General features: G+C 70.9%; 51 protein-coding genes and 1 tRNA gene (2 of these 52 only partly in view). 21 read left to right on the top strand and 31 right to left on the bottom strand.

Annotated elements, in window-relative coordinates; genetic code table 11:
- The 4 genes from CW359_RS23320 to CW359_RS23305 form a co-directional block, all read right to left on the bottom strand.
- Nucleotides 1-388, bottom strand: partial view of a DMT family transporter gene (locus tag CW359_RS23320; protein WP_105972022.1) — the 5' portion only. 458 nt of this gene lie to the left of the window's left edge; only the first 388 of its 846 coding nucleotides appear in the window; it begins with the start codon at nt 386-388; its stop codon lies beyond the left edge, outside the window.
- The gene (locus CW359_RS23315; RefSeq protein WP_105972021.1) at nt 385-870 is read right to left on the bottom strand and encodes a YbaK/EbsC family protein; all 486 of its coding nucleotides are present in this window, start codon (nt 868-870) and stop codon (nt 385-387) included. The genes CW359_RS23320 and CW359_RS23315 overlap by 4 nt, the downstream gene beginning before the upstream one ends.
- Before the next feature lie 165 nt (nt 871-1,035).
- The gene (locus CW359_RS23310; protein ID WP_105972020.1) at nt 1,036-3,282 is read right to left on the bottom strand and encodes an MMPL family transporter; all 2,247 of its coding nucleotides are present in this window, start codon (nt 3,280-3,282) and stop codon (nt 1,036-1,038) included.
- A gap of 176 nt (nt 3,283-3,458) precedes the next feature.
- Nucleotides 3,459-4,064 carry a TetR/AcrR family transcriptional regulator gene (locus CW359_RS23305; protein WP_105972019.1) on the bottom strand — a complete coding sequence of 202 codons (606 nt, stop codon included), beginning with the start codon at nt 4,062-4,064 and terminating at the stop codon, nt 3,459-3,461.
- A 236-nt stretch (nt 4,065-4,300) separates the two neighbouring features.
- Between CW359_RS23305 and CW359_RS23300 the strand changes: the two genes are divergently transcribed.
- Complete coding sequence (locus CW359_RS23300) at nt 4,301-7,552, top strand: S41 family peptidase (RefSeq protein ID WP_105972018.1); 3,252 nt, start codon at nt 4,301-4,303, stop codon at nt 7,550-7,552.
- Between the two features lie 122 nt (nt 7,553-7,674).
- Here CW359_RS23300 and CW359_RS23295 read toward each other — a convergent pair whose 3' ends face one another.
- From CW359_RS23295 to CW359_RS23280, 4 genes are all read right to left on the bottom strand, one after another.
- The gene (locus CW359_RS23295) at nt 7,675-7,890 is read right to left on the bottom strand and encodes a hypothetical protein (protein ID WP_105972017.1); all 216 of its coding nucleotides are present in this window, start codon (nt 7,888-7,890) and stop codon (nt 7,675-7,677) included.
- Between the two features lie 106 nt (nt 7,891-7,996).
- Nucleotides 7,997-8,875, bottom strand: a complete 879-nt coding sequence (locus CW359_RS23290) for an SDR family oxidoreductase (protein WP_105972016.1) — start codon at nt 8,873-8,875, stop codon at nt 7,997-7,999.
- Nucleotides 8,872-9,825 (bottom strand): alpha/beta fold hydrolase, encoded by a 954-nt coding sequence (locus CW359_RS23285; RefSeq protein ID WP_105972015.1) that lies wholly within the window; start codon nt 9,823-9,825, stop codon nt 8,872-8,874. Before CW359_RS23285 ends, CW359_RS23290 begins: the two co-directional genes overlap by 4 nt.
- Nucleotides 9,822-11,378 (bottom strand): flavin-containing monooxygenase, encoded by a 1,557-nt coding sequence (locus CW359_RS23280; RefSeq protein WP_105972014.1) that lies wholly within the window; start codon nt 11,376-11,378, stop codon nt 9,822-9,824. Before CW359_RS23280 ends, CW359_RS23285 begins: the two co-directional genes overlap by 4 nt.
- 167 nt (nt 11,379-11,545) lie before the next feature.
- Between CW359_RS23280 and CW359_RS23275 the strand changes: the two genes are divergently transcribed.
- The gene (locus CW359_RS23275; protein WP_105972046.1) at nt 11,546-12,166 is read left to right on the top strand and encodes a MerR family transcriptional regulator; all 621 of its coding nucleotides are present in this window, start codon (nt 11,546-11,548) and stop codon (nt 12,164-12,166) included.
- A 15-nt stretch (nt 12,167-12,181) separates the two neighbouring features.
- Here the strand turns inward: CW359_RS23275 and CW359_RS23270 are convergent, their stop codons facing one another.
- Nucleotides 12,182-12,985 (bottom strand): exodeoxyribonuclease III, encoded by an 804-nt coding sequence (locus CW359_RS23270; protein WP_105972013.1) that lies wholly within the window; start codon nt 12,983-12,985, stop codon nt 12,182-12,184.
- Between the two features lie 68 nt (nt 12,986-13,053).
- Here CW359_RS23270 and CW359_RS23265 point away from each other — a divergent pair, with 68 nt between their 5' ends.
- On the top strand, nt 13,054-13,533 hold the full coding sequence (locus CW359_RS23265; protein WP_105972012.1) for a GNAT family N-acetyltransferase: 480 nt from the start codon (nt 13,054-13,056) through the stop codon (nt 13,531-13,533).
- A 114-nt stretch (nt 13,534-13,647) separates the two neighbouring features.
- Here CW359_RS23265 and CW359_RS23260 read toward each other — a convergent pair whose 3' ends face one another.
- The 9 genes from CW359_RS23260 to galU all read right to left on the bottom strand — a co-directional run bounded on the left by CW359_RS23260 (nt 13,648) and on the right by galU (nt 21,555).
- The gene (locus CW359_RS23260) at nt 13,648-14,319 is read right to left on the bottom strand and encodes a response regulator transcription factor (RefSeq protein ID WP_232838546.1); all 672 of its coding nucleotides are present in this window, start codon (nt 14,317-14,319) and stop codon (nt 13,648-13,650) included.
- On the bottom strand, nt 14,280-15,587 hold the full coding sequence (locus tag CW359_RS23255) for a sensor histidine kinase (protein WP_232838545.1): 1,308 nt from the start codon (nt 15,585-15,587) through the stop codon (nt 14,280-14,282). Before CW359_RS23255 ends, CW359_RS23260 begins: the two co-directional genes overlap by 40 nt.
- Before the next feature lie 311 nt (nt 15,588-15,898).
- Nucleotides 15,899-15,972: transfer RNA gene (locus CW359_RS23250), tRNA-Ala, on the bottom strand.
- A 138-nt stretch (nt 15,973-16,110) separates the two neighbouring features.
- On the bottom strand, nt 16,111-17,391 hold the full coding sequence (gene sepX, locus CW359_RS23245; RefSeq protein WP_105972011.1) for a divisome protein SepX/GlpR: 1,281 nt from the start codon (nt 17,389-17,391) through the stop codon (nt 16,111-16,113).
- 177 nt (nt 17,392-17,568) lie between these two features.
- Nucleotides 17,569-18,219: a GNAT family N-acetyltransferase gene (locus CW359_RS23240; RefSeq protein WP_198655354.1), complete on the bottom strand. Its 651-nt coding sequence runs from the start codon at nt 18,217-18,219 to the stop codon at nt 17,569-17,571.
- Nucleotides 18,216-18,767 (bottom strand): MogA/MoaB family molybdenum cofactor biosynthesis protein, encoded by a 552-nt coding sequence (locus tag CW359_RS23235; RefSeq protein ID WP_105972010.1) that lies wholly within the window; start codon nt 18,765-18,767, stop codon nt 18,216-18,218. Before CW359_RS23235 ends, CW359_RS23240 begins: the two co-directional genes overlap by 4 nt.
- Entirely contained in the window at nt 18,764-19,243 is a 480-nt protein-coding gene (moaC, locus tag CW359_RS23230; RefSeq protein ID WP_105972009.1) for a cyclic pyranopterin monophosphate synthase MoaC, read from the bottom strand. The genes CW359_RS23235 and moaC overlap by 4 nt, the downstream gene beginning before the upstream one ends.
- A 69-nt stretch (nt 19,244-19,312) precedes the next feature.
- Nucleotides 19,313-20,647 (bottom strand): molybdotransferase-like divisome protein Glp, encoded by a 1,335-nt coding sequence (gene glp, locus CW359_RS23225; protein WP_105972008.1) that lies wholly within the window; start codon nt 20,645-20,647, stop codon nt 19,313-19,315.
- Nucleotides 20,648-20,652: 5 nt separating this feature from the next.
- Entirely contained in the window at nt 20,653-21,555 is a 903-nt protein-coding gene (gene galU, locus CW359_RS23220) for a UTP--glucose-1-phosphate uridylyltransferase GalU (RefSeq protein WP_105972007.1), read from the bottom strand.
- A 109-nt stretch (nt 21,556-21,664) separates the two neighbouring features.
- Here galU and CW359_RS23215 point away from each other — a divergent pair, with 109 nt between their 5' ends.
- Nucleotides 21,665-22,282, top strand: a complete 618-nt coding sequence (locus tag CW359_RS23215) for a 5-formyltetrahydrofolate cyclo-ligase (RefSeq protein ID WP_105972006.1) — start codon at nt 21,665-21,667, stop codon at nt 22,280-22,282.
- Nucleotides 22,283-22,356: 74 nt separating this feature from the next.
- Here CW359_RS23215 and CW359_RS23210 read toward each other — a convergent pair whose 3' ends face one another.
- A complete protein-coding gene (locus CW359_RS23210) occupies nt 22,357-25,116 on the bottom strand; it encodes a penicillin acylase family protein (protein WP_105972005.1) in 2,760 nt (919 codons plus the stop codon).
- 259 nt (nt 25,117-25,375) lie between these two features.
- Here CW359_RS23210 and CW359_RS23205 point away from each other — a divergent pair, with 259 nt between their 5' ends.
- The 6 genes from CW359_RS23205 to CW359_RS23180 all read left to right on the top strand — a co-directional run bounded on the left by CW359_RS23205 (nt 25,376) and on the right by CW359_RS23180 (nt 31,099).
- On the top strand, nt 25,376-26,881 hold the full coding sequence (locus CW359_RS23205; protein WP_105972004.1) for a potassium/proton antiporter: 1,506 nt from the start codon (nt 25,376-25,378) through the stop codon (nt 26,879-26,881).
- A gap of 231 nt (nt 26,882-27,112) precedes the next feature.
- Nucleotides 27,113-28,390, top strand: coding sequence for an MFS transporter (locus CW359_RS23200; RefSeq protein WP_105972003.1), 1,278 nt, complete (start codon nt 27,113-27,115; stop codon nt 28,388-28,390).
- 70 nt (nt 28,391-28,460) lie between these two features.
- Nucleotides 28,461-28,811, top strand: a complete 351-nt coding sequence (locus CW359_RS23195; RefSeq protein WP_105972002.1) for an FmdB family zinc ribbon protein — start codon at nt 28,461-28,463, stop codon at nt 28,809-28,811.
- A 98-nt stretch (nt 28,812-28,909) separates the two neighbouring features.
- Nucleotides 28,910-29,779 carry an S-methyl-5'-thioadenosine phosphorylase gene (locus CW359_RS23190; protein ID WP_105972001.1) on the top strand — a complete coding sequence of 290 codons (870 nt, stop codon included), beginning with the start codon at nt 28,910-28,912 and terminating at the stop codon, nt 29,777-29,779.
- 144 nt (nt 29,780-29,923) lie between these two features.
- A complete protein-coding gene (locus CW359_RS23185; protein WP_105972000.1) occupies nt 29,924-30,490 on the top strand; it encodes an RcpC/CpaB family pilus assembly protein in 567 nt (188 codons plus the stop codon).
- Between the two features lie 138 nt (nt 30,491-30,628).
- Nucleotides 30,629-31,099 carry a large conductance mechanosensitive channel protein MscL gene (locus CW359_RS23180; protein ID WP_105971999.1) on the top strand — a complete coding sequence of 157 codons (471 nt, stop codon included), beginning with the start codon at nt 30,629-30,631 and terminating at the stop codon, nt 31,097-31,099.
- 28 nt (nt 31,100-31,127) lie between these two features.
- Here CW359_RS23180 and CW359_RS23175 read toward each other — a convergent pair whose 3' ends face one another.
- Nucleotides 31,128-31,316, bottom strand: a complete 189-nt coding sequence (locus CW359_RS23175) for a hypothetical protein (protein ID WP_105971998.1) — start codon at nt 31,314-31,316, stop codon at nt 31,128-31,130.
- Between the two features lie 125 nt (nt 31,317-31,441).
- On the opposite strand from CW359_RS23175, the gene CW359_RS23170 reads away from it, so the two are divergent.
- From CW359_RS23170 to CW359_RS23155, 4 genes are all read left to right on the top strand, one after another.
- Nucleotides 31,442-32,713 (top strand): low temperature requirement protein A, encoded by a 1,272-nt coding sequence (locus CW359_RS23170; RefSeq protein ID WP_105971997.1) that lies wholly within the window; start codon nt 31,442-31,444, stop codon nt 32,711-32,713.
- An 83-nt stretch (nt 32,714-32,796) separates the two neighbouring features.
- Entirely contained in the window at nt 32,797-33,849 is a 1,053-nt protein-coding gene (locus tag CW359_RS23165; protein WP_105971996.1) for a P1 family peptidase, read from the top strand.
- A gap of 178 nt (nt 33,850-34,027) precedes the next feature.
- Entirely contained in the window at nt 34,028-35,260 is a 1,233-nt protein-coding gene (locus tag CW359_RS23160; RefSeq protein WP_105971995.1) for a L,D-transpeptidase, read from the top strand.
- A 201-nt stretch (nt 35,261-35,461) separates the two neighbouring features.
- Nucleotides 35,462-36,205: a DUF6227 family protein gene (locus CW359_RS23155; protein WP_105971994.1), complete on the top strand. Its 744-nt coding sequence runs from the start codon at nt 35,462-35,464 to the stop codon at nt 36,203-36,205.
- A 120-nt stretch (nt 36,206-36,325) separates the two neighbouring features.
- On the opposite strand, the gene CW359_RS23150 is transcribed toward CW359_RS23155, so the two are convergent.
- The 4 genes from CW359_RS23150 to CW359_RS23135 form a co-directional block, all read right to left on the bottom strand.
- Nucleotides 36,326-38,395 carry a PTS fructose transporter subunit IIABC gene (locus CW359_RS23150; RefSeq protein ID WP_105971993.1) on the bottom strand — a complete coding sequence of 690 codons (2,070 nt, stop codon included), beginning with the start codon at nt 38,393-38,395 and terminating at the stop codon, nt 36,326-36,328.
- A 568-nt stretch (nt 38,396-38,963) separates the two neighbouring features.
- Nucleotides 38,964-39,911 (bottom strand): 1-phosphofructokinase, encoded by a 948-nt coding sequence (gene pfkB / locus CW359_RS23145; RefSeq protein ID WP_105971992.1) that lies wholly within the window; start codon nt 39,909-39,911, stop codon nt 38,964-38,966.
- Nucleotides 39,908-40,669, bottom strand: a complete 762-nt coding sequence (locus CW359_RS23140) for a DeoR/GlpR family DNA-binding transcription regulator (protein WP_105971991.1) — start codon at nt 40,667-40,669, stop codon at nt 39,908-39,910. Before CW359_RS23140 ends, pfkB begins: the two co-directional genes overlap by 4 nt.
- 204 nt (nt 40,670-40,873) lie before the next feature.
- Nucleotides 40,874-42,394 (bottom strand): MFS transporter, encoded by a 1,521-nt coding sequence (locus CW359_RS23135; RefSeq protein WP_105971990.1) that lies wholly within the window; start codon nt 42,392-42,394, stop codon nt 40,874-40,876.
- 62 nt (nt 42,395-42,456) lie between these two features.
- On the opposite strand from CW359_RS23135, the gene CW359_RS23130 reads away from it, so the two are divergent.
- On the top strand, nt 42,457-43,425 hold the full coding sequence (locus tag CW359_RS23130) for a helix-turn-helix transcriptional regulator (RefSeq protein WP_105971989.1): 969 nt from the start codon (nt 42,457-42,459) through the stop codon (nt 43,423-43,425).
- Between the two features lie 343 nt (nt 43,426-43,768).
- Here the strand turns inward: CW359_RS23130 and CW359_RS23125 are convergent, their stop codons facing one another.
- The gene (locus tag CW359_RS23125; protein ID WP_105972042.1) at nt 43,769-44,353 is read right to left on the bottom strand and encodes a TetR/AcrR family transcriptional regulator; all 585 of its coding nucleotides are present in this window, start codon (nt 44,351-44,353) and stop codon (nt 43,769-43,771) included.
- Between the two features lie 496 nt (nt 44,354-44,849).
- Nucleotides 44,850-45,851 (bottom strand): sigma-70 family RNA polymerase sigma factor, encoded by a 1,002-nt coding sequence (locus CW359_RS23120; RefSeq protein ID WP_105971988.1) that lies wholly within the window; start codon nt 45,849-45,851, stop codon nt 44,850-44,852.
- A 174-nt stretch (nt 45,852-46,025) separates the two neighbouring features.
- On the opposite strand from CW359_RS23120, the gene CW359_RS23115 reads away from it, so the two are divergent.
- Nucleotides 46,026-46,544: a GNAT family N-acetyltransferase gene (locus CW359_RS23115; RefSeq protein ID WP_105971987.1), complete on the top strand. Its 519-nt coding sequence runs from the start codon at nt 46,026-46,028 to the stop codon at nt 46,542-46,544.
- Nucleotides 46,545-46,681: 137 nt separating this feature from the next.
- On the opposite strand, the gene CW359_RS23110 is transcribed toward CW359_RS23115, so the two are convergent.
- Complete coding sequence (locus CW359_RS23110; protein ID WP_105972041.1) at nt 46,682-47,473, bottom strand: dioxygenase family protein; 792 nt, start codon at nt 47,471-47,473, stop codon at nt 46,682-46,684.
- Nucleotides 47,474-47,573: 100 nt separating this feature from the next.
- Here CW359_RS23110 and CW359_RS23105 point away from each other — a divergent pair, with 100 nt between their 5' ends.
- Nucleotides 47,574-48,083: a MarR family winged helix-turn-helix transcriptional regulator gene (locus tag CW359_RS23105; RefSeq protein ID WP_105972040.1), complete on the top strand. Its 510-nt coding sequence runs from the start codon at nt 47,574-47,576 to the stop codon at nt 48,081-48,083.
- 102 nt (nt 48,084-48,185) lie between these two features.
- Here CW359_RS23105 and CW359_RS23100 read toward each other — a convergent pair whose 3' ends face one another.
- Nucleotides 48,186-49,718: an MFS transporter gene (locus tag CW359_RS23100; RefSeq protein WP_105971986.1), complete on the bottom strand. Its 1,533-nt coding sequence runs from the start codon at nt 49,716-49,718 to the stop codon at nt 48,186-48,188.
- Between the two features lie 125 nt (nt 49,719-49,843).
- The gene (locus CW359_RS23095; protein WP_198655349.1) at nt 49,844-50,485 is read right to left on the bottom strand and encodes a TetR/AcrR family transcriptional regulator; all 642 of its coding nucleotides are present in this window, start codon (nt 50,483-50,485) and stop codon (nt 49,844-49,846) included.
- A 295-nt stretch (nt 50,486-50,780) separates the two neighbouring features.
- Here CW359_RS23095 and CW359_RS23090 point away from each other — a divergent pair, with 295 nt between their 5' ends.
- The 3 genes from CW359_RS23090 (at nt 50,781) to CW359_RS23080 (ending at nt 55,277) form a co-directional block, all read left to right on the top strand.
- A complete protein-coding gene (locus CW359_RS23090; RefSeq protein ID WP_198655348.1) occupies nt 50,781-52,082 on the top strand; it encodes a M6 family metalloprotease domain-containing protein in 1,302 nt (433 codons plus the stop codon).
- Nucleotides 52,083-52,150: 68 nt separating this feature from the next.
- The gene (locus CW359_RS23085) at nt 52,151-53,791 is read left to right on the top strand and encodes an IclR family transcriptional regulator domain-containing protein (protein WP_105971983.1); all 1,641 of its coding nucleotides are present in this window, start codon (nt 52,151-52,153) and stop codon (nt 53,789-53,791) included.
- 151 nt (nt 53,792-53,942) lie between these two features.
- On the top strand, nt 53,943-55,277 hold the full coding sequence (locus CW359_RS23080) for an enolase C-terminal domain-like protein (protein ID WP_105971982.1): 1,335 nt from the start codon (nt 53,943-53,945) through the stop codon (nt 55,275-55,277).
- A gap of 30 nt (nt 55,278-55,307) precedes the next feature.
- Here CW359_RS23080 and CW359_RS23075 read toward each other — a convergent pair whose 3' ends face one another.
- Nucleotides 55,308-55,646: a cupin domain-containing protein gene (locus CW359_RS23075; RefSeq protein WP_105971981.1), complete on the bottom strand. Its 339-nt coding sequence runs from the start codon at nt 55,644-55,646 to the stop codon at nt 55,308-55,310.
- An 81-nt stretch (nt 55,647-55,727) separates the two neighbouring features.
- On the bottom strand, nt 55,728-56,708 hold the full coding sequence (locus CW359_RS23070; RefSeq protein ID WP_105971980.1) for a helix-turn-helix domain-containing protein: 981 nt from the start codon (nt 56,706-56,708) through the stop codon (nt 55,728-55,730).
- Between the two features lie 148 nt (nt 56,709-56,856).
- Here CW359_RS23070 and CW359_RS23065 point away from each other — a divergent pair, with 148 nt between their 5' ends.
- Nucleotides 56,857-57,082: the start of an SDR family NAD(P)-dependent oxidoreductase gene (locus CW359_RS23065; RefSeq protein ID WP_105971979.1), read on the top strand. Its footprint extends 542 nt past the window's final position; 226 of the gene's 768 nt are visible here — the first part of the coding sequence; the start codon lies at nt 56,857-56,859; its stop codon lies beyond the right edge, outside the window.

Below are 57,082 nucleotides of genomic sequence, written 5' to 3'. Positions count from 1 at the left end.
CGCCGGTAAGTCCCGCACAGGACAGGGCGATTCCGGCGGCGGCCCACCCGTCGGGCACCTCGTGCAGGAACACGGCGGCGAGAAGCGTGACGACGAGGGGTGCGGTACCGCGCGCGATCGGATAGGCCTGCCCGAAGTCCCCGAGCCGGAACGACCGCATGAGCAGCACGTAGTACGCGATGTGGATGAGGGCGGAAGTGACGAGATAGGGCCAGGCCCCGGCGGCGGGCACCGGCAGAAACGGCAGAGCGACCAGCCCGATGACCAAGCCCCCACCGGCGATGAGCGTGAACCCGACGAGCTTGTCGGTGATGCGGTGGGCGAGGGCGTTCCAGCAGGCGTGGGTGACGGCGGCGAGCAGTACGGCGGCGGTGACGGTGGGGGTCACGAAGCGGCCGACTCCCGCACGTCCACGAGGACGCCACCGGCATGCTCGATCAGGGCCTTCGGCTCCATGGGGAACACGGTGTAAGGGGTACCGGCGGCGGCCCAGACGAGGTCGTGCTCCAGCAGCGAACGGTCGGCGAGGACGGTCGTCCGGGTCCGGTGCCCGAAGGGCGGCACGCCTCCGATGGCGTACCCGGTGGTCTCCCGCACGACGTCCGCCTTGGCGCGGGTGACCTTGACGGCACCGAGTTCGCGCCGGACAAGCTCGACATCGACCCGGGAGGCGCCGTCCATGAGGACGAGCACGGGAACCCCGTCGGCGGCGAAGATCAACGACTTGCAGATCTGACTCAGCTCACACCCGATGGCGGCAGCGGCCTCGACAGCGGTACGCGTCTCGTCGGGGAACCGGCGGATACGGGAGGTGAGTTCACCGAGGCCCAACTGATCGAGGGCTTCGGCGAAACGGGGAGAGGTGGTCATGCCCGGCACGTTAGTGGGCGGGCCGGTGCATCACGAACGAATTCCGGGTGGTGGGCGGAGGCCCGCCCGAGCCACGTCTGTCCGGCTCCGGCCGGGAAAGAAGCCGGTGAGGGCTCCCCGTCCCCACGGGGCCCTCACCGGCCGGCTCTGTTCAGGCGGTGTACGTCAGGCGCGTACCAGCTCCCTGTCCTCGTCCTTCGGGCGGTTGTCGTCGTCCAGGGTGCGCAGGCCCTCGCCCTCCACGTCGACGTTCGGCAGGGCTCGGTCCAGCCACTTCGGGAGCCACCAGGCCTTCTTGCCCAGCAGGGCCAGTACCGCCGGGACGATCGCCATGCGGACCACGAACGCGTCGAAGAAGACCGCGATCGCCAGGCCGAAGCCGATCATCTTGATCATCGACTCGCTGGAGCTGATGAAGCCGCCGAAGACCGCCATCATGATGATCGCGGCGGCGACCACGACCCGGGCGCTGTGCCTGAACCCCGTCACCACGGCCTCGGACGGCGCCTCGCCGTGGACGTACGCCTCGCGCATCCGGGTCACGAGGAACACCTCGTAGTCCATCGCCAGGCCGAAGACCACGCCGACCATGAAGATCGGCATCATCGACATGATCGGGCCGGTCTCCTCCACCCCGATCAGACCGCTCAGCCAGCCCCACTGGAAGACCGCCACGACCGCGCCGAGCGCCGCCAGTACCGACAGCAGGAAGCCGAGCGCCGCCTTCAGCGGGACCAGGATCGAGCGGAAGACCACGATCAGGAGGAGGAAGGCGAGGCCCACCACCAGGATCAGATACGGGATCAGCGCGTCGGTGAGCTTCTGCGAGAAGTCGATGTTCATCGCGGTCGTGCCGGTGACCAGGACGTTCGCACCCGTGTCCGCCTTGACGTCGGCGCCCTCGGCACGGATCGCGTGCACCAGGTCCTCCGTCTCGACAGAGGACGGCTTGGAGTCCGGGATCACCGTGATCGTCGCGGTGTCACCCGCCTTGTTGAAGGTCGCCGGGGTCACCGTCACGACGTCCTTCAGGCCCTTGATCCGGTCGGTCAGCGCGTCGGCGTCGGCCTTCGGGTCAGCGCTGCCTGCGGCGTCGTACACGACCATCAGGGGACCGTTGAAGCCGGGGCCGAAGCCCTCCGAGAGGAGGTCGTAGGCGCGGCGCTGTGTCGTGGACGTCGGCTGCGAACCGTCGTCCGGCAGGCCCAGCTCCAACTGCGTCGCCGGAACCGCGATCGCACCCAGCCCGAGCACACCGAACAGCAGGACCGCCACCGGCCGCCGGATGACGAAACTCGCCCAGCGCGCACCCATGTTGGGCCCGGTCTGCTTCTCCAGCTTCTCCTGCTTCTCCTGCTTGTTCTTCTCGCTCTTCTTGCTCCTCTTGCTCTTCTTCTCTCCCGTCGGCTGCACCTTCTTGCCCGCGTACCCCAGCAGCGCCGGGACCATCGTCAGCGCGATGAGTACGGCGATCACGACCGTGCCCGCCGCCGCGAGGCCCATCTTCGTCAGCATCGGTACGTTGACGACCGCGAGGCCCGCCAAGGCGATCACGACCGTGAGGCCGGCGAAGACCACCGCCGAACCGGCGGTGCCGGTGGCGCGGCCCGCCGCCTCCTCGCGGTCCCGGCCCTCGGCCAGCTCGCCCCGGTAGCGGGAGACGATGAACAGGGCGTAGTCGATACCGACCGCGAGCCCGATCATCAGCGCGAGCGTCGACGTGGTGTCGCCGAGGTCGAGCGCCTTGGCCAGCACGGTGATGGTGGAGACACCGATCCCGACGCCGATGACCGCCGTCAGCAGCGGCAGCCCGGCGGCGACGACGGAACCCAGGGTGATGACCAGGACGACCGCCGCAAGGGCGAGGCCGATGACCTCACCGATCGCGCCCGGGTCGGCCGCGGCCTGCAGCGCGTCACCGCCGACGTCGACGGTCAGCCCGGTGGCCCGCGCCTCGTCCCCCGCCTTCTCCAGCGCGTCCTTGGTCGAGTCCGCCAGCTCCATGCCGGGCAGGTCGTACTTCACCGAGGTGTAGGCGACCGTGCCGTCCTTGCTCACCGCGTTCGTCGTGAACGGGTCGGTGACGGAGACGACTTCGGAACCGTCGCCCAGTTGCTTGACGGTCTTCGCGACGGTCGCCTTGTTGTCGGCGTCCGTCATCTTCTGGCCCTCGGGGGCCTTGAAGACTATGCGCCCGGTCGCGCCGTCGGCGCTCGCGCCGGGGAAGCGCTGTTCGAGCAGGTCGAAGGCCTTCTGGGCCTCCGTACCCGGAATCGAGAAGGAGGTGGTGCCCGCGGCGGGCGCGCTGGCCGCGCCGACTCCCGCGAGCGTCAGCAGCGCCACCCAGATCAGGGCGACGAAATGCCGTCGCCTGAAGGCGAGCCGGCCGAGTTTGTAGAGGAACGTGGCCACGAGGGCGTACTCCCGGTCAGGTCGTTTGAGGTGCAAATGGGCAGGGTTGATCGGCCTGTTGGGGCGCAGGGGGGATCAGCCCGACGACGTGAGCGGTCGCGTCAGGTACGTGGGTGTCTGTCTACGGAACTGGACTTACGGAACTGGCTTACGGAACTGGGCTTGCAGAACAGGGCTTACGGGACCGGCACGCCGAGGGCGGGGAGCACCACGGCGTCGATGTAGTCGCGCAAGTAGGCCTGCGTCGGGGGCAGTTCGTCGATGAGCGTGCGCGCCACGAAGCCGCCGATCATCATGTGCAGCACATAGTCGGCCGCCGGATTGTCCGCACGGACCTCACCACGGTCCATGGCACGCTGGATGACCGCGCGGAACTCCACCATCTCCGGTTCGACGAGCAGTTCCCTGAACGCCACCAGAAGATCGGGGTTCCCGTGGACCGCCATGCCCAGAGCCCGCATCAGCGCGGAGTTCTGTTCCATGGCGCAGTCGTCCTCCCGGACCAGCAGGGCGTGGAAGTCGCCGCGCAGGGACCCGGTGTCGACGTCCGCGATGGAGGCACCGCCCGGCTTGAAGTGCCGCATCGCCCTGACGACCAGTTCGGCCTTGCCACCCCACTGGCGGTAGAGCGTGGCCTTGCTGGACTTCGTACGAGCGGCGACGGCGTCCATCGTGAGGGCCTCGTAGCCGACCTCCCGGAGCAGGTCGAGCGTGGCGCCGTACAGCTCGGCCTCACGCTCGGGCGTGATCCGACTACGACGCGCCGTTGCGACCTCGGTCATGCCACTCACCCTTCCGGTTTCCAGTATCGGACGACACCGTTTCGTACAGCTTCGCCGTACGTCAATGAACATACCCTGAGAACGAGAGAAACGAAACCGTTTCGTACGTCTGCGGGACGTGTCCTGGCTCACGGATCGCCACGCGTCCGAGTCCCCGGGCGTCCGAGTCCCCGGGCGTCCGAAGATGCCGCGTGTCCGAAGTTGCTGCTGCCCCGTTCCCGGAAAAGCATGGGGAGGTGAGCTATCTGCGCCTCCCCCACCTCAGCGGCGACCTGCTGTCCTTCGTAGCCGAGGACGACCTCTGGCTCGCCCCCCTCGACGGCCCCGGCCGCGCCTGGCGGCTCACCGTCGACCGTACGAAGGTCGGACACCCACGCTTCTCGCCGGACGGCCGGCACATCGCGTACACGAGCTGGCGCAGCCTCGTGCCCGAGATCCACCACGCGCCGGTCGACGGCGGCCCCGCCCAGCGCCTCACCTACTGGGGCAGCGCCGACACCCAGGTCTGCGGCTGGTCCCCCGACGGCGACATCCTCGCCGTCGCCTCCCACGGCCAGCCCTTCTCGTACTTCACCTGGGCGTACAGCGTCCCGGCGGACGGCGGCCCCGGCGGCCGGCTCCCCTGGGGCCCGGTCTCCGACATCCAGGTCGCGGACATCGCCGGCGAGCGCAAGACCCTCCTACTCACCGGCACCCCACCCCACGAACCGGCCGCCTGGAAGCGCTACCGGGGCGGCGCCACCGGCCGCCTCTGGCTGCACGGCGAACGCCTCCTCCCCGACCTCGACGGCCACCTCCACTCCCCCATGTTCGTCGCCGACCGCATCGCCTTCCTCTCCGACCACGAGGGCGTCGGCAACCTCTACTCCTGCGCGTACGACGGCTCCGACCTGCGCCGCCACACCGACCACGACGCCTTCTACGCCCGCCACGCCGCGAGCGACGGCACCCGCGTCGTCTACCAGTGCGCGGGCGACCTGTGGATCGTCGACGACCTCGCCGCCGACTCCCTCCCCCGCCGCCTCGACGTCCGGCTCGGCGGTCCGCGCGCGGGCAGACGTACGTACCAGGTGCCGGCGGCGCAGCACGTGGACGGCATCTCGGTCGACGAGACGGGCCGCGCGAGCGCCGTCGTCGTACGCGGCAGCCTGTACTGGCTGACCCACCGCGACGGCCCGGCCCGGACGATCACCGACACCCCCGGCGTACGGGTCCGCCTCCCCGAGATGCTCGGCTCGGGCGGCCAGGTCGCGTACGTCACCGACGCCGAGGGCGAGGACGCGATCGAGATCGCCTACCTCCCGAGGGCGAGCGGCGAGCGCGAGCCGAGGCGGCTGGCGTCGGCCGCCCTGGGCCGGGTCCTGGAACTGGTGTCCGACCCGGCGGGCGAACGCCTCGCCGTGGCCGCCCACGACGGCCGCCTCCTGCTGCTCGACGCGACAGAGGACTCGAACGGGGATGCGACGGAGCTGATCTGCTCCCTCAACGGGCCGGTCACCGACCTGGCTTTCTCCCCGGACGGCGCCTGGCTGACCTGGTCGCACCCGGGCATCGGCCGCTCGCTCCGCCAGATCAAGATGGCCCGTATTTCCCCGAAGGGAGGAGAGGACCGCCTGATCGTGGACGTGACGAACGGCCGCTTCGAGGACGAGAACCCGGTGTTCACCCGCGACGGCCGCTACCTGGCCTTCCTCTCCTGGCGGGGCTTCGACCCGGTGTACGACGTCCACACGGGCGACCTCTCCTTCCCGCTCGGCTGCCGCCCGTACCTGGTCCCGCTCTCCTCCGCGACCCCGTCCCCCTTCGCGCTCTCCCCGGACGGCCGCCCGGCCGCAGGCGGCCTGGACCCGGAGGAGGAGGGCGGGGACGGCACGGTGACGGTCGAGGTCGAAGGTCTGGAGAGCCGGGTGACCCCCTTCCCGGTCACCGCCTCCAAGTACTCGGCACTGCACCCGGTCGCGGGCGGCGGACTGGTCTGGCTGCGCTGGCCGATCTCGGGCGCGCTGGGCGAGACGTTCGCGAACCCGGCGGACACGAGCGGTCGGCCGACCCTCGAATACTTCAACATCAGCAAGGCGAAAAAGTCCGAACTCGTCGACCACCTCGACTGGTTCGCGATGAGCGGCGACGCGACCCGCCTGGTGGTGGTGGACGACGACGAGCTACGGGCCGTCCCTTCCACCGACCCGGGCGACGGCGATACGACGGTCTGGATCGACCTGCGCCGAGTCCTGCACGAGGTAGATCCCCCGGCCGAGTGGCGCCAGTCGTACGAGGAGGCGGGCCGCCTGATCCGCGCCTACTTCTGGGAACCAGGGATGTGCGGCATCGACTGGGACGGCGTGCTGGAGCAGTACCGCCCACTGGTCGAACGGGTCGCCTCCCCCGACGAGTTCGCGGATCTACTCCGCGAGGTCCTGGGCGAACTGGGCACCTCCCACGCATACGTCACCGCGGCCCGCCGCAACGAGGGCCCACCCCACTACCAGCGCAGACAGGGCCTGCTGGGCGCCAACTTCGTCCGCAGGGAGGCCGGTTGGCTGCTGGACCGCATCCTCCCCGGCGACTCCTCGGACTCCAAGGCCCGTTCCCCGCTGGCCGGTTCGGGCATCCGCGAGGGCGCACTGCTCACGCATGTGGACGGCCGCCCGGTGGACCCGGTGACGGGCCCGTTCCCGTTGCTGGCGGGGGCGGGCGGTACGACGGTTGAGCTGACGTTCACGCCGCCGGAGGGCTCCCAGGGCGGGGGAAGGGCCAGACGGGTGGCGGTGGTCCCCCTGATCGACGAACGGCCCCTCCGCTACCAGGACTGGGTGGCCAAACGCCGCGAAGTCGTACGGGAGTTGAGCGGAGGCCGCTGCGGCTATCTGCACATCCCCGACATGGGCGGCTCAGGCTGGGCCCAGTTCAACCGCGACCTGCGCATGGAGGTGTCGAGACCGGCCCTGATCGTCGACGTACGCGGCAACGCGGGCGGCCACATCAGCGAGCTGGTGGTGGAGAAACTGACCCGCACGATCCTGGGCTGGGACCTGACCCGCAACGCCCAGCCGGTGTCGTACGCCTCAAACGCGCCCAGGGGACCGGTAGTCGCCCTGGCCGACGAGGCGACTTCGTCGGACGGCGACATGATCACGGCGGCGTTCAAACTCCTGGACCTGGGCCCGGTGGTGGGCCAGCGGACCTGGGGCGGAGTGGTGGGCATGACCGGCCGCCACCGCCTGGGCGACGGCACGGTGATCACGGTCCCGATGAACGCGGCCTGGTTCGACACCTACGGCTGGACAGTCGAAAACCAGGGCGTGGCCCCCGACTTGGAGATCCTCCGCACCCCCCTGGACTGGGCGGAGGGCCACCACGTCGAAATGGACGAGGCGATCAAACTGGCCCTGACCCTCCTGAACACAAAACCAGCGGCCACCCCACCGACATACGACGAGGTCCCCAACCGCTCACGCCCAAAACTCCCTCCACGCAGGCATACCTAAGGGGCGCGGGGAACTGCGCGACAAGCCCCCACACACCCGCACCCGACAACGCACCTCAAAACAAAAACGCAGGGTGCCCTCAAAAACAGAGGGCACCCCACGCAAATCAGCTGACCCCAGGACTAGATGTCGTAGTCCTGATTCAACCGATCCTCTTCCTCCCGCACCGCCCGCTCCGTCTCCTCGTCCCGCGGACGCCCGCGCTCCGGAGACTCCTGCTGGCCCTGGCGGTCCTGCCGACCCTGCTGGCCCTCCCGGCGCTGACCCGACTCCCGGGCCTGCTCCATCTTCTCCTTGGCCTGCCGGGCCTTCTCCTGCATCTCGTCCTTCATGCCCATGTGAGTTCACTCCCGTAAGTGGGTGAGGGGATCGGGGCTCGACCAGACTCACACGCCAACACAAAGCACGCATTTCGATCAGTCACGGTCGGTCACTGATCGCGACCTACCCCCGCCCCCGAGCCTCCTCATCAGCAGCCCCACCCGCCCCGACCAACCCCGTCCGCATCCCCTGCAACCGCCCCGAGAACCGCCCGACCTCCCGCGCCCCCACCGCCCCGATGATCCCCGGCAGATACCCCCGTACCCCCTGCATCCCGCGCAGCCACCACTGCCCGTACACATGGCTGGACCTCCGCTCGATCCCGGCGACGAGCCGGTCGACGGCAGGCCCCAGCGGATACGTCTTGCCGGCCGGCCACGGCAACTTCTGCCTCAACTCCCGCATGACGTCGTCCTGGTCGGCCCCGCGGACCATGTCGGTGTCGGTCCAGGACAGATACGCGACGCCCACCCCGACACCCTTGTACCCGACCTCGGCGCGCAGACAGTGCGCGTACGCCTCGACACCGGACTTGGACGCGCAGTAGGCGGTCATCATCGGCGCGGGAGTGATCGCGGCCAGCGAGGCGATCTGCAGCAGATACCCCCGGCTCTCCATCAACACCGGCAGGAACGCCCGCGCGGTGACGGCGGACCCGATCAGATTGACCTCGATGACCCGCCGCCAGGACTCCGGATCGGAGTCGACGAAGGGCCCGCCGCTCGCGACCCCCGCGTTGGCGACGACGATGTCGACCTTCCCGAACCGTTCCTTGACCTCGGCCGCGACCCGGGACATCGCCTCGTGGTCGGTGACGTCGGCGTACCAGGCCTGGCTCTCGGTGTGCAGCCGTTCCGAGACCTGTTTGAGGGCGTCGGCCTCAAGACCGACCAGCGCGACCTTGGCCCCGCGCGCGGAGAGCTTGCGCGCGAGCAGCTCCCCGACCCCGCGCGCGGCCCCGGTGACGACAGCGACCTGTCCGTCCAGACTGACCTTGCTCATGCGCCCTCCTCGATACGTACGTCGCCCTGCGACGACTCCTGTGGCCCCAACCGGCCGTAAGCCACGACGAGTTCACGAATGACGCCGGTCACGGCAGCCGGCGCCTCGACCGGAGTCATGTGCCCGAGCCCGGCCAGCTCGGTCACACCGTGGCAGTCGGGCAGCGCGGCGGCCAGGGCGCGCGCGTGCACGGGCGGGGTCATCCGGTCGGCCGTACCGACGACAACGGCGGCCGGTACGGTCAACTCCCCTATGTTGGAGTCGAGTTGGACCCCGTCCAGCACCCGCGCCCACGAGTACCGCACCTTGCGCGGACAGGCGTGCACGATCCGGGCGCACGCCTCCACCATGGCGGCCGACGAACCGGGGCCCATGGTCGCGTACTTGAGGATGCGCCGGGACACGGGCGTGACCGGCCCGAGCGGCGCACGCGAACTGAGCCCGACCCGCGTGAGCCAGGTCCGCAGCCGCCCGGCCCGCATCGGCACGACCAGCGCCTCGGCGACCAGCCGCGAACTCCCTGTGCTGCACAGCAGTACGGCCGCCGCGTGCTCCCGGAACCCCGGCCGCGCGGACGCGGCCAGTACGGTCATCCCGCCCATGGAGTGCCCGGCAACCACGGCCTTCTCGCCGGGCGCGAGGGTCGCCGCGAGTACGGCCTCCAGGTCGTCGGCGAGTACGTCGGTGCTGTGGACGCGGCTCGCGGGACTGCGTCCGTGTCCGCGCTGGTCGTAGGCCACCACCCGGTGATCGGGGGCGAGTTCGCGGATCTGCGCGGCCCAGAAGGCGGTGGAGCAGGTCCAGCCGTGCGAGAGGACGACCACGGGCCCGTCGTCGACGCCGTGCACCTCGACGTGCAGCCGGGCCCCGTCGGCGGAGACGGCGGTGAGTTCGCGGACGGGGACGGGCGGGGTGTAGGGCCCCTCGGCGACGGACATCAACCGGCTCACGCGCCCACCTCCACAGGGGAGTTGGCGTCGCCACTGCCAACGGTCGCCGCCCGCAGCACCTCGTACTCGGCGAGATCCACGCGCCGGGTGGCCCGCCGGAACTCGGAGGTCGTACCGGGCCAGACGGTGGTGTTGCGCCCCTCCGCGTCCAGATACCAACTACTGCACCCACCCGTGTTCCACACGGTACGCAGCATCCGCTCCTGCACCCGCTCGTTCCAGGCGTCGACGGCGGCGGCCCGCGCGTCGAGGGCGACCCGCCCCCCGAGCACGTCCAACTGCCGTACGTAGTCGGCGAGATAGTTGAGCTGGGACTCGATCATCAGGATCATGGAGGAGTTCCCGAGGCCGGTGTTGGGCCCGATGATCGTCATCCAGTTGGGGAAGCCGGCGGCCGAGGCCCCGCGCAGCGCCCGCATCCCGCTGTCCGCCCAGGCCTCGGCGAGCGTACGCCCGTCGGCGCCGACGACCCGGTCGGCGATGGGCATGTCGGTGACATGGAACCCCGTACCGAAGACGATGGCGTCGACCTCGGCCGTGCTCCCGTCGGCGCCGACGACGGTGGACCCGCGCACTTCGCTCAACCCGCTTGCCACCACGTCCACGTTGGGCTGGGTGAGCGCCGGATAGTAGGCACTCGACAGCAGGATGCGCTTGCAGCCGATGCGGTAGTCGGGGGTCAACTTGGCGCGCAGGGCCGGGTCCTTGACGGAGCGGCTCATGTTGCGCTTGGCCAGCGCCTCCACCAGACCCAGCTCACCCGGGTGCTTGGTGAACGCCTGGACCTGCAACTCCCGCATGCCCCAAAGGAGTCCGCGCCGCAGCCGGGTGGTGAAGGGCAGCGCCCGGTGCACGGCGCGCTCGGCGCCGCCGATGGCCCGGTCGACGCGGGGCATCACCCAGGGCGGGGTGCGCTGGAAGAGGGTGAGGCGGGAGACGTCGGGCTGGATGGCGGGCACGATCTGGATGGCGGAGGCGCCGGTCCCGACGACGGCGACGCGCTTGCCGCGCAGGTCGTAGTCGTGGTCCCAGCGGGCGGAGTGGAAGACCTTGCCGGGGAAGGTGTCGAGCCCCGGGATGTCCGGCACCTTGGGATCGGAGAGGGGCCCGGTGGCGGAGACGACGAGATCGGCGAGGAGAGTCCCACTGCTCGTCTCGACCACCCACACCAGCCGCGCCGCGTCCCAAGTCATGTTCTTCACCTCGGAGTTGAGGCGGAGATGGGGCCGCAGCCCGAAGACGTCGGTGACGTGCTCCAGATAGGCGCGGATGTGCTCCTGCCCCGAGAAGGCGCGCGGCCAGTCGGGGTTGGGCGCGAAGGAGAAGGAGTAGAGGTGGGAGGGCACGTCACAGGCGCACCCCGGATAGCTGTTGTCGCGCCAGGTCCCGCCGACGCTGCCGGCGCGCTCCAGCACGACGAAGTCGGTGATCCCCTCCCGGCGCAGCCGCACGGCGGCCCCGAGCCCACCGAACCCGGACCCGATCACCGCCACCCGCACATGCTCGTGTCCGGCTTCGCGTTCAGCTTTCCGTTCGGCTTCCTCTTCGGCCATGCCGATGCCCTTCCCTGCGCGACCGCGCCAGTGAACACTGGCGCAATGGGGAGAGTAGAGCAGCTTCGTACTGACCGGTAGGGGCCGGGAGAGGGAAAGTTACCGCCGGTACGCCTTAAGGTGCCGAAGTGGCAGACGCAGAGAACACCGCAGAGCACGAGTACCGGATGGAGGAGCTGGCCGGGCTGGCCGGCATCACCGTCCGCACCCTGCGCTTCTACCGCGAACGCAAACTGATCCCGCCACCGCGCCGCGAGGGCCGTATCGCCTGGTACGACGACCACCACCTGGCCCGGCTGCGCACGATCTCGGCGCTGCTGGAACGCGGCCACACCCTCAACGGCATCGCGGAACTGGCCGAGGCCTTCGACCACGGCCGCGACGTGGCCGACCTGCTGGGCCTCGGCGACCCCACCGAGGAGACCCCGATCCGCCTGACCCCCGAGGACCTGGCCGACCGCTTCGGCCCGGAGGCCACCCCCGAGAACCTCGCGGCCTCGATGGACCTCGGCTACCTGGGCACCGACGGCGACCAGATCGTCCACATCAGCCGCAGCCTCCTGGAGGCGTCGTCGGCGCTGGTCCAGGAGGGCATCCCGCTGTCGGCGGTCCTGGCGGCGGGCAAACGGGTCCGCGACCACGCGGACGCCCTGGCCGAGATCTTCACGGACATGCTCCGCACCCACACCCCGGACGCGGACCCCACCCTGCTGCGCCCGCTGGCCCGCCGGGTGATGGAGGCGGAACTGTCCCTGGCCCTGGACCGCAGACTGCGCCAGAACCCCTGAGGACCAGCAGCCGGGTCAGAGTTCGTAGACGACGGTGACGGGCGCATGGTCGGACCAGCGCTCGGCATGGGTGGCCGCGCGCTCGACGTACCCCTTGACGGCCTTGGCGGCGAGCCCGGGAGAGGCGATCTGATAGTCGATCCGCCACCCGGAGTCGTTGTCGAAGGCCCGCCCCCGATAGGACCACCAGGAGTACGGCCCCTCAACCTCCGGATGCAGCGCCCGCACCACATCCACGAACCCGCCGTCCCCCTCATCGAGCACCCGCCCGAGCCACTCCCGCTCCTCCGGCAGGAACCCGGAGTTCTTCTGGTTGGCACGCCAGTTCTTGAGGTCGGCGGGCTGGTGGGCGATGTTCCAGTCACCGCAGACGACGACCTCACGCCCGTCGGCGGCGGCCCGAGCACGCAGGTCCCTCAGATAGCCGAGAAACTCGTCCATGAAACGGACCTTCTCGTCCTGCCGCTCGGTACCGACCTCGCCCGAGGGCAGATACAGACTGGCGACGGTGACACCGGGCAGGTCGGCCTCGACGTACCGCCCACTCCCGTCGAACTCGGCGGAGCCGAACCCGACCTGGACACGGTCGGGCTCGCGGCGGCTGTAGAGGGAGACCCCGGCACGCCCCTTGGCAGCGGCGGGCGCGTGCGTGACGTACCAGCCTTCAGGCGCACGAACCTCCTCGGGCAACTGCTGAGGCTCGGCGCGCACCTCCTGAAGGCACAGCACGTCGGCGGAGGTCTCGCCGAGCCACTCCACGAAGCCCTTCTTCGCGGCGGCACGGAGCCCGTTCACATTCACACTGGTCACAGTCAGCACGCGGGCACGATACCGGGAGACGGAAAACACCTGGCGACGCCAGCATGCATAGATGTACGGTAATTGACATGAATATCCGCCGGGTCTCCTTCGACCACCCCGACGCCGTCAAGCTGAACGACCAGGTCCAGGCCGAATACGCCGCCCGCTACGAGGACGAGGGCGACGCCACCCACCTGGACCCGGCGATGTTCGACCCGCCGTCCGGCCTGTACCTGATCGCGTACGACGACCAGGACCACCCGGTGGCCACCGGCGGCTGGCGCGGCCACGACGAGGAGACCGACGAGGGCTATCTGCCCGGCGACGCCGAACTGAAGCGCATGTACGTCGTCGAGGAGGCCCGCGGCATGGGCCTGGCCCGCCGCATACTCGCCGCGTTGGAGGAGGACGCCCGAGCCACCGGCCGCACCCGAATGGTCCTGGAGACGGGCGACAGACAGCCGGAGGCGATCGCCCTCTACACCTCCAGCGGCTACGAACCGAGCGCGAAGTTCGGCTACTACCGCCACCACGAGTCGAGCCGCTGCTTCGCGAAGGGCTTGTAAGGGTTTTTGAGGGCGCGTGAGGGCTTTCGGGGGTGTGGGCGGCCTGTAGGACCCGTAAGCGCTGTACGGGCTGTACGGGCTTGCAGAGAAACACCCGTGTACGGCCGCTGCCGGTCAGGCCCGCAGATAGGTGAGCACCGCGAGCACCCGCCGATGCGTCTCGTCCGCCGGCGGCAGGTCGAGCTTGGCGAGAATGCCGCCGATGTGCTTGCCGACGGCCGCCTCGGAGACGACGAGCCGGCGGGCTATGGAGCCGTTGGACCGCCCCTCCGCCATCAGCGCCAGCACCTCGCGCTCGCGCGGGGTCAGCCGCTCCAGCGGATCACGCCGCCTGCGCAGCAACTGACGTACGACTTCGGGATCGACGACCGTACCCCCGCCGGCGACCCGCCCCAGCGCGTCGACGAACTCCTCGACCTGCCCGACCCGGTCCTTGAGCAGATAGCCGACGCCGGTGCCGTCCCCGGAGTCGAGCAGCTCGGCGGCGTAGGCCCGCTGGACGTACTGGCTGAGGACGAGCACGGGCAGCCCGGGCCGCGCCTCACGCAGCTGCACAGCCGCCCGCAGCCCCTCATCCTGGAACCCGGGCGGCATGCGTACGTCCGTCACCACGACGTCGGGCTCGTGCTCGGCGACCGCCGCGAGCAGCGCGTCCGCGTCCCCGACGGCGGCGACGACCTCGTGCCCGACCCGGCCGAGCAGCCCGACCAGCCCCTCCCTGAGCAGGACACTGTCCTCGGCGAGGACTACGCGGAGGGCCGGCCGCGATCCGTCAACTGATCCCACTCGCAAGGAATCTCCACCCGCAGCGACGTCGGTCCACCCGGCGGGCTGGACAGGGAGAGTCTGCCATCGAGCACCGACACCCGGTCGGCGAGCCCGGTGAGCCCGCTGCCCCTCGCCGGATCGGCCCCACCGCACCCGTCGTCCCGGACCTCGACGAGCAGCAGCCCGTCCCGATGCCCACCACCGACCTCGGCCCGAGTCGCGCCGCTGTGCCGGTCGACGTTGGTGAGCGCCTCACAGACGACGAAGTACGCGGCCGACTCCACGGCCCGAGGCAGACGTCCGGGCAGATCGAGCCCGACGTCCACGGGCACGGCCGTACGATCCGCGGCGTCGGCCACGGCGGCCTCGAGCCCGTAGTCGGTGAGAACCTGGGGATGGATCCCGTGGATCAACTCACGAAGCTCCGCCAGCGCACTCCCCGCCTGCTCCTGCGCCTTGGCCAGCTGATCGGCGAGGGGTCCCGGCGGTGCGTCCAGCCGGGCCACCCCCAGCGTCACCGTCAACGCGACGAGCCGCTGCTGCGCCCCGTCATGCAGATCCCGCTCGATCCGCCGCCGCTCGGCCTCGAAGGCGTCCACCAATCGCCCACGGGACAGGGCGAGTTCGACAACCCGCTCCCCCAACCCGACGTCCCGCGCGGCGATCAGCAACCGCGTCAGCCCGGCCCGGGCCCCGGCGGCAACGCCAAGGACATAGGCGCCCAAGGCCAGCAGAACAACTCCCCCGACCGAGCACCCGAAGGCGGTCGGCCAGTCGGTGACCGTCCAGACTTTGAGCACCTTGGCCTCGCGCCCGCCCCCAACAGCGGCCATGAGCGACGGAGTTGCCACCAAGGACAAGGGCACAATAAGCCCAAATACAACAACAAGCGCGTCCAAGGGCCACAACACCCCCGCGAACAGCACCACATACCCCAACTCCCGCCAGGTGGCCCGCTCCCGAATCCGCACCACCACCCAGGCCCGCAACCCGGGTTCGACGGGCACCCGATGCGGATCGGGCACCGGCTCCGCGTCGACGATCCGCAGCCGCAACCGCTCGACCCTGCCGACGGGAAGCCCGGTCAGCGCGAGGGCGGCCAGCAGAGGCAGCCCCACAAGCACTGAGGCGAGACCTCCACCGGCCACGGCCAGAAGCACAACCAGCAGAAAGACAAGGGAACCGACGACGACCCCACTGACGAGATACCCGACCGCCCGCCAGGGCCACGACGACACCAGAAACCCCGGCCGGGCCATGGCCTGCCACACGCTCTTCGGCTGCATGACGATCACGGTAGGAGGTGGACAGGGCCCGGACCATGGGCCCAGGGGGCGGGCCGGGGGTATGGCTGGCCCTACCCCCGGCAGCCAGCGATCAAGCTTGCGGCTCGCCCCTGGGTGCAGGAAGAAGTACGCGCTGAGGAGCACCAGGCCCGGCGGCAGCAGAACCGAGTCCCATCTCCGCCAACACCGTTGCCGTCACCACCCGTCGAGGTGAAACCGACAGTCCAGAAACGCAGAGATCCCGTCCGATCGAAGTGATCGGACGGGATCTCGTGAACCGTCTACGAGCTGACTCATGAACGGAGCTGCGGTGGACCTGTGGGGATTTGAACCCCAGACCCCCTCGATGCGAACGAGGTGCGCTACCAGACTGCGCCACAGGCCCTTGCAACGAGTGAAACTCTAGCATCCCGATCCGGGTGCTCGGAAATCCGTTCCGCGCTGGTCAGTCGAGGGCGCCGCACGGTCCCCCACCTGCCCGGAGGGCGGCCGAGAGCGGTCGCGGACGGTCGTGTGCCGTTCGCTACTCGTTGGCCGCCCGGGGCCGCTCGCCGTCCTCGTACTGGTCGAACAGCGGGGTGCGTCCGCGCTCGCGGGCCCGGCGGGCCGAGGCCGCTCGGCGGGCGTCGGTGCGGCCGTCGGGGTCCTCCTGACCGTCGTGGGCCGGCTCCGGGTCCTGGTCCGACCGGAGGTCCGGTTCCGCCTCCGCGTCCTCCGTCACCGACGCCTCCTCCGACTCCCGCCCCACCGTGCTCGACCGCGCCGAACTCCACGCGTCCGGAGCGCCGAGGTCCACGTCGGACGTGGCCCGGGGGGCGACCGGTGCGGTCACGTACGTCGGCAGGGGGACCGGCACCGGGTCCCAGCTGTCGCCGTGGCCGGGGCGGCGCTGGCGTTCGCGCTGCTGGTCGACCCACTCCGCGTGGTCGGTCTGCTCGACGAGCGCACGCCGGTCAGCCGCGAGCGCGGACAGCGCCGCCAGGCCGGGGTCGGTCTCCGGCTCGGGGTGCTCGTCCTGCTCCTCGGCGCCGGGGTCGGTGGACGGACGGCGCCGGGGCTGACGCTCACGCAGTCGCTGTGCGGCCAGTTCGGCCTGGCGGCGGTCCATCTGGTAGGCGAAACGGCGCCGTTCCTGCGTACGCAGATAGGCGATGTAGCCGCTCAGCATGAACGCCGGTACCGCCGGCGCCCAGAGGAGGGCGAGTCCGCCGACCGCCGCGACGATCGCGCCCAGCGTGAAGGCGAAGAACAACATCACCGTCGTACGCCGACGGCGCGCGAGCACCTTCGAGCGCCGGGCGCGCGCGGCGGCTTCCGCCGACTGTCCCGCGCTCCGACGAGCCGCCGGTACGCGCTCACGCTCCCGTTCCCTCGAAGGAGCCGGAACCGAGGCCGACACCTGCTGCTCGCGCTTCGGCGCCCGCTGCTGTTCCGGCGCCTGCGCCTGCGCCGGTGACCGCTCCTGCTGAACCTGGCTCTGAACCGGTGCCGGTGCCTGTGCCTGGACCTTCGCTTTCGCCTGGTTGCGGGTCGGGGGCATGGCGAAGGCCCGGACGTCCACCGAGTCGGTGACACCCTCCGGGTCTCCGGCGCTGTGCTCCCCCTCGTCGGTGGAGCGCGCCCGCAGGTCCTTGGCGTACCGGCGCTCCATGCCCGCCCGTCCGGACAGGAGCCGGATGGCGGTGCTGAAGCGTTCCGTCGGACGAGCCTCGTTCAGCTCGTCCTGCCTACGGAGCCACATCGGCACCAAGTAGGCGGCCCAGGCCCCGACAATGACTGCGTAGATGAGGCCGCTGCTGCTCACGCCTCACACGGTAGAGGGGTTTGCGTGAGGCCATCTGCCAATTGCGTCGGTGTGTCGCACGATCTGGCTGATATTTCGAGCTTTTTTTGTGATCGGTGCGATCAGCGGGTCATCGAGGGCGCGTATTTGGTACCTCAAGTCGATCGCCAACCGATCACATTCGAACACTTATTCAATTTACGCAGGATTCCGCGGTGTGTTCTGAGGCGGCGTGTTCTGGGATCGTGCCCGCTGCCAGCGGCTCAGCAACCCCTCCGGCACCTCTTCCGCTGTGAGCGCGAACACGAGGTGGTCGCGCCAGGCGCCGTCGATGTGGAGATAGCGGGGTCTGAGCCCCTCCTCGCGGAATCCGAGTTTCTCCACGACCCGGCGGCTCGGGCCGTTCTCGGGGCGAATGCAGACCTCGATGCGGTGCAGTCCGACCGTACGGAAGCAGTGGTCGACCGCCAGTGCGACCGCCGTCGGCATGACACCGCGGCCCGCGACCGCCTCGTCGACCCAGTAGCCGACATGGCCCGAGCACATCGAGCCCCAGGTGATCCCGGCGACCGTCAACTGGCCGACCAGCTGCCCCCGGTACTCGATGGCGAACGGCAGCATCCGGCCCGAGTTCGCCTCGGCGCGCAGATGGCGCACCATCTGGCGGTACGTCGGCCGGTGGGCGATCGGGCCGCTGGGGGTGGGCGGCGGGATCGTCGCCTCCCAGGGGCGCAGCCAGTCGCGGTTGCGGCGGTTGACCTCGCGCCAGGCCCGCTGGTCGCGCAGCCTGACGGGCCGGAGGACGACGTCGCCGTTCGCCAGCTCGACGGGCCAGGATGGGCTGTTCAGCTCGCACCCCCGGTATCGGCCCCGGGTCTGGGGTGATCGCCGCCCCTGATCTGGTCGACGGCGTGCTTCAACAGGGGTTCCAGGACGGCCAGTCCGTCCTTCACCCCGCCGGTGGAGCCCGGCAGATTGACGATCAGCGTGCCGCCCGCGACCCCGGCGAGTCCGCGCGACAGCGCCGACGTCGGCACCTTCTCGCGGCCGTACGCCCGGACGGCCTCGGCGATGCCCGGGACCTCCCGGTCGACCACCGCGCGGGTCGCCTCCGGGGTGCGGTCGGTGGGCGAGATACCGGTGCCGCCGGTGGTGACGACGACCGCGTACCCGGCTTCGACACCGGCCCGCAGCGCGTTCTCCACGGGGTCGCCGTCGGGCACGACCCACGGGCCGTCGACGGCGAAGCCGAACTTCTCCAGGCCGGCCACGATCAAGGGGCCGCCCTTGTCCTCGTACACACCGGCCGCCGCGCGGTTGGACGCGGTCACGACCAGGGCGGCGTACGGCGCGCGCAGTGCGCCCCCGATGTCGGCGGGGAGCGTGGGCGGTCTCATGCCCTGCTCCAGGTGCCCGACTTCCCGCCGGTTTTCTCCTCCACCCGTACGTCCGTGATGACCGCTCCCTTGTCGACCGCCTTGACCATGTCGATCACGGTGAGGGCGGCGACCGAGACCGCGGTGAGGGCCTCCATCTCGACGCCCGTACGGTCCGTCGTCCGCACGGTGGCGAGGATCTCGACGGCGTCGTCCGTGACCGACAGATCCAGTTTCACACCCGTCACCGACAACGGGTGGCAGAGCGGGATGAGGTCGGGGGTGCGCTTGGCGCCCATGATGCCCGCGATCCGCGCGGTGGCCAGGGCGTCGCCCTTGGGGACGCCCTCCCCGCGGAGCAGCTCGATCACACGGGGCGAGACCAGGACCCGGCCGCTGGCGCGGGCGGTGCGCGCGGTCACGTCCTTCCCGGATACGTCGACCATGCGGGCGGCGCCCGCCTCGTCGATGTGCGTCAGTCGGTCCTGCGTGCTCATGTGCTGTGGCGCTCCCGGTCGGGCCAGTTGTGCGCGACACGGTACTCCCAACCCGCGCCCCTCAGCCCCTCAGCCCACCGGTCGGCCCAGCAGCACGACCTCGACCTCCGTGCCGGGCTCCACGGACTCCGTGTCCTCGGGTACGACGATCAGCGCGTCGGCGTGCGCGAGGGCCGCGATCAGATGGGAGCCGGCACCGCCGACCGGTGTCACGCGGCCGTCCGCGTAGGTGCCGCGCAGGAACTGGCGGCGCCCGGCCGGCGAGGTCAGCGCCTTGTCGGTGTCCAGGACCGCACTGGCGGTGGGCCGGTGGACGTCGGGCAGGCCCATCAGGGCGCGGATCGCGGGCCGCACGAACAGCTCGAAGGAGACGTACGACGACACCGGGTTGCCCGGCAGGGCGAGCAGCGGGGTGTGGTCGGGGCCGACAGTGCCGAAGCCCTGGGGTTTGCCGGGCTGCATGGCGAGCCTGCGGAAGTCGACGCCGGCGCCGGGCTCGTCCTCGTCGGCGACGTACGACAGGGCCTCCTTGACCACGTCGTACGCGCCCACGCTGACGCCTCCGGTGGTGACGACGAGGTCGGCGCGGACGAGCTGGTCCTCGATGGTGGAGCGGAGGGTCTCGGCGTCGTCGGCGACGGCGCCCACGCGGTAGGCGATGGCTCCGGCGTCCCGGGCGGCGGCGGTGAGGGCGAAGCTGTTGGAGTCGTAGATCTGGCCGCTGCCGAGCTTCTCGTCGGGCTGGATCAGCTCGCTGCCGGTGGACATGACGACCACGCGCGGGCGCGGGCGTACGCGTACGGTGCCGCGGCCGATCGCGGCGAGCAGGGCGATCTGCGGCGGGCCGAGGACGGTGCCCTCGGCGAGGGCGCGGTCGCCGGCCTGGACGTCGCTGCCCAGCGCGCGCACGTGCGCGCGTGCCGCTGCCGGGCGATGTACGCGGACCTGGCCGTAGGCGCCGTCGGGGTCGGTGCTGTGGGCGCGCATCCCGGTGACGGGGCCCTCGCCGAGGCCCCCGTCGGTCCACTCCACGGGGACGACGGTCTCGGCGCCGGGCGGCAGCGGGGCGCCGGTCATGATGCGGGCGGCCTGGCCGGGGCCCACGTGGAGCAGGCCGTCCTGGCCGGCCGCGACGTCACCGATCACCGTCAGCGAGGCCGGGTACTCCTCGCTCGCGCCCGCGACATCGGCGACCCGGACCGCGTACCCGTCCATGGAGCTGTTGTCGAACGGCGGCAGGGAGACCCGGACCGTGACCTCCTCGACCAGGACGCAGCCCTGGGCGTCGAGGAGCTGCAGCTCGATGGGTTCGAGGGGGCGGACGGTCGCGAGGATGTCCTCCAGGTGCTCGTCCACCGACCACACGTGGTCCTGGCCGGTGGTGCGGGGCGCGGCGCTGCTCAACGTTGCTACATCTCCTCGGCTACGTAACTGCGAAGCCAGGTCCGGAAGTCCGGGCCCAGGTCTTCACGTTCGCATGCGAGTCTGACAATGGCACGCAGGTAGTCGCCGCGGTCCCCGGTGTCATAGCGGCGGCCCTTGAAGACGACGCCGTGCACGGGGCCGCCGATCTTCTCGTCCTGGGCCAGCTGCTGGAGGGCGTCGGTGAGCTGGATCTCGCCGCCGCGGCCGGGTTCGGTCTCGCGGAGTATGCCGAAGATGTGCGGGTCGAGGACGTAGCGGCCGATGATCGCGTAGTTCGACGGGGCGTCGGCGGCCTCGGGCTTCTCGACCAGGCCGGTGACCTTGACGACGTCGCCGTCGTCGGTGGCCTCCACGGCCGCGCAGCCGTACATGTGGATCTGTTCGGGGGCGACCTCCATGAGGGCGATCACGCTGCCGCCGTGCCGCTCCCGGACCTCGACCATGCGCTGCAGGAGGGGGTCGCGGGGGTCGATGAGGTCGTCGCCGAGGAGGACGGCGAAGGGCTCGTGGCCGACGTGCGGGGCGGCGCACAGGACGGCGTGGCCGAGGCCCTTGGGGTCGCCCTGGCGGACGTAGTGCATGGTGGCGAGGTCGCTGGACTCCTGGACCTTGGCGAGTCGCGCGGCGTCGCCCTTCTTCTGAAGGGCGGACTCCAGCTCGTAGTTGCGGTCGAAGTGGTCCTCAAGGGGGCGCTTGTTGCGCCCTGTGATCATGAGGACGTCGTCGAGGCCCGCGGACACGGCCTCCTCGACCACGTACTGGATCGCCGGCTTGTCGACGACCGGCAGCATCTCCTTGGGAGTGGCCTTGGTGGCCGGCAGGAACCGGGTGCCGAGGCCTGCTGCGGGGATGACAGCCTTGCTGATCCTGGGGTGCGACTCAGTCATGTCGGCAACCTTATCCGGTGACTTCGGGCGATTCTGTGGCTCCGATTAACCGAACCTCATATCGGCATATGAAGCGCATGAGAACACCGGAAACGATCGAAGGAGAGCCATGGGGGCAGAGCCTGACAAGCGGACGTTGCGGCGGGACCTCCTGGCGGTGAGAAACAGGTTGACGGCGGCCGACGTCCAGGAGACCGCGGCGGCCCTGGCGGCCCGAGCGGTCGGCCTGCCCGAACTCGCCGACGCGCGGACGGTCGCCGCGTACGTCTCCGTCGGCACCGAACCGGGCACCCGCGTCCTCCTGGACGCCCTCCACGCGCGCGGGGTGCGCGTCCTGCTGCCGGTGCTCCTCCCGGACAACGACCTCGACTGGGGCGCGTACGGCGGCGAGGGGTCCCTGGTGGAGGTGCGGCACGGCGGGCGGATGGCCCTCCTGGAGCCGGCCGGCGAGCGCCTGGGCACGGACGCCGTGACGAGCGCCGACGCCGTTCTGCTGCCCGGCCTCGCCGTGGACGGCCTGGGGATGCGCCTGGGGCGCGGCGGGGGCTCGTACGACCGGGTGCTGGCCCGGCTGGCGCGGTCGGCTGCCGATCCGGCCCTGGTGGTGATGCTGTACGACTCCGAGGTCGTCCCCCTCGTCCCGGCCGAGCCGCACGACCGGCCGGTGCACGCGGTGGTCACGCCGTCGGGCGTACGCCGGTTCGGGGACCCCTCGTCGGCTTCGTAGAAAGTTCCCCTCGGGGAACGGGGAACGGCCCTCCACGCGTGCGCGTGGAGGGCCGTTCCGGTGCTACCGCCCGCTCATGGTTTCAGCAGCAGGGTGTCGCTCGTGCTGTCCTCGACGGCCTTGTCGGTGAAGGACCAGTCCAGTAGTTCGCCGTCGACCCACTTGCCGGTCTGGTCGGTGTAGTGGTCGCTGAAGGCGTGCCCGGAGGCTCCCGTCAGGTTGATCCACTTCGACTTGTCGAGGTCGCCGAGGTTGACCACCATCCGCATCGACGGCACCCAGACGACGCCGTAGCCGCCGGCCGCGTTCCAGCCGGTCGCGTTGACCGTCGCCTCGCCGCCGCCGAGGTTCCAGGGGCCGCGGTTGAGGATGTACTGGAGGAAGCCGGGGCCCTCGGTGCCCAGGGTCTGGTTCTTCAGGAACAGGCGGTGCAGCCGGCCCCAGCTCCAGGTGTCGATGTCCTTGCCGAGCTTGGCGGTCAGCTCCCAGCGGGCGTCCGTCATGGCCCGCGCGAAGAGCTCGTCGCGGTTGGTCGCGGCCTTCTCGGTGCGGGTCTTCGGCGTGCTCCACCAGTCGTTGTCCTGGTCGTCGATGAGCTTGCGGACCACCTCGAACCAGCGGTCGCCGCCGTCCGGCTGGGCCTGGTCCGCGTCCCGCTGGCCGCATTCGAGGACCCGCTGGTCGGGGTCGGCGGGGCTGGTGGTGTTGACCGGCTTGACGTACAGGCACTGGCCCTCGACCCGGACCTCCTTGGGCAGCTTGTTGCCGAAGGCCAGCTTCAGGATGTTGCGCCAGACCGCGTTGAAGTAGGCCGCGGCGGCGGAGTCGGCGTCCTGGGTGTAGTCCCAGCCCACGAGGAGCTTCTGCGCCTCGCGGACGTACTTGTCGTCGACGTCGATCGCGAGCAGCTTGGGCACCAGCAGCTTGGCGATCTCGCTGCTGTTGTCCAGCTGCATCTGGCGCATGTCGTCGGTGGAGATCTTGCCGCCGCCCCTGATCTTCGAGGCGATCAGGTCGGCGATGCGCTGACTGCGGGTGCCGTAGCCCCAGTCCGTGGTGAGCGTGTACGGGTACTTGCTCTTGTCGACGACGGCCTGGTTGGCGGTCACGATGTAGCCGCGCTCGGGGTTGAACTCGAAGGGCAGCTCGGCCTGCTTGAGGTAGCCGGTCCAGCGGTACTTGGAGTCCCAGCCGGGGACCGGGAGGGAGCCGTCGTCGCCCGCCGCGCGCGTGGGGATGCGGCCCGGCAGCTGGTAGCCGATGTTGCCCGCGGTGTCCGCGTAGACGAGGTTCTGCGAGGGCACCTCGAAGGAGGCGGCGCCCGCGCGGAACTCGGTCCAGTTCGACGCCTTGTCGATCAGGAAGACGGCGTCCATGGACTTGCCGGGGTCGAGCGCGGTCCAGCGCAGCGCGATGCCGTAGCCGTCGCCCCGGTCGGGGGCGGAGGCGTCGACGGTGGCCTTCTGGCCGACCTTGACCAGTTCGTCGTCGCGGTCGGACAGCAGGGGGCCGTTGTCGGTCTCGCGGACGACGATCTTCTTGGAGGCGCCGCCGGCGACCTTGATGGTCTCCTCGCGCGCCGTGAAGGGCTTGGTCTTGCCGTCGACGAGGTAGCCGTCGCCGGAGAGCTTCTCCAGGTAGAGGTCGGTGACGTCGACGCCCGAGTTGGTCATGCCCCAGGCGATGTCGGCGTTGTGGCCGATGATCACACCGGGCATGCCCGCGAAGGTGTATCCGGAGACGTCGTACTGGCACTTGGCGGAGACGCTGCGGCAGTGCAGGCCCATCTGGTACCAGACGGACGGCAGCGAGGGCGACAGGTGCGGGTCGTTGGCCAGCAGGGGCTTGCCGGTGATGGTGTGGGTGCCGCCGACCACCCAGGAGTTGGAGCCGATGCCGTTGCCGTTCACGCCGACGGCCGTCGGGACGTCGTCCAGGACCCGGTAGAGGCCCTCCAGCTGGCTCTGGATCGCCGCGGAGTCGACGGAGGCAGAGGATTCCGTCCCCGACGTCCCCGAGGACGCAGACTGCGCGCTGGTGCCCTCGCCGTCGACGAACGTCTGCGTCGAGGCGTCGTACCCGCCCTCCTGGACGATCGGCTTGTTGCGGCTGTACGGGTACTCGGGGTACAGGTCGGCGATCTGCTGCGGGCCGAGGCGGCTGGTCAGCAGGGAGCGGTCGATCTCGTCCTGCATGTTGCCGCGCAGGTCCCAGGCCATCGCCTTGAGCCACGCGACCGAGTCGACCGGGGTCCACTCCTGCGGCTTGTAGTCGTTGGTGAAGCCGAGGGCCGCGTACTCCAGGGAGATGTCCGCGCCGTCCTTGCCCTTGAGGTAGGCGTTGACCCCCTTGGCGTAGGCCTGGAGGTACTTCTTCGTGGCGGCCGAGAGGGTGTCCTCGTACTCCTTCTTGGCCACCCGGTCCCAGCCGAGGGTGCGCAGGAACTCGTCGTTGTCGACCTGTCCCTTGCCGAACATCTCGGAGAGCCGGCCCGACGTCATGTGCCGGCGGACGTCCATCTCGTAGAACCGGTCCTGCGCCTGGACGTAGCCCTGCGCCATGAACAGGTCCTCGTCGGAGGAGGCGTAGATCTGCGGGATGCCGTAGCTGTCGCGCTTGACGTCTACGGGCCCCGACAGGCCTTCGAGGGTGATCGATCCCTTGGTCTGCGGGAAGGAGGCCCGGACGGTGCTGACGGACCAGAACGCGCCGTAGGCGACGCCTCCGATGATCGCCAGAACCAGGACGATCACGAACAGTCGGGCTTTGCGCCCCTTCTTCCTGCCGGACTTGCCGGGCTTGTGACCGGAAGAGCTGGTGGTGGTGGGGGGCATCGCTGTCCTTGCTGTCCTAACGCGAGCGGCAGGCGGTACTGGAGTGCTGGAGCAACCATAGGCGCAGGGCCCGACGCGACTTGACGCGGAGTCGGGTACGCGAACGGACGGGCGTTCGATCATGCCTGGGGAAGTGTCAAGAAATCGTCAAGAGTTAGGTAAGGTAACGAAGTACTTGGGTGCGCGGTGACCTCACCTCGTGTCCGATGTACATGACCCGCGCGCGTGCGGTGCCGCGGGCCAGTGAAGGGAACGGCCGCTGACTGTCCACCACCTCAACCAGCTCCTGCTCGTCTGCTCGCTCGTGCTCCTCGTCGCTGTGGCAGCGGTTCGGATCTCCTCGCGCAGCGGGCTCCCCAGCCTGCTCGTCTACCTGGGGATCGGCATCGCCATGGGCCAGGACGGCATCGGCGACATCCACTTCGACAACGCCGAACTGACCCAGGTCATCGGATACGCGGCCCTGGTCGTGATCCTGGCCGAGGGCGGACTCGCCACGAAGTGGAAGGAGATCAAGCCCGCCCTCCCGGCCGCCTCCGCGCTGGCGCTGGCGGGCGTCGCGGTCAGCGTCGGGATCACGGCCACGGCCGCCCACTACCTGATCGGGCTGGAATGGCGGCAGGCCTTCATCATCGGCGCGGTGGTGTCCTCGACGGACGCGGCGGCGGTCTTCTCCGTGCTGCGGAAAATACCCCTCCCCGCGCGCGTGACGGGCACTCTGGAGGCCGAGTCGGGGTTCAACGACGCCCCCGTGGTCATCCTGGTCGTCTCGCTGTCCACCGCGGGCCCGGTCGAGCACTGGTACACCCTGCTGGGCGTCATCATCCTTGAGCTGGCCATCGGCGCGGCCATCGGCATCGCGGTCGGCTGGCTCGGCTCCTGGGGCCTCAGGCACGTGGCGCTGCCCGCGTCCGGCCTCTACCCCATCGCCGTGATGGCGATAGCCGTCACCGCGTACGCCGCCGGCGCGCTCGCCCACGGCAGCGGCTTCCTCGCGGTCTACCTGGCCGCCATGGTCCTCGGCAACGCCAAGCTGCCGCACTGGCCGGCCACCCGCGGCTTCGCCGACGGACTCGGCTGGATCGCCCAGATCGGCATGTTCGTCCTGCTCGGCCTGCTGGTCACCCCGCACGAGATGGGCGACGACATCTGGCCCGCGCTCGTCATCGGCCTGGTCCTGACCATGGTGGCGCGTCCACTGAGCGTGCTGGTCTGCCTGCTGCCCTTCCGGGTGCCCTGGCAGGAGCAGGCCCTGATGTCCTGGGCCGGGCTGCGCGGCGCGGTGCCCATCATCCTGGCGACGATCCCCATGGTGAGCGGCGTCGAGGAGAGCCGTCGCATCTTCAACATCGTCTTCGTCCTGGTCGTCGTCTACACCCTCGTCCAGGGCCCGACGCTCCCCTGGCTGGCCCGCAAACTGCAGCTGGGCGGGGGCGAGGGGCCTGCGGACCTCGGTATCGAATCGGCGCCCCTGGAGCGGCTGCGCGGGCATCTGCTGTCCGTCGCGATCCCCGACGGCTCCAGGATGCACGGCGTCGAGGTGGGCGAGCTGAGGCTGCCGCCGGGCGCCGCCGTCACCCTCGTCGTCCGCGACGAAAAATCGTTCGTTCCGCTTCCCACGACAGTGCTGCGGCGCGGCGACGAACTCCTCGTGGTGGCCACCGACCCGGTCCGCGACGCCGCGGAACGACGCCTCAGGGCCGTCGGACAGGGCGGCAAGCTCGCCCAGTGGCTGGGCACCGGCGGCGACGGAGCACAGGCGTGACGAACCTCTCCACTTCCTTTCGGAGGTGGCGGGGACCGTCCCCCCTGTACAGTGAAGGCGCACCCTGATCGAACCAACTCTGCCTGAAGCAGAGCTGGCGCGACCGTATGGCGGCCGGGACATCCTCTGCGGGGGCGTCGGCATCTACCGCAGTCCGCGCAAGAGGACAGCTCTCGGCGCCCCTCGCCCGCACAGTGGGGTCGCGCTACCAGGCAGCGGAAAGGCACGGCCGTGGCATCCACGGTCACCTACGGACAGCTGCTCCGCACCCCCGGCGCCTGGACGTTCCTGCTCCCCGGTTTCGCCGCGCGACAGCCGTTCGCGATGCTCACCATCTCCATCGTGCTGCTCGTCCAGCACACCACCGGCTCGTACGGCACCGCGGGCGCCGTGGCCGCCGTCACCGGCGTCTCCATGGCCCTGTGCGCGCCCTACGGGGGCCGCCTCGCCGACCGCCACGGACAGCGCGCGGTCCTCGTCCCCGGCGTCGTCCTGCACACCCTGTCCGGCCTCGCCCTGACGGCGCTGGCGCTGACCGGCGCCCCCTTGTGGACCCTGTTCGCCGCCGCGGTCCTGACCGGTGCCTCCACGCCCCAGATCGGCCCCATGGTCCGCGCCCGCTGGGCGGTGAAGCTCCAGGACTCGCCCCTGACGCCGACGGCGGCGGCCTTCGAGTCCGTCACGGACGAGCTGACCTTCGTCTTCGGCCCGCTGCTCGCGACCGCTCTGTGCACCGCCGTGGACCCGGCGGCGGGCCTGGTCACCGAGGCCGCGCTGACCCTCGTGGGCGGCCTGCTGTTCGCCGCCCGGCGGAGCACCCAGCCGCCGGTGGCGGCGGTCGGTTCACCGAGTGGGCGGCACGCGCGCGTGGAGCGCGTCTCCGCACTGGGCGTCCCCGGGATACGTGTGCTGATCGTCGCGTTCCTCGGCATCGGCGCCGTCTTCGGCGGCATGCAGGTCTCGCTCGCCGCGTTCAGCGAGTCCATCGGCGAACCCGGTCTCAACGGCGTCCTCTACGGGGTCTTCGCCGCCGGCAACATGCTCTCCGGCCTGGTCTGCGGAGCCGTCGCCTGGCGCATGGCCCCGCAGCGGCGCCTGATCGCCGGGTACGCGGCCCTCGCGGTCACCGCCTCCGGCCTGTGGACGGCGGAGTCCGCGCTGACGCTGGCCGGGCTCGGCCTCCTGGTCGGCATGTGCATCGCGCCCGCGCTGATCACCGGCTACACCCTGGTCGACGCCCTGGTCCCGGCCGGCGCGCGCACCGAGGCGTTCACCTGGCTGACCGGCGCGGTCGCCCTCGGCCAGGCGGCGGCCGTCACCGCCGCGGGCCAGCTGGAGGACCGCCTCTGGGACGGCGCCGGATTCCTGGTCCCCATGGCGGGCACACTGCTGGCCCTGGCGACCCTGGTGACCCTGCGTTCACGGCTCTCACCACGGGCGACGAGCCGCCCGGCGGGCCTGACCGTGGCACGTGGCGTCGGTCACCGCGCGCCGGTGACAGTGGACTGATCCGAAGGAATACGTCACTATGGACGATCGTTAGCACTCATCGAGTGAGAGTGCCAGGAGGAAGACAACAGTGCCGACCTACCAGTACCAGTGCACCGAGTGCGGCGAGGGCCTTGAAGCGGTGCAGAAGTTCACCGACGACGCCCTGACCGTGTGCCCCAACTGCGACGGCCGCCTCAAGAAGGTGTTCTCCGCGGTCGGCATCGTCTTCAAGGGCTCCGGCTTCTACCGCAACGACAGCCGCGGCTCCTCGTCGAGCAGCGCGCCCGCGTCGAAGCCGTCGACGGCCACTTCTTCGTCGTCGTCCTCGGACTCGTCGTCGAGTTCGTCGGGCTCCTCGTCGTCCGGCTCGTCGTCGAGTTCGTCCAGCTCCTCTTCGGGCTCCAGCAGCTCGTCGAGCACCAGCAGCTCGGCCGCGTAGCACCATCTCTTGACCCACGGGACCCTGTCGCCGCCCCGACGGCGACGGGGTCTTCGGCGTCTCCGCACGCCGCCCCCGGCAGGCCCTAGGGTGCGGGCATGGTGAATCAGGCGAACCCCGGGAGCGCCGCGAACGTCACGAGCGCCGAGATCGGCGTGATCGGCGGCTCCGGTTTCTACTCCTTCCTCGACGACGTGACCGAGATACAGGTGGACACGCCGTACGGCTCCCCCAGTGACTCCCTGTTCCTCGGTGAGGTCGCCGGTCGCCGGGTCGCCTTCCTGCCCCGGCACGGGCGAGGGCACCATCTGCCGCCGCACCGCATCAACTACCGCGCCAACCTGTGGGCGTTGCGCTCGGTCGGCGTGCGCCAGGTGCTGGCTCCGTGCGCGGTGGGCGGGCTGCGGCCCGAGTACGGCCCGGGCACGCTGCTCGTACCGGATCAGCTGGTCGACCGTACGAGGTCCCGGGCCGGCACCTACTTCGACGGCCTGCCGCTGCCCGACGGGACCGTCCCCAACGTGGTGCACGTGTCCCTCGCCGACCCCTACTGCCCGGTCGGCCGCGAGGTCGCCCTGGCGGCGGCGCGCGGACGGGACTGGGAGCCGGTGGACGGCGGCACGCTGACCGTGATCGAGGGGCCCCGGTTCTCCACCCGTGCCGAGTCGCTGTGGTACCGGGCGCAGGGCTGGTCGGTGGTGGGCATGACGGGCCATCCCGAGGCGGGCCTCGCCCGTGAACTGGAGCTGTGCTACACGTCGTTGACCCTGGTCACCGACCTCGACGCGGGTGCGGAGACCGGCGAGGGCGTCTCGCACGAGGAGGTGCTCCAGGTGTTCGCGGCGAACGTCGACCGGATGCGGGGCGTGCTCTACGACGCGGTGGCGGCGCTGCCGGCGGCCGGGACACGGGACTGCCTGTGCACGAAGGCGCTGGGCGGGATGGATCCGGGCTTCGAGCTGCCCTGAAACAGGGCTGGTGGGGGCGGAACTTCCCGTTCGGGTGAGCGAGTTGTCCACAACCGGTGAGTAACACACAGGGCTCGGCGGGATTCGCCGAAAAGCCTCATCGTGGGGGCGCAAGCAGATCCCTCGACACAGGTGGTGGTCCCCATGGCTCCCGTACGTCCCCCGCAGCCCGCGCATTCCGTGCGTTCCGTTCCGCTCGTCCCCCCGCCCTGCGAGGTGCCGCACTTCGCCCCTGTGCGGGTGCGCGGCGGGCGCGGTCAGTTGAGGCGGCTGGTCCGGAGCCGGCGGCGGGCGCTGGCCCTCGGGCTCGCCGTCACGGCGGCGGCGATCGTGGCGGCCGGTCCGCGCGAGGCGTCGGGTCCGCCGCCCGATGCCGGACACGTCCGGGGTCATCCGGTGGCCGAGCCGGTGCGGGAGCGGCGCGCGGTCGAGATGGTGACGGCGCCGGTGCGGATCGCCGACGCGGCGACGGTCCGGCTGCTGCGGCCCGGTGACCGGGTCGACGTCATCGCGGCCGAGGAGTCGCCGACGGGCACGGACGCCCGGGTGGTCGCGCACCGGGTCCGGGTGACGGAGGTGCCGCGGGCGCCGGCGGCCGGGGAGAGCGTGGCCGAGGGCGGGGCGCTGGTCGTGCTGTCGGTGCCGCGCACGACGGCGTCCAGGCTGGCGGGCGCGGGGGCGACGGCGCGGTTGGCGGTGACGGTGTGGTGAGCCGTCGCATGCTTCTCTCGAACCGTCTGGTGTCAAGTCCCTCGTTGGAGCTACCCAATTGGACACGGCTGCCACAGGTTGACGTAGGTTGCGGAACTGCTTGTTCCACCATTTGCGTGCATGAGGAGAGGCCCCGCGGTGAGCGAGAAGAAGAAACCGAGCGTCTTGGACGGCTTCAAAGCCTTCCTGACCCGCGGCAACGTCGTGGATCTGGCGGTCGCGGTGGTCATCGGCGCCGCGTTCACCAACATCGTGAACTCGGTGGTGAAGGGCGTCATCAACCCGTTGGTGGGAGCGTTCGGGACGAAGAACCTCGACAGCTACAGCTCCTGCCTCAAGGGCCCCTGCACCGGCACCGGGGACGCCGCGACCGGCATCACGATCATGTGGGGCGCGGTCCTGGGCGCCACGCTCAGCTTCGTGATCACCGCGGCCGTCGTCTACTTCCTGATGGTCCTGCCGATGTCGAAGTACCTGGCCCGGCAGACCGCCCGCCAGAAGGCGAAGGAGGGCGCTCAGGAGGTCATCGAGGTGAGCGAGCTGGAGGTCCTCAAGGAGATCCGCGACGCCCTGGTGGCCCAGCGGGGCTCCGGGCACGACGGGAGGTAGGAGCCCCAGCCAGGTGGTTCGGCGCGGTTCAGATGTGGTGGGGCGGCTTCTCGTCGAGGAAGCGCTTCAGGTCGGCCGCGCTGTCGCCGCCGCCGCTGTCGGCCGGGCGCTCGCCCCATCCCCGGTCCGTGTCGTCCGACGACTGCTGGTCCAGCGGGTCGTCGAAGATCAGCACGGGCTTGGGGGCGCTCGGTTCGGGGGCGGCGGGGCTGCTCATGGCTCCAGGGTACGGCCCGCCCGGCGGGGCCCGTCCGGGCCGTGGGGCGCCCGCCGGATCACGATCACGCTCCGGCGCCGCCCTTCGGCCTGCGCACGCTGGGCTCATCTGCTGTGCTGGTGCGTATGACGTCCAGTTCCTCGCCCGCGTCCGACGTGCCCGATGTGACCGGCGTATCCAGCGCCTCGGCCGGTGCCGGCCGCGACGCCCCGCTGCGCAAGCTGACCGCGCGCGGACGTGGCGAGTCGCACCGGGTGGCCTCGCCGCTGGAGCTCTTCTTCGACCTCTGTTTCGTGGTGGCGGTCGCCCAGGTGGGCGTCCAGCTGGTGCACGCGGTCGCGGAGGGGCACGCGGGCGAGGGCATCCTCAACTACGCGATGGTGTTCTTCTCCATCTGGTGGGCCTGGATGAACTTCACCTGGTTCGCCTCGGCGTACGACAACGACGACGTGCTGTACCGGATCGTCACGCTGGTCCAGATCGCCGGTGTCCTGGTACTGGCGGCCGGGGTCTCACGGGCCTTCGACGACCACGACTTCGTGATCGTCTGGCTCGGCTATCTGATCATGCGGCTGCCGATGGCCGCGCAGTGGCTGCGGGCGGCCCGTTCGGCCACCGGGGCCGAGCGGACGATGGCGCTTCGGTACGCCGGTGGTGTGCTGCTGTGCCTGGTGGGCTGGCTGGGGCTGGTGGTCCTGCCGGAGCCGGCCCGGGCGTGGGTGTTCCTGGTGATGGTGATCGCCGAACTGGCGGTCCCGCTGTACGCGGAGCGGAGCTTCGCGACGTCCTGGCATCCGCACCACATCTCCGAGCGGTACGGGCTGTTCACCATCATCGTGCTGGGCGAGGCGATCGCGGCGGCGACGGTGGCCGTGAAGTCGGGGGTGGCGGAGAACGACGCGCTGGGCGAGGTGCTGCCGATCGCGGCGGGCGGGCTGCTGATCGTGTTCTCGGCCTGGTGGATCTACTTCGCCGTCCCCATCCACGGGCATCTGCGTTCCAACAGGCAGTCGTTCCTGTGGGGTTACGGCCACTACGTGATCTTCGCGTCGGTGGCGGCGATCGGGGCGGGCCTGGAGGTGGCGGTCGAGCAGGGAGTCGGCAAGGCGCACATCTCGACACTGTCCGCGTCGGCTGCCGTGACCCTGCCGACGGCGCTGTACCTGATCACCGTGTGGGCGCTGCACTCGCGGTACTTCAAGGTGGGCACGGCACAGCAGCTGGTGCTGCCGAGCACGGCGTTGCTGGTGATCGTGTGCACGTTCCTGGGCGACTGGGCGGTGCTCGCGGCGGGCCTCGTGTCGGCGCTCGCGGTGGCGACCGGGGTGACGCTGACGGCGCGGACGGCGGCCGGGGAGCGCCGGGCGGAGGAGACGGGAGCGGCGCAGGCGCCGTAGGCGGGGCGGGTGGAGAAGGCGGAGAGCGCGCCGGAGGGGGCGGAAGGGGCAGGGGGGAGGGTGGCTGGACAAGACTGGGGGGCATGACAGTTGACGCTCTGACAGATGTCGCCGGCCTGCGGGTGGGGCATGCGACCCGTATCGGCGACGGTTGGCTCACCGGCACGACGGTCGTGCTCGCGCCGGAGGGCGGGGCCGTGGCGGCCGTGGACGTGCGGGGCGGCGGGCCCGGCACGAAGGAGACCGACGCCCTGGATCCGCGCAACGTCGTACGCGGGGTCGAGGCGGTGGTGCTGACGGGCGGCAGCGCGTACGGGCTGGACGCGGCGTCGGGGGTGATGGCCTGGCTGGAGGAGCAGCGGCGCGGGGTACGGGTCGGGCCGGACGCCGGGCACGTCGTGCCGGTGGTCCCGGCGGCGTGTGTCTTCGACCTGGGCCGGGGTGGCGACTTCCGGGCCCGGCCGGACGCGGCCACGGGTCGGGCGGCGGTCGAGGCAGCCGCGGCGAGCGAACCGGGCGCGGCCGTGCGGGAGGGGTGCGTGGGCGCCGGTACAGGGGCGGTGATCGGGTTCCTCAAGGGCGGCGTGGGCACCGCGAGCACGGTGCTCGGGTCGGGGATCACGGTGGCGGCGCTGGTGGTGGCCAACGCGGCGGGGTACTCGGTGGATCCGGAAACGGGCCTGTTGTACGGGGAGTTGTTCGAGGGGCGGCGGGTCGGCTACCCGGCGGACGATGTGCACAGGGCGGCCCAGCGCCGACTGGCCGAGGTCGCGGCCCAGTCCCCCCTCCCCCCGCTGAACACGACCCTCGCGGTGGTGGCCACCGACGCGGCACTGTCGAAGGCCCAGGCCCAGAAGGTCGCCGGCACGGCCCACGACGGCATCGCCCGCGCCGTACGCCCGGTGCACCTGCTCACCGACGGGGACACGGTGTTCGCCCTGTCGACGGGAACACGGCGCCTGGCCGAGGAGGACCCCCTCGCCCTGAACGAGATCCTGGAGGCGGGCGCGGACCTGGTGACACGGGCGATCGTGCGGGCGGTACGGGCGGCGGGGTCGGTGACGGGGAACGAGAACGGGAACGGGAAGGGCGGGTGCTGGCCGTCGTACGAGGAGTTGTACGGGCGTCGCCGGTAAAGGTTGCCCTGCCGGGGGCAACGGAGTCGAGGTGATTGTCCCGGTTCTGTCACCGGATGGATGCGAAGGAGGTCGTCGGGAACCTGGGTGTGTGGTGTGTCCCTCTTTCTTCACGCAAGTGGAGCGGATCACCCGAAGCAGCCCGGAAACCCCGGATCACACAAACCTGGAGCAGCCCGTGACAACGCCGGACACGACAGCTCGGCGCGCACTGGGGGCCTGTGCCGTCCTGATGGTCGGTGCGTTCGCCCTCACCGCGTGTGCCGGTGGCAGTGGGAGTGACAGTGACGGGAAGGGGGGTGGCGGCAAGAAGGACAGCGGCTCCGTCGCCACTTCCGGCGCCCGGATCGTCATCTCCGCGAAGGACGGGTCGGCGGGCGCGTCGATCAACACGACCGGGGTGAAGGTCACCGGGGGCACGCTGACCGGGGTGAAGATGACCGTCGCGGGGACCGGGGCCGCCGTCGCGGGGGCGATAGCCGCGGACGGGCGGAGCTGGCAGCCCGCCGAGCAGTTGGAGCGGGGGACGCGGTATCGAATATCGGCGTCCGCGAAGGACGGCGACGGGCGGGTCGGGAGCGCCGACTCGACCTTCACGACGGTCACCAAGGCGAACAGTTTCATCGGGACGTACACGCCGGACGACGGGACGACGGTCGGGGTGGGGATGCCGGTGTCGTTCACGTTCGACAAGGCGATCAGCGATCAGGCCGCCGTGCGGTCGCACATCACCGTCACGTCGAGCAGCGGGCAGCAGGTCGTCGGGCACTGGTTCGGGGCGCAGCGGCTCGACTTCCGGCCCGAGGAGTACTGGAAGGCCGGTTCCAAGGTCACGATGAAGATCGACCTGGACGGGGTCGAGGGCGCCAACGGCGTGGTCGGGGTGCAGAAGAAGACCGTCAGCTTCACGATCGGGCGCTCGCAGGTGTCGACGGTCGACGTCAACACGCAGACCATGACGGTCGTACGGGACGGGCAGACCCTCAAGAGCGTCCCGATCTCCGCCGGCAGCCCGGAGTTCACCACCTACAACGGGCAGATGGTGATCTCCGAGAAGCTGAAGGAGACGCGGATGGACAGCCGTACGGTCGATCTGGCCAACGCGTACGACATCCCGGACGTACCGCACGCGATGCGGCTGACGACCTCGGGGACCTTCATCCACGGCAACTACTGGTACAACAAGGGCAATCCGCCGTTCGGGCGTACGGGTACCAGTCACGGATGTGTGGGGCTGCAGGACGTGCAGGGGGCGAACGGGGACACGCCCGCGAAGTGGTTCTTCGACAGCTCGATGATCGGTGACGTCGTCATCGTGAAGAACTCGGCCGACAAGCAGGTCGCGCCGGACAACGGTCTCAACGGCTGGAATCTGCCGTGGAGCGAGTGGACGGCGGGGGCCGCTTCCTGAGGCCCTGCCAAGGCCGCCCTAAGTAGCTTCTGATCAGGGTGTCTTGACGGATCATTGACGGCATTCGGGGTCGTGCGGGAACTTTTCGCGCGTCCCCGACGTCTCTCTGGCATATGTTTTCTCGGTTCCCGGACATGATGTCCGACCGAGGGGCTACGGTATGCACCCACAAGGTGACATGCAGCAACGCCGGGAGAAGCCTTGAGCGTTCCGTACGAGACGACAGCGTACGAACCACCCGAGTCGCCCGAGTCTCCGGAGGAGCATCTCGAGCGGCTCCTGGGTCGTGCGCTGAACTCCTTCGAGTTGCCCGACGAGGCGATACGGCGGCTCGACTGCGCGCTGGCGCACGACAGTTCGCTGCACTCGGCGCACCACAGCGCGGGGCTGCACCGCGAGACGTACCGGCACACCTGGCTGCTCGCCGACGGTTCGGCGCTCACCCTCTGGGAGTTGGTGCACAACACGGCGCCGGGGGCGGGCGCGCAGCACGAGGTGTACGTCGACGAGGAGGAGCTGCGTGCCGCCACGGCCAGGCTCCCGTTGCCCGCGGACGACCCGGACTTCGAGCTGCCGGTGACGGTGCAGCTCACGCCGGTGGTGCAGCCCCGGCATGTGTACGTTCCCGACGACTCGGCGGATCACGCGCGCCGCTTATTGCGCCGGGCGGAGAACGCGGACCGGCCGGGTTCGGACACGGCGGAGTTGCTGCGCGGGGCGTTCGCGCACCAGATCACGCAGGCGTTCGGGCGGCCGTGCCGGGCGGGACGGGCGGGCCTCGGTTTCTCGCTCTACGAGCACGCGTTCCTGCTGCCCGGCGGCGAGGAGATCTCCCTCTGGGAGGTCGAGCACACGGCTACGCCCGACGGGCGGCACATGTGCGAGGTGTATCCGACAGAGGACGGGGCGCGAGACGCGATGGAGCGGCGGGCGGCTCGGGCGTAGACGTTCGGATGTAGACGTTCGGTTGTAGACGTTCGGTTGTAGACGTGCGGGAGGCCGCCGCGGCGCTTGGCCGTGGCGGCCTCCATGCTGTTCGGTGAACTCGCCCGATCCGGGCCGGAGTTACGCCGCCACCGGCTCCTTCTTCTCGACCGCCCGCACGGCGCCCTCCGGCGAGCCGGCGGCCGGGGCCTGCTTGCGCATGCTCTTGAGGACGATGACCAGGCCCGCCGTGACGCAGGTGCCGGCCGCGATGGCGATCAGGTAGAGGAACGGGCTGCCGATCAGCGGGACCACGAAGATGCCGCCGTGCGGGGCGCGCAGGGTCGCGCCGAAGGCCATCGACAGGGCGCCGGTGACCGCGCCGCCCGCCATCGAGGCCGGGATGACGCGCAGCGGGTCGGCCGCCGCGAACGGGATGGCGCCCTCGGAGATGAAGGAGGCGCCCAGGACCCAGGCGGCCTTGCCGTTCTCCTGCTCGGCCGGGGTGAAGAGCTTCCTGCGGACGACGGTGGCCAGCGCCATGCCCAGCGGCGGGACCATACCGGCGGCCATCACCGCGGCCATGACCTTCATCGCGGAGTCGCTGGGGTCCGCGATGGCGATACCGGCCGTGGCGAAGGCGTACGCGACCTTGTTGACCGGGCCGCCGAGGTCGAAGCACATCATCAGGCCGAGCAGCACGCCGAGCAGGATGGCGTTGGTGCCGGAGAGGCCGGCCAGCCAGTCCGTCATGCCCTTCTGGGCCTCGGCGATGGGCTTGCCGACGACGACGAACATCAGGAAGCCGACGATCAGCGAGGAGATCAGCGGGATCACCACGACCGGCATGATGCCGCGCAGCACCGGCGGGATCCTGACCTTCTGGATCGCGAGGACGATGCCACCGGCCAGCAGACCGGCGACCAGGCCGCCGAGGAAGCCGGCCGCGATGTTCGAGGCGATCATGCCGCCGACGAAGCCGGGGACGAGACCGGGGCGGTCGGCCATGCCGTAGGCGATGTAACCGGCCAGGACGGGGATCAGGAACCCGAAGGCGACGCCGCCGATCTGGAAGAGCAGCGCGCCCCAGCTGTCGACCTGGGTCCAGGAGAAGTGCTCCATGACCGAGGGCGCCTTGTTGATCTCCCAGCCGCCGATCGCGAAGCCGAGGGCGAGCAGCAGACCGCCCGCGGCGACGAACGGGACCATGTAACTGACGCCGGTCATCAGCCACTTGCGCAGCTTGGTGCCGTAGTTGTCGCCGGAGTCGCCGGCCCGCTCGACGGGCGTACCGCCGCCGGTGGCGGGCGCGCTGCTCTCGCCGCGCTCGGCCTTGCCGCGTACGTCGGCGATGAGCTGGGCGGGCTTGTTGATACCGGCCTTGACGCCGACGTCGACGGTGGGCTTGCCGGCGAAGCGTTCCTTCTCCCGTACGGGGACGTCGTGGGCGAAGATCACGCCGTCCGCGGCGGCGATGACGGCCGGGTCGAGGCGGGTGAAGCCGGCGGAGCCCTGCGGCTCGACGACGAGTTCGACGCCCGCCTCGCGGCCCGCGTTCTCCAGTGCCTCGGCGGCCATGTACGTGTGGGCGATGCCGGTCGGACAGGAGGTGACGGCGACGATCCGGAACGGACGCGCAGCCGCAGCCGCGTCACCGTCCCCGTCGCTGCCGCTGCCGCTGGTGCTGGTGCTGGTGCTGGTGCCCGCGACGGTTTCGGCGGAGGCCGCCGCCGAAACCGCCGCGGAGTCTTCGGTACTGGCGGCCGGGGCCGCGTCGCCGCGGATCAGCGCGGCGGCGCTCTCCGCATCGCCGACCGCCCGCAGCGCGGCCGTGAACTCGTCGTTCATCAGCTGGCGGGCCAGCGACGACAGGATCGTCAGATGGGCGTCGTCGGCGCCGGCCGGGGCCGCGATCAGGAAGATCAGGTCGGCGGGGCCGTCGGCCGCGCCGAAGTCGATCCCGGCGGCGCTGCGCCCGAAGCCGAGCGTCGGCTCGGTCACGTGTTCGCTACGGCAGTGCGGGATGCCGATGCCGCCGTCGAGGCCGGTCGGCATCTGCGCCTCACGGGCGGCCACGTCGGCGAGGAAACCGTCGAGGTCGGTCACCCGCCCCTTCGCCACCATGCGCTCGGCGAGGGCACGGGCCGCCGCGTCCTTGGTCTGGGCGGACAGGTCGAGGTCGACCAGGTCCGCGGTGATCATCTCGCTCATCGCGGGCTCCTTCGCACGCGTATCGCCCGGAAAGTGGGGTGGGCGGGGCTGGGGACGGGGTTGCTACGGGTACTGCGGTGGGGGCTCATGGGGAGGGGTACGGCTGCGGCGGGGCCGGGGAAACCCCACCGCGTCAGGGCCGGTTCAGGGGGACGGACACACCGGTCGGGGTCCGTCATGGGCGCCGGGGTCAGACCGCCGGACGCCTGAAGGGTGCGGGCGGCTCGGCACGAGGCGACGAAGGACCACGCCGACACGGGTCGGGCGAGGACGCGCGGGCCAGCGGCTCCGCCAGGACGCGCTCCACCGACACCCAGCTGGCCACGGGCAGGGCGGCCGGGCAGGGCGACGCCGGACTCACCGCAGGCAACCGCGACGGCCGAGGACCACGCCAGCACCGGTCCGGCGAGGACGCGCGGGCCAGCGGCTGTTCCAGTACGCGCTCCACTGACACCTCGCCGGCCACCGGCAGGGCGGACGGGCCGGGCGGCGCCGGACGCACGCCGGACAGTCGCGCCACCGGAATACCCAACCGGCGCCGGCCCAGCGAAGTCGGGCAGTGAGGTCCTCATGACACCGGCTCCCTCAACGCCCGGTCCGTCGGTACCTCTGCCGTCACCGTTACCGCCGACGGGTTCAGGTCCGCCGGTGTCGGCATCACGCTGCCGGGGAGCTGGACGGCCGCCGCGCCGTGGGCCACCGCTGAGGCCAGGGCCTCGGGGCCGTTGCCGCCCGCTATCAGGAAGCCCGCCAGGGAGGAGTCACCCGCGCCCACGTTGCTGCGTACGATGTCGACCCGGGCCGTGGCGAACCAGGTGCCCGAGGCGTTGACCAGGAGTTGGCCGTCGGCGCCCAGGCTGGCCAGGACCGCGCCCGCGCCCAGTTCGCGGAGTTCCTCCGCCGCCTTCACCGCGTCGCCGATCGTCGACAGGGGGCGGCCCACCGCCTCCGCCAGCTCCTCGGCGTTCGGCTTGACCACATCCGGGCGTTCACGGAGAGCCGCGAGGAGAGCGGGTCCTGAGGTGTCCAGGGCGATCCGGGCGCCCGCCGCGTGCGTGCGGGCGACGATGTCGGCGTACCAGGAAGGGGCCAGGCCCCTCGGCAGGCTGCCGCAGCAGGCGATCCAGTCCGCGTCGGCCGACTGCGCACGTACCGTCTCCAGGAGCAACTCCTGCTCGGCGGCCGAGAGTTCGGGGCCGGGTGCGTTGATTTTCGTCAGCACGCCGTCCGACTCGGCCAGGGCGATGTTCGAGCGGGTCGCCCCCGCGATCGGGACCGGTGCCACCTCTATGCCTTGGGCGTCCAGGAGGTCCGCCACCAGCGCTCCGGGGGCGCCGCCCAGCGGGAGTACCGCCACGGTTCGGCGGCCCGCGGCGGCCACCGCGCGGGAGACGTTGACGCCCTTGCCGCCCGGGTCCATGCGTTCGCCGGTGGCGCGGATGACCTCGCCCCGGTCGAGCGACGGGACCTCGTACGTACGGTCGAGGGACGGGTTGGGGGTGACGGTGAGGATCATGCGCGTACTACCTCCAGGCCGCCGCGTTCGAGGTCGGTGGCGTCCTCGGGGTCCAGCCCGCTGTCGGTGATCAGCAGGTCCACGTCGCCCAGGTCGCCGAAGCGGGCGAAGTGCTCCTCGCCATGCTTCGTCGAGTCGGCGAGCAGCACCACTCGGCGGGCGGCCTCCACGGCGGCCCGCTTCACGGCGGCCTCGGCGAGGTCGGGCGTGGTCAGGCCGTGCTCCGCGGAGAAGCCGTTGGCGGCCACGAACGCGACGTCGGCGCGGATCTCGCCGTACGCCCGCAGCGCCCAGGCGTCGACGGCGGCGCGGGTGCGGTGCCGGACGCGGCCCCCGACGAGGTGCAGCTGGATGCCGGGGTGGTCGGCGAGGCGGGCCGCGATCGGGAGGCTGTGGGTGACGACGGTGAGCGTCGCCTCCAGCGGGATCGCGGCGGCGAGGCGCGCGACCGTCGAGCCGGCGTCGAGGATCAGGGTGCCCTCGGTGGGCAGTTCGGCGAGGGCGGCCTTGGCGATGCGGTCCTTCTCGTCGGCGGACGTCGACTCGCGCTCGGTGAGGTCCGGCTCGAAGTCGAGGCGACCGGCCGGTATGGCGCCGCCGTGCACACGCCGTACGAGGCCCGCGCGGTCCAGAGCCTTCAGGTCCCGGCGGATGGTCTCCGCGGTGACCTGGAACTCCTCGGCCAGGGACAGCACGTCCACCCGCCCGCCGTCACGGGCGAGCCGCAGGATCTCCTGCTGCCGCTCCGGTGCGTACATGTCCGTTTGCCTCCGACTCATGCCCGAACTTGTGGATTCACTCGGAGGCTACGCCCGGATTTCCGGAAAGTAAACAGGTTCGGGCGTGATGCAGACACAAACGGGCTTACGTGCCCAAAGATGGGGCCCGCCGCCCCGGATTCCTCCGGGGCGACGGGCCGACTCCACCGTCCTCCTACGCCCTACGCCTGCGCCTGCGCCTGCTCAGCCGACGAGGACCTTGTCCCGCTCCTCGTCCTCCGCCGCCGCATCCGGCTCCTCGGCCACCACGGCCCGCCCCGGCAGCGCGAACATCACCACGAAGATCAGGCCCATCAGCCCGGCCACCCACCCCAGCGCGTTCTGGAAGCCGTCCACGAACGCGGGCCCCACCTCGCTCGGTGCCAGCCGGTCCGCCATCACGCCGAAGAACACCACCGACACCAGCCCGAGCCCCAGCGCGTTCCCCATCTGCTGCACGGTGTTGATCAGCCCGGACGCCGACCCTGCATGCTCCCTCGGCACCTCCGACAGCACCGCGTCCGTCAGCGGCGCCACGATCAGGCCCATGCCCGCGCCCATGACCACCAGCGGCAACGCCATCTGCCAGGGGGCGATGGCCAGGCCGTACCGGCCCGACTCCCAGATGTAGAGCAGCACGCCGAGGCCCATCACCAGGGCGCCCGTCTGGAGCACCTTGCGGCCGAAGCGGGGCGTCAGCTTCTGGACGGACATCCCGGCCGCCACCGACACCGCGATCGAGAACGGCACCCCGGTCAGCCCCGCCTTGAGCGGGCTCCAGCCGAGCCCGTACTGCATGTACAGCGTCCAGACCAGGAAGAACACACCCAGCGCAACCCCGAAGACCGTCTGTACGGCGATGCCCGCGGCGAAGCTCTTCACCTTGAACAGGGACAGCTCGACCAGCGGCGAACCGTCGATCCGGGTCTTCCGCCTCTCGTACGCCACCAGCGCGCCGAACACGCCGAGCGCGCCCGCCATCGACAGGTACCCCCACAGCGGCCAGCCCAGCTCGCGCCCCCGGGTCAGCGGGTAGAGCAGCATCAGCAGGCCCAGGGTGACCAGGGCCACGCCGACCAGGTCCAGCTTGAGGGCGCGCGGGGCCTTCGACTCGGTGATGAAGCGGTGGCCGAGGATCAGGCCCGCGATGCCGACCGGCAGGTTGATCAGGAAGATCGGGCGCCAGCCGAGGCCGAACAGGTCCCACTCCGTGAGCAGCGCGCCCAGCAGCGGGCCGGTCACCGCGCCCAGGCCCACGACCGCGCCGAACAGGCCGAACACCTTGCCGCGTTCGTGCGCCGGGAAGGTCGCGTGGACGATCGACAGGACCTGCGGCACCATCAGCGCCGCCATCCCGCCCTGGAGGATGCGCGAGGCGACCAGCATCTCGGGGTTGGCGGCGAAGCCGCACAGCGCGGAGGCGAGGGTGAAGCCGCCGATGCCGACGAGGAAGAGCCGCTTACGGCCGTGGATGTCGCCGAGGCGTCCGCCGGTGACGAGGCCGGCGGCGAAGGCGAGCGCGTAGCCGGCGGTGATCCACTGGATCTGGCTGAAGGAGGCGCCGGCCTCGCGCTGGATCGACGGGATCGCGATGTTGACGATCGTGACGTCGACGAGGTCCATGAAGGCCGCGGTCATCACGATGGCGAGGGCGAACCAGCGCCGCCGGTCGGGTACGGCGGCCGGGGTGCCCGAAGAGGGCGATGAGGTCTCGGTGGAGTTCATGTGTTCAACCTAGAACCCCATTAGGTCAGATCGTGTCCTAATGGTCGGGCATCCTCGTACCCATGACGACAGACACCCCGGCCCGGCTCCTGCAGCTCCTCTCGCTCCTCCAGACGCCCCGCGAGTGGCCCGGCGGCGAACTCTCCGACCGGCTCGGGGTGTCCCGGCGTACCGTCCGGCGGGACATCGACCGGCTGCGGGAACTGGGCTATCCCGTGCAGGCGAGCAAGGGTTCCGACGGCGGGTACCGGCTGGTCGCGGGCAAGGCGCTGCCGCCGCTGGTGCTGGACGACGAGGAGGCGGTGGCCATCGCGGTCGGGCTGCGGGCGGGCGCCGGGCACGCCGTCGAGGGGCTGGACGAGGCGTCCGTACGGGCGCTGGCCAAGCTGGAGCAGGTCCTGCCGTCCCGGCTGCGCCGCCGCGTCTCCACCCTCCAGGCCGCGACCACCCCGCTGACCAGCGGAGACGGCGCGGTCATCGCCCCCGAGACGCTCACAGTGATGGCCTCGGCGGTGGCCGGGCAGGAACGGCTCCGGTTCGCCTACCGGTCCAAGGACGGCACCCCGACCAAGCGCCTGACCGAGCCCCACCGGCTCGTCTCGACCGGCCGTCGCTGGTACCTCGTCGCCTACGACCTCGATCGCGCCGACTGGCGCACCTTCCGCGTCGACCGGGTCGCCGACCCCTTCGCGACGGGCGCCCGCTTCGCCCCGCGCGAGCTGCCGACGGGCGACGCGGCGGAGTATCTGCGCCGGTCGATGTACGTCAGGCAGGAGGCCTACGAGTTCGAGGCGACGTTCGCCGCCCCGGCCGCGTACGTCGCCGCCCGCGTCCCGGCCTGGCTGGGCACCCCCGAGCCCCTCGGCGAGGACAGCTGCCGCATCCGCTCCTCGGTCGGCGACGCGGTGGAATGGCTGGCGGTGCGGCTGGCGTCGGTCGACTGCGAGTTCACGGTCCAGGAACCGGCGGAACTGGTGCAACGGGTACGGGAGTTGGGGGCACGGCTGTCCCGGGCGGCGGCGGACAACTGACCAGCGACGCTGCCGCCGCCGACTCCCGGGGGCCCGCACCTCAGGAACCCGCCCGACCTCACGGAACCCGCGGCTCAGGAACCGCCCGGCCTCACGGAACCTGCGACTCAGGAACCCGCCCCGCCTCACGAAACCCGCACCTCAAGACCGCCCGGCCTCACGGAACCTGCGGCTCAAGAACCCGCCCCGCCTCACAGAACCCGCACCTCAAGAACCCGCCCCGCCTCACAGAACCCGCACCTCAAGAACCCGCCCCGCCTCACAGAACCCGCCCCTCAAGAACCCGTCCCGCCTCACGAAACCCGCACCTCAAGAACCCGCCCCGCGCCACGAATCCCGCGTTTCAGGCCCCCGCCCCGCCGCCCCAGGCGAAGTCCCGCAGTGCCCCCAGATTGCGTACCGCCAGTGCCGCCGGGCCGGTCGGGCCGGTGGCCGGGGTGTCGCCTGCCGCCCAGGTCTCGAAGGCGACGCGTACGGCCGCGTTGGCGACGGCGGCCCTGAAGCGGGACTCCGGCGAGTCGGCCGGGCCCGCGCCCCGGGCGGCCAGCGCCTGCGACAGCGCGCGTTCCGCCGCCCTGCACCGTTCCGCCCACACCCGCAGCAGGGCGGGGCTCTCCTCGGCGAGCCGGAGCAGGGTGCGGGCCCAGTCCAGGGAGCCCGGGGACACCCCGGCGCCGGGGGTCAGCACATGGCGGGCCGCGTGTTCCAGGGCCTGCGGCACGGACAGCGCGGCCGGGGCGTCACGCACCGTCTCCGCCCAGCGCTCCATGCCCGCGCCGAACAGGGGGCCGACGGCCTCCTCCTTCGTGGCGAAGTAGCGGTAGAACGTGCGCGGCGCGACCCCGGCCGCCTGGGCGATGTCCTCGGCGCGGGTGGCCCGCAGCCCGTCGGTCACGAAGAGCCTCGCCGCCACCCGGGCGATCTCCATCCGCGTCGCGTACTTGCGCCGTTCGGTGAGCGAACCCGAGAAGTGGCCCGAGGAGAAGTCGGAGAAGCCGGAGGAACCGGAGATATCGGGGTGGGACACGGACGCCAGGTTATGCCGCTGTGGCACAATCTGCCATTCGGCGGGCCACCCCGGGGTTCAGGTACGGGGTGCCCCGCCTTTTTGACGCACTGGACGCAAAAGAGCCGGGCCCCGGTACCTGGGGGGGGTTAGGTACCGAAGCCCGGCTTGGGAGGTCCCGACGCGGGGGGGTGCGTCGGGACTTGGCTCAGGGGGTCCGAGGCGTTGCCGCCCGGACCCGTACTCCTGGGCCCTGAGGTCTTGTGCCCCGGACCCGGTGGTTTGAAGCAGCCTTGCAGCAGACTCTTTGCGCGGCCTTCCGCCACCCCGCGCACGCACTCCTCAACAGTCGTACGCCACCCGGCGCACGGACTACGGAAGTGCGCCCCCCGTGATGGCTCCGCTGCCCTGCGGAACCCTACGCGACGGCGTCGAAGCCGGTGTCCCGGGCCAGCTTCTTCAGCTCCATCAGCGCGTGCTTCTCGATCTGCCGGATCCGCTCGCGGGTGAGGCCGTGCTCCTTGCCGACCTCCGTCAGCGTGCGCTCCCGGCCGTCGACGATGCCGTACCGCATCTTGATGATGGACGCCGTGCGCTGGTCGAGACGGCCGATCAGGTCGTCCAGTTCCTCACTGCGCAGCAGGGTCAGCACCGACTGCTCCGGTGACACCGCCGACGTGTCCTCCAGGAGGTCGCCGAACTGGGTGTCGCCGTCGTCGTCGACCGACATGTTCAGCGAGACCGGGTCACGGGCCCAGTCGAGGACGTCGACGACGCGCTCGGGGGTGGTGTCCAGTTCGGCGGCGATCTCCGCCGGCTCCGGGTCCCGCCCGTTCTTCCGGTTGAACTCGCGCTGCACGCGGCGGATCCGGCCCAGTTCCTCGACCAGGTGGACGGGGAGGCGGATCGTGCGCGACTGGTCGGCTATGGAGCGGGTGATGGCCTGACGGATCCACCAGGTGGCGTACGTCGAGAACTTGAAGCCCTTGCGGTAGTCGAACTTCTCGACCGCGCGCACCAGGCCGGCGTTGCCCTCCTGGATGAGGTCGAGGAGGGGCAGGCCGCTGCGGGGGTAGCGGCGCGCGACGGCGACGACCAGCCGGAGGTTGGAGCGGATGAAGACGTCCTTGGCCCGCTCGGCCTCGGCGACCAGCGCCTCCAGCTCCTCGACCGACGCGTCGGCCTTGGCCTCCGCCTCGCCGTCGAGGATCTGGCGTGCGAACACACCGGCCTCGATGGTCTGCGACAGCTCGACCTCCTTGGCGGCGTCCAGCAGCGGGGTGCGCGCTATCTCGTCCAAGTACATGCCGACCAGGTCGCGGTCGGCGATCTCGCCGCCATGGGCGCGAACACTGCGTGCGCCGCCGACGGCTCCGCCGGTGGCGGACGACGTACGACGGGCGACGGCACGGGTTGCCATGCTTGCTCCCTTGCGAGTGGTCCTGGTTGTCCCTGTTGGTACTGAACGCTCAGCACACTCCTCGCGTGCCCGGCATCCGAAGGAAACAACGACTGGAATCAGGACAGAATTCCCACGCCGCCCCCCTATTTTTCTGATCTTGCAGTACCCTGTGCCGCCGACAAAGGAGGCATGATGCCGTCGGAACGTACAGAGGTGCAGGTCAGGCCGGGAGTCGAGGCTGATCTCGCAGCTCTCACGGACCTCTACAACCACTACGTACGCGAGACACCCACTACTTTCGACACCAAAATCTTCACACCGGAGGAGCGCCGTCCTTGGCTGCTCTCCTACCCTGAAGACGGCCCGCACCGCCTGATGGTTGCCACGGACATGGACTCACAGCGGATTCTGGGGTATGCCACATCCGGCCCCTTCCGCGCGAAGCCCGCGTACGGCACCACCGTGGAGGTCACCGTCTATCTCGCCCCGGACGCGGGCGGGCGCGGCGTGGGCACCCTGCTCTACAAGGAGCTCTTCGCGGTGCTGGCGGGCGAGGACGTGCACCGCGCGCTGGCGGGCATCGTGCCGCCGAACGAGGCGTCGGTGCGGCTGCACGAGCGCTTCGGGTTCCGGTACATCGGGACGTACGGCGAGGTGGGCCGGAAGTTCGGCCGGTACTGGGACGTGGCCTGGTACGAGAAGGAACTCTGAGTCCGGGGAGAACTCCGGGCACCGGGAGGAACTCCCGTAGGGAAGGGGCTTCCCGTACGGGAGGGAACTCCGGTCGCGTGTACGTACTTTCGGCCCCCGGGCGGCTGCCCGAAAGGGCCGAATGTCCGTCGGCCGGGTCAGCCGAACTGCACCGACCGCTTGGCCAGCCCCAGCCAGAAGCCGTCGATGACGGACCGCTGGGTGTCCAGTTCGCCGGCCACCTCGGCCGCGCCCATCGTCACGAAGAGGGGGGCGAAGTGCTCGGTGCGGGGGTGGGCGTACCGGCCCGCGGGGGCCTTGTGGAGGAAGTCCAGCAGGCCGTCCACGTCCCGCGCTTCCAGGGCCCGGCGGCCCCAGTCGTCGAACTCGCGCGACCAGGACGGCTCCCCGGGGCCCGCGTGCCTGAGGGCGGCCAGGTTGTGGGTGAAGAAGCCGGAGCCGACGATCAGGACGCCCTCGTCACGGAGGGGGGCGAGTTTACGCCCGATGTCCATCAGTTTCACCGGGTCGAGGGTCGGCATCGAGATCTGGAGGACAGGGATGTCCGCCTCGGGGAACATCTCCACCAGGGGGACGTACGCGCCGTGGTCGAGACCGCGGTCCGGGATGTCCTGGACGGGCATTCCGGGGGCCCGCAGCAGCTTCCGTACGGACTCGGCGAGTTCGGGGGCGCCGGGGGCGGCGTACTCGACCTGGTAGTAGTGCTCGGGGAAGCCCCAGAAGTCGTAGACGAGGGGGATCGTTTCGATGGCGGCGAGGGCGAGCGGGGCCTCCTCCCAGTGGGCGGAGACCATCAGGATCGCCTTCGGGCGGGGCAGGTCGGCCGACCAGGCGGCGAGTTGGCCGGGCCAGATCGGGTCGTCGGCCAGCGGAGGGGCGCCGTGACTGAGGTAGAGCGCCGGCATGCGCTCCTTGGTGTCGGCGGACATGACGGCCACTGCCCTTCTGTTGAAGTCTCAAGCTTCTCGCATACTGAACATACATCGTTTTGGTTTAAAATTCAAGGACGGGGAACGTAGAGTGGAGTACATGAACACGGCATCTACACCCGACGAGGAGCCCCGCTGGCTCACCGACGAGGAACAGCGCACCTGGCGGGCCTACATGCACGCGGTCACCCTGCTGGAGGACCACCTGGACCGTCAGCTCCAGCGTGACGCCGGCATGCCGCACGTCTACTACGGCCTGCTCGTGGGGCTGGGCGAACAGGCGGACGGGCGGCTGCGCATGACCGAGCTGGCGATGAAGGCCAAGATCACCCGGTCCCGGCTCTCGCACGCCATCGCGCGGCTGGAGAAGAACGGCTGGGTACGGCGCGAGGACTGCCCCTCGGACAAGCGCGGCCAGTTCGCGGTCCTCACCGACCAGGGCCAGGAGGTGCTCCGGCGCACCGCGCCCGGTCATGTGACCGCCGTACGCCAGGCGCTGTTCGACCGGATCAGCGACGAGCAGCGCAAGACGCTCCACGAGGTGATGGAGATCGTCGCCCAGGGCCTTCAGCCGAAGGACGCGGGCGCGGATCTGCCCTGGCTCCGCTGAGCGGAACCAGGGCAGATCCTGGAGTCGTACGTCACGAGGCGTCCCCACCCCGCGTGACGTACGGAGTGGCCCGAAGGGGTATCGAGGGGACGGCGTCCGGGGTCAGTGGGCGACCACCGGGACCTTCAGCTCGTCCTCGGCACCCTCACCGCTGGTCGAACTCACGTCCGGGGCACCGGCGTTGATGAAGGTGAAGGCGATCGCCGCGGCGGCGACCAGGATGCCGACGGCGAACCAGATGGCGCTGGTGTAGCCCTCGACCATGCCCTTCAGCTGGACCAGCTGCTGCTGGGAGCGGGAGGACGCGCCACCGATGTGGTCGGCGACGTAGGTCGTGGTGGCCGAGGCGGCGATGGTGTTCAGCAGGGCCGTACCGATCGCGCCGCCGACCTGCTGCGAGGTGTTGACCATCGCGGAGGCGACACCGGAGTCACGCGGCTCGACGCCCAGCGTGGCCAGGGACATGGCCGGCATGAACGCCGTACCCATGCCGAGACCGAGCAGGAGCATCGCCGGCAGGAGCAGGGCCGCGTAGGACGAGCCGATCTCCATCTGGGTCAGGAACAGCATGCCGAGCGCGGCGACCAGGAAGCCGGGGCCCATCAGCAGCCGCGCCGGGACGCGGGTCATCAGGCGGGCGCCGATCTGGGTGGAGCCCGTGATCATGCCCGCGATCATCGGCAGGAACGCGAAGCCGGTCTTGACCGGGGAGTAGCCCTTCACGATCTGCAGGTAGTAGGTGAGGAAGAGGAACAGGCCGAACATCGCGATGATCGCGAGGCCGAGCGAGAGGTAGACGCCGCCGCGGTTGCGCTCGGTGATGACGCGCAGGGGCAGCAGCGGGGCCTTGACCCTGGACTCGACGAACACGAAGGTCGCGAGGAGCAGCGCCGAGGCGACGAACAGGCCGATCGTCAGGGAGTCGCTCCAGCCCTCGGACTCGGCGCGGGTGAAGCCGTAGACGAGGGAGACCAGGCCGAGGGTGGACAGGACGACGCCCGGGATGTCGAGCGGCGAGCGGTTGCGGCTGCCGGACGGCTCACGGATGACGAAGTACGCGCCGAGGGCGGCGACGGCGGCGAAGGGGATGTTCACGAAGAACGTCCAGCGCCAGTTCAGGTACTCGGTGAGGAAGCCGCCGAGGATGAGACCCACGGCGCCACCGCCACCGGCGATCGCCCCGTAGATGCCGAACGCCTTGGCGCGCTCCTTGGCGTCGGTGAACATCACCGCGAGCAGGGAGAGCGCGGCGGGCGCGAGCAGTGCGCCGAAGGCACCCTGGAGGGCGCGGGAGCCGAGCAGCATCGCCTCGTTGGTCGCGGCGCCGCCCAGGGCGGAGGCCGCGGCGAAGCCGATCAGACCGGTGACGAAGGTGTTCTTGCGGCCCCAGATGTCGGCGATCCGGCCGCCGAAGAGCAGCAGTCCGCCGAAGGCGAGGGCGTAGGCCGTGATGACCCACTGGCGGTTGCCGTCCGAGATCCCCAGATCCTGCTGGGCGGAGGGCAGGGCGATGTTCACGATGGTCGCGTCGAGCACGACCATCAGCTGGGCGAGCGCTATGAAGGTCAGTGCCTTCCAGCGGTTCGCATCGGGTGCCGGCGCCTTGGTGGCGGCAGCCTGGACTGTTTCAGACATGGGGATACCCACTTCGGGACTTCGTGACGGAAAAAGGGCGTGAAAGGGGACGGGACGAGGGGAGAGGAGCGTGGAGCGAGGAAAGAAGGGGAGCGGAGAAGCTCGGAGCGAGGGTCAGATCGCCGTCAGGGCTGGCGCAGGTCCTCCATAGTCGCGGCCGTACCGGGCAGTTCGGAGCGGGCCGGCGCCCGCAGACCGTCCAGGAACAGCTGCAGGTGTCGGTGGACGTAACGGTCGATGCTCGTGCACCCGGTGCCCGCCGGGGGACGGCTGAGCTGGGCCACGACGATCATCACATCGCCGACACCGACGTCCGTACGGAGCTGACCGGCCGCCTTCGCCCGGTCCATGATGTCCTCGGTGAGCTGTTCGACCCGCTCCCGCGCGGCCTCCAGGTCGGGGTGGCGCTGGTCGAAGGTGCTGGCCATCATCGGGCAGAGCGCGCTGAGCCGTTCGTCGGCGGTGACGTGCACAAAGCGCTCCAGCGCCGCGAAGGCGTCGCCGGTCTCCGCGAGGGCCAGTTCGGCCGCCTCGGACATCCGGTCCATGACCGAGCAGACGACCTCGCGGGCGAGGGCCTCCCGGTCCGGGAAGTTGCGGTACACCGTGGCATTGCCGACGCCGGCCCGGCGGGCGATCTCGTCGATCGGCACCTCGGCGCCGAACTCGACGAACATCTCGCGGGCGGCGGTGACGATCCGCTCCCGGTTGCGCAGGGCGTCGGCACGGGGCCGGGGCGCCTTCTGCACGGGGATCGCGGTCTGCACGGCGTACTCCTTCATCGACGCGTTCTTCGTGAACGGTGTGTTGCGATCCGGGGATGGAGTCCCCGTTTCGCTCGGACACATGGCTAAACGGGGAAACGGTCCCCGGTTATTTCCCGCATCCGAAGAGATTTGATGTGACCTGGGTCACATCAATCCCGGGGGGAATCCGGGGGGAATCCGGGGCGGGTACCCACGATCGGTCTCCTCCAGCGCGCGCTCCCGCCGACCTCGACACAGGGTGATCGAAAGGGTGCAGTCCGAGACCGGCGGCTGCCGTGGCGCGAAGGGTCCGTGCATGCAGCAGCCGACCAGCCGTCGTCGGATACGCCCGCCGGGCACCATGCGCCCCCGCCGGGTGGCCGCCCTGGTGTCCGTGGCCGCGCTGACCCTCGCGGTCAGCACCTCGGCCGGCACCGGACCCCTCGCCAAGGGTTCCACGACGGCCGCGGGCTCCGTCCCGCTGGCCCGCTCCTCCCCGCTCGGCGCCTGTCTGATCAGGGGCGGCCTGGGCGTCCAGATGTCGGAGGGCCTGCCCACCCCGGCCGGCTACTCCCGCTCCACCGGCACCGTCCGCGCGCTGAACCTGATGGTCGACTTCTCCGACGCCCCCGGCCAGGGCAGCGCCCTCGACCGGCTCGCGGAGTTCTTCCCGCAGACCCGGGACTGGTTCACCACCAGCTCCTACGGCCGCCTCGACTACCGCCCCGAGGCCCCCATCGACACCTGGCTGCGGATGCCGCGCACCTTCCGCTCGTACGGCATACAGCGCGGCGCCCCCTTCGACCCCGGCTACCGCCGGCTGGTCCAGGACATCGTGCGCGCGGCCGACCCGGCGGTCGACTTCCGCTCGTACGACCTGCTGAACGTGCTGGTCACCCCGAACGCGGGCCCCTCCGCCCTGGACACCGTCCTGTCCGTCACCTTCGCCGGGAACCGGGAGGCGCCGGTCGCGGACGGGGTGCCGGTGGCCAACGCGTCGTTCGTCTACTCCCGGCAGGACGACGGCTCCGGGTCGTACGACACCACGGGCTACCGCGTCCTGCCGCACGAGAACGGGCATGTGTTCGGGCTGCCCGACCTGTACACGCAGCACGGCGGGGGCGCGGTCGGGCACTGGGACATCATGAGCGAGGACTGGGGGGCCAACAACGACCTCCTCGGCTGGCACAAGTGGAAGCTGGGCTGGCTGGACCCCTCGCAGGTCGGCTGCGCGGTGACGGCGGGCACGACGGAGTACACGCTCACCCCGCTGGCCAGGCCCGGCGGCGCGAAGCTGGTCTTCGTGCCCATCAACTCCCGTACGGGGTACGCCGTCGAGCTGCGCACGCGCGAGGGCAACGACGAGACGGTGTGCCGGCCCGGCGTGCTGATCTACAAGGTCGACGCGAACGTCGACACCGGCCGGGGCCCGGTCACGGTGTACGACTCCCGCCGGGACAGCGGCGGCTGCACCCGCAGCCCGAACGTCCACGCGGAACTCTCCGACGCGCCCTTCGCCCCCGGCGAGTCCTTCAAGGACCCGAGCCGGGGCATCCGGATCACGGTGGCGAGCGCCGACCTGGACGGGAACCACCGGGTGACGATCACCCGGAGGTAGGGGTCCTCCCGTACGGGTGGAGGCCGGGCTCCCGGCAGGCGATTCCGCACGGGCATTACGGTGAGCCCATGATTGACCCCGTCCCCGGCCAGGTGTCCGCCCCCGCTCCCGTCCCCGCCGAGGCCGTCGCCCCGCTGATGCGCGGGATCGCCGTACTGCGGCAGCTGACGGAGGCGGGCGGGACGCTGAGCCTGAGCGGGCTTGAGCGGGCGACCGGCCTGGCACGTTCCACCGTGGACCGGATCACGGCGACCCTCGCCCGCATGGGGTACGTCCGTCTCGACGGCCGGGACGCGGTTCTCACCCCTCGGCTGATGGAACTGGGGAACGCCTATCTGGCCGCCCTCCGGCTGCCCGCCCTGCTCGACGCGCACGCGGACGCCCTCGCCGACGAGCTGGACGAGTCGGTGTCCCTCGCCGTCGGCGACCGGGACGGCATCCGGTTCATCCACCAGGCGACCCGCCGCCGCGCGATGTCCCTCAGCTTCCGCATCGGCGACCTCCTGCCGGCCGAACGCACCGCGCCGGGCCCGCTGTTCGCCACCGAATGGACGCGGGCGGACTGGCACCACTGGCACGAACGCCGGACGGCGGACCCGGCGGACCTGGGCTTCCCGGCGATCCCGCCGCGCACCGAAGGGACGGGGGCCCCGGACAGCGACTTCGAGGCGTACGTCGAACGGGCCCGGGCCGACGGCTGGGCACTGGACGACCAGCTGATCGAACCGGGCCTGGTGGCGGTCTCCGTCCCCGTACGGGACCCCCGTACGGGCAGGGTGGCGTGCGTCGCGAGCGTGGTCAGCCACACGAGCCGCCGCACGGCGACCGGCCTGCGCGAGGAGCTGCTGCCGCGGCTGCGGTCGACGGTGGCGGCGATGGAGGCGGACCTGCGGGCGGACCTGAGGGAGGGGCCCACCGCCGAGGCACGGGTGCCCCCCTCCGACCTGGCGGCCTGGACCGGGGCGTCGAAGCAGGAGTTGGGCCGGGAGTTCGTCGAGTCCCTGGCCAGGGGCCTGACGGTCCTGACGGCCTTCGGCGAGTCCCGCGCCGAGCTGACCCTGACGGAGGTGGCCCGGGCGACAGGCCTGGCAAGGGCGACCGCGCGCCGGGCGCTGATCACCTACGAGCACCTGGGCTACGTGGAACCAACGGGCCGCACCTTCACCCTGACCCCTAGGGTCCTGTCCCTGGGCTTCCCGCCCCTCTCCCGCACCTCCCTGCCCGAGATCGCCGCGCCGCACCTGGCGGAACTGGCGGACCGGGTGGAGGAGTCGGCGTCCCTGGCGATCCTGACGCCGGACTCGGGCACGGGCACGGGCACGGGTCGGGAGATCCAGTACACGGCGCGGGCGGCGACCCGGCGCATCATGAGCGCCGACATCACGGTCGGGACGCGCCTGCCGGCCCACCGGACGTCGATGGGCCGGGTGCTGCTGGCCGACACCCCGGACGGGGACTTCACGGAGGTACGGCAACAGGGATACGCCCTGGTCGAGGAGGAGCTGGAACAGGGCCTGCGCTCGATCGCGGTCCCGGTCCGGGACCGTACCGGCCGGGTGGTCGCGGCGGTGGACGTGGCCATGCACTCGACCCGCCGCACGGCGCAACAGTGCGTGGAGGAGATCCTGCCCGAGCTGCACGCGACGGCGACGCGGATCGAGGGGGAACTGCGCACGGCGGGCAGGTTCACAAGGGTGCCGCTGACGTAGCCCCGACCGGGGGTGCGGGGCGGTCTCGATCCCGCGGCCGACGCGCGGGTCGCAAGTACTTCCATTGACCTCCCCTGTTCACGCATCTAATCTTCATTCTCATATGCGGACGCCGTCTGTATGGAGAGACGGAGACACCGAGAGGGTTCCGATGAGCACGCGCCAGCCGACCGTCACCGAGTTCGCCGTCTACCCCGTCGCCGGCCGCGACAGCATGGAACTGAACCTCTCCGGCGCCCACGGCCCCTACTTCACCCGCAACATCGTGATCCTCACCGACTCCGAGGGCCGTACGGGACTCGGCGAGGTCCCGGGCGGCGAGAAGATCACACGGACCCTGCGCGACGCCGGGTCGCTGGTCGTCGGTGCGAAGGTGGGCGACTACCAGCGCGTCCTGCGGGAGATCGGCGCCCGCTTCGCCGACCGCGACGCGGGCGGACGCGGCGCCCAGACCTTCGACCTGCGCACCACCGTGCACGCGGTGACGGCGGTCGAGTCGGCCCTGCTCGACCTCCTCGGCCAGCACCTGGACGTACCGGTGGCGGCCCTGCTGGGTGACGGCCAACAGCGCGATTCGGTACGGGTGTTGGGCTACCTCTTCTACGTCGGCGACCCGGACCGCACAGACCTGGACTACGTCCGTGAACCGGACTCCCCGGTCGACTGGTACCGCGTCCGGCGCGAGGAGGCGCTGACCCCGGAGGCGATCGTCCGCCAGGCGGAGGCGACCCACGCCCGCTACGGCTTCCGCGACTTCAAGCTCAAGGGCGGCGTCCTGGAGGGCGCCGAGGAGGTCAAGGCCGTACGAGCGCTGAAGGACCGCTTCCCGGAAGCGCGGGTCACCCTGGACCCGAACGGCGCGTGGTCACTGCGCGAGGCGATCGAGCTGTGCACACCTCTGAACGGCACGCTGGCCTACGCCGAGGACCCGTGCGGTGCGGAGGACGGCTACTCGGGGCGCGAGATCCTGGCCGAGTTCCGCCGGGCGACGGGTCTCCCCACGGCCACCAACATGATCGCGACGGACTGGCGGCAGCTGACCCACGCCCTGGCCCTGCAGTCGGTGTCGATCCCCTTGGCCGACCCGCACTTCTGGACCATGCGGGGCTCGGTGCGTGTGGCGCAGTTGTGCAACTCCATGGGCCTGACCTGGGGTTGCCACTCCAACAACCACTTCGACATCTCCCTGGCCATGGTCACCCACTGCGGGGCGGCGGCGCCGGGCGAGTACAACGCCCTTGACACGCACTGGATCTGGCAGGAGGGCATGGAACGCCTGACGGTGGCTCCGCCGCGGATCGTCGACGGCGAGATCGCGGTGCCGGACGCGCCCGGGCTGGGGGTACGGGTGGACATGGACCGGGTGCTCGCGGCTCACGAGCTGTACCGGGAGCGGGCGTTGGGGGCACGGGACGACGCGGTCACCATGCAATACCTGGTCCCTGGCTGGGAGTTCGACGGCAAGCGGCCGTGTCTGGTGCGGTAGGGAGGACTGGGGCGCCGCGATGAACGGGGGCTACGGCCGGTAGCGGATCTCCAGCATCAGGCAGCCGGCGGCCGTCCAATACGGGCCGTGCGGCATGCCAGGGGGCCGGGACGCGAAGTCTCCGGGGTGGAAGGTCCGGTCCAGGGTGAGGTCGTACAGGTCGCCTTCGAGGAGACAGACCTCCTCGACCCACTCGTGCCGGATCACCCCGGAGGACGAGGTGTCGAGCCCCGGTTCCCAGCGCACCAGCCGGGTCAGCACCTCCGGGTCCGCCTCGTCCCTGCTCAGGATCCGCTCGGCGGTCCCGGGCTGCGGCCCGGCGCTCCACGGCATGGCCTCGGGTGAAAAGAACTCCCGCTCGCTCTTCATGACGGTGACCTTCCCTTCCCCGAGTGGCCTCAGACAGTCGGGTGGGCGGGGAGGCGGCCGGGCGGTCACTCGGTCACTCGGTCACTCGGACTTCTCCGCGGGCTCGGAGTCGTCCGTCGGCCCGGCCTGCTCGTCGGTGGCGTCGGTGGCGTCGGTGGTGGCCGCCCAGCTGGCCAGCAGGTTCAGGGCCTGCTGGGAGGGTGAGCCCGGCTCGGCGGTGTAGGTGAGCAGGAACTGGCTGGGGTCCGCTCCGAGCGGAAATGTCTCGAACGGCAGGTCGAGGTCGCCGACGACCGGGTGGTGCAGGCGCTTCAGACCTGTGGTGTGGATGCGTACGTTGTGGGCGGCCCAGCGGCGGCGGAACTCCGCGCTGCGGGTGGACAGTTCGCCGATCATGTCGGTCAGCCGACGGTCGTACGCGTCCCGGCCGGCCTCGGCGCGCAGCATGGCGACCGTGTCGCCTGCGACCTCGTCCCAGTCGCGGAAGAACTCGGGTGCGCGCGGGTCGAGGAAGACGAACCGGGCGTTGCTCGGTGGCCGCGCCGGGTCGGCGTAGGCGGGGGCGAACAGGGCGCGTCCGAGGTGGTTGGCGGCCAGGATGTCCAGGCGTCCGCTGAGGACGAAGGCGGGGGTGCCGGTCATCGAGTCGAGGACACGCTGCACCGGGGGCCGGACGCGCTGCTGAGCGGGCTTGCGTCGCGACGGACGGGCCGGGCCGGCGCCGCGCAGGAGGTCGAGCAGGTGGATCCGCTCGGCCTCGTCGAGCCGCAGGGCCTGCGCGATGCCGTCGATGACGCTCTCGGAGACACCGGTGGCGTTGCCGCGCTCCAGCCGCGTGTAGTACTCGCTGGAGATACCCGCGAGCAGGGCCACCTCCTCCCGGCGCAGCCCGGCGACCCGCCGACGGTCTCCCCCGTACAGGGGCAGTCCCGCCTGCTCGGGGGTGACCCTGGCCCGCCGCGTGCCCAGGAATTCCCGGATCTCCGCACGGAAATCACCGCGAATATCAGGGCTGGGGCTTTTCAGATCTTTTATGCCGTTTGGGTCGTTTGCGCCTGTCATGCACTCCACTCTACGAGCGCTCGCGGCGGCCTGGGGGTCCCTCTCAGTGACCCCCTCAGCAGGGACTCCCGCCGATCCGTGACGAACGGTTCTGTTGAGAAGCAAGAGCAGCAGCAGAGGCAGAAGAGGAACAGGAACAGGACACCCCATGGCAACGAATCTGACCGGCACCGTCGCGCTCGTCACCGGCGCGAGCAGCGGTATCGGCGCCGCCACCGCCCGCCGCCTCGCCGAGGAGGGTGCCTCCGTCGCCCTCGTGGCCCGCCGCGAGGAGCGGCTGACCGACCTGGCCGCCGAGATCGGGAAGGCCGGCGGTACGGCCCTGGTCGTGGCGGCGGACATCACGGACCGCGCCCGCGCCGAGGCGGCCGTGG

The organism is Streptomyces geranii (genome assembly GCF_002954775.1).
GTDB lineage: Bacteria > Actinomycetota > Actinomycetes > Streptomycetales > Streptomycetaceae > Streptomyces > Streptomyces geranii.
This window is presented reverse-complemented; position numbering and strand designations above follow the sequence as displayed.

Bases quoted from the DNA above. Each gene is read 5' to 3' on its own strand.
- CW359_RS23315 (WP_105972021.1), bottom strand. From the start codon at position 870: ATGACCACCTCTCCCCGTTTCGCCGAAGCCCTCGATCAGTTGGGCCTC.
- CW359_RS23305 (WP_105972019.1), bottom strand. From the start codon at position 4,064: ATGACCGAGGTCGCAACGGCGCGTCGTAGTCGGATCACGCCCGAGCGT.
- CW359_RS23295 (WP_105972017.1), bottom strand. From the start codon at position 7,890: ATGGGCATGAAGGACGAGATGCAGGAGAAGGCCCGGCAGGCCAAGGAG.
- CW359_RS23290 (WP_105972016.1), bottom strand. From the start codon at position 8,875: ATGAGCAAGGTCAGTCTGGACGGACAGGTCGCTGTCGTCACCGGGGCC.
- CW359_RS23280 (WP_105972014.1), bottom strand. From the start codon at position 11,378: ATGGCCGAAGAGGAAGCCGAACGGAAAGCTGAACGCGAAGCCGGACAC.
- CW359_RS23275 (WP_105972046.1), top strand. From the start codon at position 11,546: ATGGAGGAGCTGGCCGGGCTGGCCGGCATCACCGTCCGCACCCTGCGC.
- CW359_RS23265 (WP_105972012.1), top strand. From the start codon at position 13,054: ATGAATATCCGCCGGGTCTCCTTCGACCACCCCGACGCCGTCAAGCTG.
- CW359_RS23255 (WP_232838545.1), bottom strand. From the start codon at position 15,587: ATGCAGCCGAAGAGCGTGTGGCAGGCCATGGCCCGGCCGGGGTTTCTG.
- CW359_RS23235 (WP_105972010.1), bottom strand. From the start codon at position 18,767: ATGAGACCGCCCACGCTCCCCGCCGACATCGGGGGCGCACTGCGCGCG.
- moaC (WP_105972009.1), bottom strand. From the start codon at position 19,243: ATGAGCACGCAGGACCGACTGACGCACATCGACGAGGCGGGCGCCGCC.
- galU (WP_105972007.1), bottom strand. From the start codon at position 21,555: ATGACTGAGTCGCACCCCAGGATCAGCAAGGCTGTCATCCCCGCAGCA.
- CW359_RS23215 (WP_105972006.1), top strand. From the start codon at position 21,665: ATGGGGGCAGAGCCTGACAAGCGGACGTTGCGGCGGGACCTCCTGGCG.
- CW359_RS23210 (WP_105972005.1), bottom strand. From the start codon at position 25,116: ATGCCCCCCACCACCACCAGCTCTTCCGGTCACAAGCCCGGCAAGTCC.
- CW359_RS23190 (WP_105972001.1), top strand. From the start codon at position 28,910: ATGGTGAATCAGGCGAACCCCGGGAGCGCCGCGAACGTCACGAGCGCC.
- CW359_RS23185 (WP_105972000.1), top strand. From the start codon at position 29,924: ATGGCTCCCGTACGTCCCCCGCAGCCCGCGCATTCCGTGCGTTCCGTT.
- CW359_RS23175 (WP_105971998.1), bottom strand. From the start codon at position 31,316: ATGAGCAGCCCCGCCGCCCCCGAACCGAGCGCCCCCAAGCCCGTGCTG.
- CW359_RS23170 (WP_105971997.1), top strand. From the start codon at position 31,442: ATGACGTCCAGTTCCTCGCCCGCGTCCGACGTGCCCGATGTGACCGGC.
- CW359_RS23165 (WP_105971996.1), top strand. From the start codon at position 32,797: ATGACAGTTGACGCTCTGACAGATGTCGCCGGCCTGCGGGTGGGGCAT.
- CW359_RS23150 (WP_105971993.1), bottom strand. From the start codon at position 38,395: ATGAGCGAGATGATCACCGCGGACCTGGTCGACCTCGACCTGTCCGCC.
- pfkB (WP_105971992.1), bottom strand. From the start codon at position 39,911: ATGATCCTCACCGTCACCCCCAACCCGTCCCTCGACCGTACGTACGAG.
- CW359_RS23140 (WP_105971991.1), bottom strand. From the start codon at position 40,669: ATGTACGCACCGGAGCGGCAGCAGGAGATCCTGCGGCTCGCCCGTGAC.
- CW359_RS23135 (WP_105971990.1), bottom strand. From the start codon at position 42,394: ATGAACTCCACCGAGACCTCATCGCCCTCTTCGGGCACCCCGGCCGCC.
- CW359_RS23130 (WP_105971989.1), top strand. From the start codon at position 42,457: ATGACGACAGACACCCCGGCCCGGCTCCTGCAGCTCCTCTCGCTCCTC.
- CW359_RS23125 (WP_105972042.1), bottom strand. From the start codon at position 44,353: ATGGAGATCGCCCGGGTGGCGGCGAGGCTCTTCGTGACCGACGGGCTG.
- CW359_RS23120 (WP_105971988.1), bottom strand. From the start codon at position 45,851: ATGGCAACCCGTGCCGTCGCCCGTCGTACGTCGTCCGCCACCGGCGGA.
- CW359_RS23115 (WP_105971987.1), top strand. From the start codon at position 46,026: ATGCCGTCGGAACGTACAGAGGTGCAGGTCAGGCCGGGAGTCGAGGCT.
- CW359_RS23110 (WP_105972041.1), bottom strand. From the start codon at position 47,473: ATGTCCGCCGACACCAAGGAGCGCATGCCGGCGCTCTACCTCAGTCAC.
- CW359_RS23105 (WP_105972040.1), top strand. From the start codon at position 47,574: ATGAACACGGCATCTACACCCGACGAGGAGCCCCGCTGGCTCACCGAC.
- CW359_RS23100 (WP_105971986.1), bottom strand. From the start codon at position 49,718: ATGTCTGAAACAGTCCAGGCTGCCGCCACCAAGGCGCCGGCACCCGAT.
- CW359_RS23090 (WP_198655348.1), top strand. From the start codon at position 50,781: ATGCAGCAGCCGACCAGCCGTCGTCGGATACGCCCGCCGGGCACCATG.
- CW359_RS23085 (WP_105971983.1), top strand. From the start codon at position 52,151: ATGATTGACCCCGTCCCCGGCCAGGTGTCCGCCCCCGCTCCCGTCCCC.
- CW359_RS23080 (WP_105971982.1), top strand. From the start codon at position 53,943: ATGAGCACGCGCCAGCCGACCGTCACCGAGTTCGCCGTCTACCCCGTC.
- CW359_RS23075 (WP_105971981.1), bottom strand. From the start codon at position 55,646: ATGAAGAGCGAGCGGGAGTTCTTTTCACCCGAGGCCATGCCGTGGAGC.
- CW359_RS23070 (WP_105971980.1), bottom strand. From the start codon at position 56,708: ATGACAGGCGCAAACGACCCAAACGGCATAAAAGATCTGAAAAGCCCC.